A 52,773-nucleotide genomic window follows, 5' to 3' on the forward strand; every position below is an offset into this window, starting at 1 on the left:
CCACACGCGCCCCGGAGACGGCTGAGCCAGCCCCGCCCCTCCCCCGATGCCACCCGCCGACCCAACCCCGCACCCGGCCACACAGCACCCCCCGACACGACCGACGGACGGGCCGCGCCAGCACCCCACCCCACCACCTCACCCAACCCACGACAAGTCCCCATTTAGTGGAACTTCCAAACTTACAGACTCTGTAACTCTCGTACTCCGACAGTCACAGACTCCGGCACTCCCGCACTCACAGACACCCAGACTCCCGAACACCCGAAGTCGAAGACGAGGGGAGCGCGCGCGGTGGACGACCAGGGATGCCAACCCCTACGACCGACCGGACGCAACCCCGATGTCAGAGGCCAGCCGTACATTCGTACATGTCAGATTGAACCTGAAAGGGGCAACACAATGGGAATGGATGTCTACGGGAAGAACCCGGAGAACGAGACGGGGCGCTACTTCCGCGCCAGCGTGTGGGGGTGGCACCCGCTCGCTGAGTACCTGGTGGAGGTCGCTCCCAATCTCATGGGCAAGGTGACCTACCTCCACAGCAACGACGGCGACGGCCTCGGCCCCGAGGACTCAGTAGCGCTCGCAACCGCCCTCCAGCAGGCACTCACGAGCGGCCACACCGCTGCCTACGTGCAGGCGCGGGACGAGGCAATCGCAGCACTCCCGCGCCTGACTTGCCGGTTCTGCGAGGGTACGGGCACGCGCTCCGATGAGGTCGGCGTGCGGCTCGGCTTCACGGCCCGGAACTGGTGCAACGGCTGCGACGGCAAGGGCGACACGGAGTCGTGGGAAGCCTCGTACTCGCTCGACGCGAGCCGCGTGCGAGAGTTCGCGGCCTTCGTCCGGCAATCGGGAGGATTCGAAATCTGGTGACTGATGACGGGCGACCACACGAATGTCGGTGGTCACCCGTACATTCATACATGTCAGATCGAACCAGAAAGGAACAACGATGACCCTCATCGACAACAACACCAGTGCCGCTCAGATCGCCTCCCCCGCCGACGCGTGGACCCCGACTCGGGCGGCTGCCCGGTTTGCGGCCGACGCCGCTCGGATCGCGGAGCTCGAATCGGCGCTCACGGCCGCACAGCAGCGGGCCGTGACCGCTGAGACCGACCAGATCACCGAGGGGTCGGACCCCCGCCTGCACGACTTCTGGGTCCGGGCGGGCGAGACCGCCTACTCGGAGGGGTTCTGCGAGGAGTACGACCGGATCGCCGAGGCGATGGGCGGCGTCGGCCGGGAGCGTGAGTGGGACGTGGAGATGGAGGTCACGTTGACCTTCACCTACACGCACACCGCCACCTGCCGCGACGAAGACGACGCCTATGAGATCGCCCGCGACTCGCTCAGCGAGAGCGACATGCGAGAGGCGCTCTCCTGGGCCTCGCTCGACTGGACCACCGAGCACGTGAGCACCGACCGGTCCTAGCCGACACCGGGAGGGGACGGCCACCAGTCACCCCCTCCCCCTAGGCCCTGGGAGGCCCTCAGATGCGACACCAGATCGACACCATCCGAACAGTCGTCACCAAGCGCGATGACGCCACAGAGGCCCGCACAGCGGCGCTGACCGACCGTGACAACCAACTCCGAGCCGCGTCGGACATGGGGTGGGCGCTCGCGCACACCGCCGTGCTCGACGGCACCGACTACGCGACGTTCGTCGACACGCTCACCTTCACCCCGCCCGCGGAGTGACCAACCCGGGAGGGACGGCCAAGCGCCGCCCCTCCCGCCCCCCAACATCACCGACACGAATCGGGAGACAGACACCCATGACCACCACCGACCGGCCCACCTGGGCCGTGTTCGACATCACCGAGACCGCCATCTACCAGGGCGTCGTCCAGATCGACCCCGCCCGCTGGGAAGCCCTCTACGGCGAGCGCCTCGACCCCGGCACGCTGACCGTCGACCAGGTGCGCCAGTACGTGGACGACGCCAATGCAACGGTCCACGAGCGGTACGGGAACATCGACGGGCAAGCCTGGTCGAACCTGACCACCACGGCGGTCGAGCAGTGAGCGCCGCCGCGACCGAGGCCGCCTCGGCAATGGTCCTGGAGTGGGACAGCACGCAAGTGCTGTGCTCGCTCAACATGTCCGAGGGGTTCACCCTCGCTGCCCTGTTCGACGCGCTCGGGCGAGCAGACATCGCCGCGCACGTCATCCGCGAGGTGTGGGAGGGCGAGAGCGACGGCGACCGGGACCCGCTGCCGTGGGCGCACCGCACCGACGGCTCCCGGCTGCCGTTCCGAGGCCGCCACGCGCCCACTCCGGACTACCTGTTCAGCCCGCGCCAGGACTGGACCGACGGCACCTGGTACTGCGACCTCTGCGACGCCCCAGCGTGCGCCGAGGACGTGCCCTGCACCCGGTGCGGGATCGGCAACACGACCACGGAAGGGGCGCACGCATGAGCGACACCATCGAGCTTGTCCCGACAGCGCTCATCGGCGGGGAGTCGTCCTTACTGGCCCCGGTGCTCCGGCTCATCGACGAGCACCCGGACCTGGCGCTCGCGATCCGATCCGCCATCGACCAGCGCATCCGCGAAGCCGACTGCCCACCGCTGGTCCCAGTGCAGATCACCGACGACGGCGAGACCTACGCGGGCATCCGGTGCCCCTGGTGCGGCACCGACGTGGAGAACAGCGAAAGCCTCGGGGTGCTCGACACCAGCGACCGGACCACGATCGTTGCGGCCGACGAGTTCGACCACGACCACCGCACGGTCAGCCCCGTCTACGACGAGCGCTCGGACTACGACGGCCTCTGCTACGTGCACGAGGGATGCGGCAACCCGGTGGCCCTCCCGACCGGATGGACGGAGCGCGGATGACCCGATGACCCGCCGAGTTGGGCGGCCCGATCCGCCCAACTCGGACACCCAACCAGGTTGACTATCGCGCGAAAATCGCGTACATTAGTACATGTAAGGAGGTAGCGACCACAGACCACAGGGACCGACAACCACATACCGCTCAGGGGTGACTCAACCACCACCCCCAAGTCGGGATACCCTCCGAGTCCGTCGCTACTAGGGGCGCTCGCCGCATCCTGCCGTAGAATCAGTCCACAGGACGCCCGGCCAAGGTTCGATCTGACAGTTGTTCCTTTCAGGCCGGGCGTTCCGTGCGTCTACGGCTTCTGCCCCTCTGCGTAGACGTCGATAGCCTCCGGGATGCCCGTGATCCCCCAGGGGTCCGGCGGCTCGTACATGCTGTGGTCGTCATCCGGCAGCTCGTCCCCGCAGAACAGCCGGAACGGTGTTCCGTCGTTGATCCGCATCGTGAGCTTCTCGACCGATCCTTCCCGCCGCTTGGAGTCGATCACTGCGTTCGAGTGGGCGAGTGAGAGCAGCGGTACGGGCACGGGCCTGCCTTCGACGTCGAGATAGCCGAGATGAGCCGGGTCACCCGGGACGTAGATCGCCGCCCCGTTGTCGAAGTAGTCGCCAACTCCCTCGCCTGACGCTCGCTGGAAGTTCACCTCCATCGTGCGGGTGGGAGCGGCAGGACGCTTGCCCTCGAGCAGCATGCGGACCACGCGCGCCCAGATGCGACCTGTCGAAGTCGGCAAGCGTTTGGGTACCGGGATCTTCATGTCGGCAAGTCGTTCGATGACAGCGAGGTCATCGACGTACTCGGTGACGTTGATCGGGAGCTCCGGGACGGAGGGGTCGGTGATGGCGGCAGTGATCTCCTGTCCGGCGATGACGAGCGTCATGTCAGCGGCGTCCTTGATCGCGTTGGTGAAGCGAAGCGCCCGGGCGACCTCTCTTGCTGAGACGCCGGCGACGGAGAAGGTCTGCTCCGTCTTGCCGGTCTCCCCTTCCTTGTCCACGAACCAGGCCTGGTGAAGCCCGCCGTCAAGGTCGAGCTCGACGACTCCGCCCATGACGCCAGCACCCTGGCTGACGGTGTCGCCGTCGAGGCGGGCGATCTCGTTGCCGTCGGCATCGTGCAGCACTACGTGGGCAGGAACCGACTCGTGCTCTCGCGCCTCAGGGACTACCACGACTTCGGACGGCCCCAACTCGCCTGCGAACCATTCCTCGGGTCCGTGCTTGACGATCGACTTGACCACGCTCTCGGGCAGCGTCACGCGGCGGTTCCTGCCGTACCCAACCACGTCCCGCCACTGACGCTCGACGTCTTTGTCGGTTTGCCCGAAGGCGGTGTTGATCGTCAAGCCGAGAGGTTCCTTCTCAGCTGCATCGTCACGCTTGGCGACGATTTCGGTGACGGGGTGGCCGTCGAAGACTCCGATCTGACGCCCCCAGTACGGGCTGAACTTGTTGGATCGGTTGAGAAGGTCGCTGAAGGCGTGTTGGAACTGCTCGTCGGTCTTCGGCAGAAGATCAGGGCGCCCCACAAGGGCCAAAGCCCTGTCGCGTTCGCTGCGGACGGCCCACTCGTTGATGTCGGGGTTCTTCGCCATCATCTGGTCGAGCTCGACCGTTCCCACCGTGTGGGTGCGGGGGATCTTCTTCGACTTGAGCCCGGTAACGAACTTCCGCTCTCGAATCGTCCCCTTCGACGGCATCACCAACGACCAATCCGGTGGCTCGTGCTGCTCCGCCGTCTTGAATGAGCTCCTGATCTGCTTGATTCGGCTCCCGCGCGTTGTCGGAAATCCCTCCGGGAAGTACTTCACCTGGAAGATGTGAACCAACGCGCCTGTCTCCCGATGACGGACCTCGATGTCGATTCCGTCATCGCCGCCGCGGCCATCGACTGCCTTCGCGTCGAATCCGAGCCTCTGGTAGTGCGTCGTGATGAGGAGGTCGACGAGCCTGTTGAACTCATCCTCGTCAAGCCGCCCCCACTCCACGCGCTCAACGCGTTTGAAATCGCTGCTCATCGAGATCCTCTCCACGACAAGCCTACGAACCGGTCCCGACAGCCGCGGCTACGCGCGAGAAGGCATCAGGTGTGGGATGCTGCCGACGAACCTCGGTATTGGAGCAGCATGGCCCAGAAGATCACCACCACCCTTGTCGACGACCTCACCGGCGAGGCGATCGAAGATGGCTCGGGAAAGACTGTTCAGTTCGGCTTCGACGGGTCCACGTACGAGATCGACTTGACGGATGAGAATGCCGACAAGCTCCGTGAGGCGTACGCGGACTATGTTGCCGCGGCTCGGAAGACCAGTGGTCGATCGACTCGCACCCGGACGAGCTCCTCCGGACGCACGGACCCTGACGAGCTGGCGAAGATCCGCGAATGGGCAGCCGCGAACGGTCACGAGGTCGCGGCGCGCGGGCGCATCAGCCAGGCCGTGCGCGACGCCTACGCCGCGGCTCAGTGAACGCCTCCCGGTGACGCTCGAGCCTCCGCAGAAACGCCGCACGACGCAGCACATCGGTGCTGCCGGCGAGCTGCTGGTGCAGTACCAGCTGCTCAAGCTCGGCATCGACAGCGCGCGTCTGACGACGGACGCGGGGATCGATCTGGTCGTCTACGCGCCGGCAACGGGTGCGGCGACCACGATGCAGGTCAAGACCGTGGAGCGCAGCACGCCCGCCGGCGGACGGGGCCGGCTAGCGATCGGGTGGAACTTCCCGCACGACACCCCTGCTCAGCTCCTCGCCTTCACGTCTCTGGAGGCGGACGGGGTGTGGCTGTTCACCACTGCGGAGGCCCGGCAGGTCGCGCAGCAGCACACCGCTGGCGGGGTTCGCCGGCTCTACTGGTACACCGATCAGTCGACCCCGCAGCGGGAAGGCGTCCCCATGCTGCAGAGCGACATGGAGCGGTACCTGCTGCGCGAGCGCGCTCCGAGACTGTTCCCCAGCTAGGCCGGCCGTCGCACGATCAAGTCTTGGCCTTCGCAGACGCCCAACGCCATATCGTGACGGACCTTAGAGCGGGCGGGTGGAGCGCCTTACTCAGCTTGCTCGCGGGCGAGCTGTTCGAGCAGCGCTCGCGCGTCAAGCATCGAGAGCAACTCATCCTCCGGCGATCGGGCTCCGAGAAGCTCGCGGATACGTGCCTTCCGCTCGATCTCGTCAACTGCATCAGGGAGGGGCTGCGGGAGTGCAGCTACCTCTCCCGCTGCAGCTAGGAGCAGATCGGGGTCTGAGCCGAGCTGCGCCCAGACAGCGAGTACCTGCTCGCGGCGCTTCTCGGGGTCGGGCCAGGTGTCGCAGACGCTCACCGCGGCCGACGCCAAGAGGACTGGCAGTGAGGTGTCTCCGTCGTTCACGAGGTGAGCCTAGCTACTGGTCCGCCAGCCCGGACTGGGCTGCATCCCCGTGTGTTAGCGCCGGCCCTGTTGCACTGCCGAGATTGCGTCTGCCTCGGCCCAGAGCGCCGCGACGCGTTCAGGAACGGGCTCGGCGCTGCGGAGCTCGCGGTCGTACTGACGCACGAGCTCACGGCGTCGTTCTGCGAGCTCGTCGACTGTCAGCCACTGCAGCGCGTCTCGGTCTGCGTCGTTCATGGCGTACGACTAGGGCGTGTCTGACAAAGCGCGGGTCCATGCAATGACGGCGTTGAGGACGACGGCGGCGCGGTAGATGACGGCGTGCTTGTCGAAGCGGGTCGCGAGGCCGCGCCATTGCTTGGTGTGGCAGTAGTGGCGTTCGATCACGTTGCGGTTCCTGTAGTCGGCGGCATCGAGCCCGACCGGGCGGCCGCCGTGGGAACCGCGCCGTTTGCGATGCCCTTTCTGATCGTCGGGTTCAGGTATCACGGCCTTGATGCTGCGGGCGCGCAGGTGCCCGCGGATCGCTCGGGACGAGTACGCCTTGTCGCCGCGGATGGCGTCGGGTCTGGTCCGCGGCCTGCCGATGTCGCGGGCGACGCGCAGCTGCGCCATGAGCGGCAAGAACATCGGCGAGTCACCGGCCTGCCCGGGCGTGATCAGGGTGACAAGCGGGAGCCCGTTGCCGTCGACGAGCTGGTGGATCTTCGTCGAAAGCCCGCCGCGGGAGCGGCCGATCCCGTGATCAGGCGGCTCGATCAGCGGATTCGTGTAATTCGACTCAGCCCCCCGTGGTGCGAGTCGTGTTGGTCGCGTGCTGGTGCGCGCGGGCGATGGTCGAGTCCACCGAGAGCGACCAGTCGATCAACCCCGCAGCGTCGGCGGCAGCGGTCAGCTTGGCGAGGACCTTGTCCCATGTGCCGTCGGTCGCCATCCGGTGATGCCATGTCCACACCGTCTGCCACGGCCCGAACACCTCCGGGAGATCCCGCCATGCAATCCCGCACCGATAGCGGTACACGATCGCCTCGACCATCAGCCTCGCGTTCGAGAACCTCCTACCGGGCCGGCCCGTTGTACGCGGCAGCATCCCCTCGATCAGTGACCACTGGGCATCCGACAGCATCTGAAACCGCGACATGTGTCGAGTGTCCCAGCGCCGCACGCTCAACCTTTGCCGAACGCACCGAAGGAGGCGAGAGCGTCGTCCACCGTTTTCGCGGACGTGCTGATGGCGGTATGCCCGTCCTCGATATCCCACAGCGTGTTCTGCAGCAGGCGAGCAACCGTCCACCCCGCTGCACGACCACGGTCGAGGTCGAGCATCTCGGTGAGGATATCGAAGCGTCGTCGCACGATGCGTGGCGCGTCAGTGACGGTGTCATTGGTGCTCCACCCGCTGTCCAGGGCAGGCCAAAGATCGAACCCAGGATCGCCGACGAGAGGCTCCGGATCGATTGCTAGCCAGGGTTCACGGTCGGCTGCGAGGACATTGCCATAGTGCAAATCCCAGTGCAGCAGGTGATTCCCGGGCTCGGCTTCGAGCTCGGTGACTCTGCGCATCCATCGATGAAGCCGAGACCGGTCCTCGCCCTCAAGTGTGTGCATCGCTGCGGGCGCGTCGTCCAGCATCCCAGAGAGGATCGTTCCGACACGGGGAAGCCCGTTGGGGGCAGGCGTGCTGTGCAAGCGCGCCAGGAGCGAGCCGACCACACGAACAGCGCTGTCGTCGTCTTCGACGGCTTCGAGGGTGCGATCACCATGGAGGCGCTCGAGCAGCATTCCGCCGCGGTCGGGGTCGCTGTCTAGGAGGCGGACTATCCCACGGCCGTCCCATCGGACGAGGCCGAGGATCGCAGCCGTTGTTTCAGCGCGCGGCACTTGCAACTTCAGCGCTGCCTGCGTCCCGTCGGTGCGACGCACCGGCACGACGATCCCCGCCTCCCCCGATCGGACCACACCTTCCGGTCGAAGCTCCCAATCTTGAAGAAAGTCGCCAGCGACCGACGACAACACACTTGCCCATTCGCGGGTCGCGTCGTTGCCGGTCTCGAAAGCATTGAGAACCCCAGCTGGAACGACGAACTGTTGATCCCCGCCCATACTCAACAGTTCACCACAGCGAGCGACCGCTTACCCCAACAGCCACCATGGCCCATGAGCAGGCCCTTTGTCAGACACGCCCTAGGCCGGGCGGCGAACGACGAGGTTGCGGCCGAAGCAGTCTTCGCAGTCGCACATCGGCCACCCGAACCGCTCCCAGAACGGCATCGACTGTGGGGTTGGGCCGCTGTAGATCTCACGGTCCGGGTACTCCGCGGCGAGCGCTTGGACGAGTTCGGTGCCGATGTGCTCTCCGGTGCGCTGGAGGTCGCGGCGTACCTCGAAGTTCCAGATGAGCAGTGCTGGGCCGGCGTGCTCGGGGGTGTGGCTTGTGAATCGGAGGACGAGCAGCGCTCGGGCGATCTCTTCTCCGTCTCGGCGGTAGGAGCGCCACTGGTAGTCGGGTGGGGTGAAGTTGCCGTGTTCCCCCCACCACTCGGCGTTGAACCGGTCGTCGGCGGCGTAGTCGGGTCGGCGGCGGCCGTGGTGCATGACCATCGCCGGCTGCTCCCACGTGATCGGTCCGGTCATGGCGTCGAGTCTTCCAGGCACGTGTGCGCAGGGCCGATTGCGGTGTCGATGTCGTCTTCGTGCTGCGGGGTGCGCCAGTGGGTTCGCTCCCAGCCGCCGTCGGGGCTCCAGTGCAGGGCTCCGCGACCGGAGAGGGTGCTGGCGAGCCATAGGTGTGTGATCGGTTCTGGGAGGACGGGGTCGGGCAGCGGGGCCGGCTGGGGCCGCTGGTCCTCTGGACCGAGCAGCAGGTCCCAGAACTCCTCGTCGATCTCCGGGCCGATGGGCTTCGGGAGGGGTGGTGCGTCCTTGTGCCAGTTGAGGGCGTTGCTGACGGCCCACGTGCTGCCGAGCGTGGCCCAGATGAGTGCGTGGCGTTCGCGTCCGCCGTGGCGCTGCAGCTTCTCGGCGACGTCGGCCTCACGGTCGAGGACGCGCGAGGTCCAGGCGGTGACCGTGATCGGGTCCTGCCAGCTGTTCCAGCCCTTGGTGCCGAAGCCGATCAGTCCGGGCCGGTCGGGGTATGCGGCGAGGTAGGCGACGCCGAGCTCCGCGAGCTCGTCGAGTCGTTGCACGTGGTCGGGGCCGGCGGCCCAGGTGTCCGCGGGAACGACTCCCTCGACGAACTCGGCGGGCGGGAGCTCCTGCAGGATCTCGGGGACCCGCTGGCGGATGCGCTTGAGCCGGCTGCCGTGGTGCAGCGAGACGTACCAGCCCGGGGATGCGGGGTCGATGGCGATCAGCTCACCCTGACGCTCGAATGCGTCGGAGAGTCGAGCGTAGGCAACGTCGTGGTCGCTGACCACCTCGAGGGGCGCGTACGTGCCGTCGGGGAGGTAGATCAACCCGTCAGGCTGGCCGGGCGCCGTGCCATCGTCGCTGCGCTCGACGAGGGTGTCCAGGTGGCATGCGACGATCGCGCGCGCCATCCGCTCGAGCGGACGTTCCTCGGGTGGGTTGCTCATGCGTCAAGCATCCGCCGGCGCGGTGTCCTGCGGCTCATCCTCGCCGTCGTGAGTCGGTAGCTCGGGTTCAGTGAGCCCCTCGGCGACCCAGTCAATCGCTGCTGTCCAGGTCGGATCGCCGGGCGTCATTCTGCGGATGGTGCCCGGGGAGCTCCGTGCTTCGGCTCAGGGGCGTGGTGTCGCCTCTGCTGGGTACTGTCCTGGCATGGCTGAACACTCCCCCGATGATCTCCGCCGGCTCGACGTGCTCGGCCGGATCATCGCCGCTGCTGGCGAGCGGAGCACGAACCCGCAGGCGCTCCCGCAGGATCTCCTCGGCTCGGAATCAGACCACGCGTCGGCGCGGGATCTGCGCGAGCGTGTCCGGGAGTTGGAGGGAGCCGGCTACGTGACGGTCGATTGGCGGTTCAGTGGCGGGTGGAGCGCTCGGCCGACGGCGCAGGGGAAGGACGCGTGGTCGGCGTTGGAGACCGCTAGGGGCAACGTGCGGGCACGTCGGCAGCGGATGCGCGACGAGTACCTCGTGTGGGTTGTCGACCAGGACGACGCCGGCGGCTCACCCACCTCGGATGACTTCCTGAGGTCCGGGGCGAACTACCTCGGGATGCCATACACGCAGGAGGATCTCGAGCAGACCGGCAAGTGGCTGCACGAGGGGCGCTTCATCAAGGGGCCGATGGCGGATCAGCGGCCGGACCCGCTGCGGCCGGAGCCGATGGCGAAGGGCCGGTGGATCGTCGAGCAGGGGAAGTCCGTGAACGAGCCGACGCACGATGAGTCCCCCGGATCGGCGACCTACACGAACCACTTCCACGCGCCGGCGAACGTGGCTCAGAACAGCCAGCACGTGCAGCAGACCATCAACATCGGGTGGCAGGACCAGGCGCGCGAGCTCGTCGACGAGATCTCTGGCCGGCTGCAGCACGTCGAGGACGAGCAGGCGCGCGCGGAGCTCGCGACCACGGTGGAGGAGCTACGCGCGGAAGTCGACGGGCAGGCCCGCCCCGGCGCGGTGCGCGGGATCGTGACGAAGCTCGGTCTCGCGATCGGCACGGCGATGGCCGGCGAACTCGGCTCCGAACTGACGCAGCACGCATTCCAGCTGCTCCTGCAGCTACCCGCCTAGGCGGAACTCGAACGGCTGATCGGCGGACACCGCGGCGGCGTAGTCGTCGAGAGCTTCGGCCGAGAGCTGGATGCCCGACGGCAACGCATCGCCGACGTCGGCACGGACGACATGAACGGGGAGCCCGGTGTGCGTCTCCCGGAAGCTGCGGTCAGCGTCCTCGAGCTGCAGGGCAATCTGCTCCATGAGCTTGCGGAGCTCCCGCTGGTTCACCTGAACGCGCGCCATGTGGAGTTCCTCGCTCAGACGAGCTCGAGCGTGCCCGTGAGCTCGTCCATCGACACCCGGAACACGCGCGCGATCGTCTCCAGCTCCGCCGGCTTCCACCGCGTCTGACCACGCAAGCGGTACCGGAGCGCCGGCACCTCAAGACCCAGAAGACCCGCCAACGCCCGTACGTCGCCCACTGGCGCGTCGGGAGCGTCCATGAGCCCTCTGATGCGGTCGCCAGCCGTTCGGCCCGTAGAGACCCGTTCAGAGGCGTCCTGGACGCGTGGCGGGTGGCCGGCGCGTCCACGAGCGCGTTCCCGCTTCTGTCGGCGGTACTCGTCGACGTGCTCCGCGAGGAACAGCGGCGAGCGCTCGGTCTCCGGGTTCACGCGGGTGGGGAAGTCGGCGTCGCGGACGGCGTAGGCCCACACGGTCTCGATCGAGACGTTGAGGGCCTTCGCGATGTCGGCGTAGTTGAGCAACTTCGTCATGGTCGGGCTCCTCTCTCGCTAGGACGAATGTACCCGGGTGGGGCTCGGTGGCGGGTGTGGTGTGCGTGTCGCGCGGGCTTTCCGGCTCGAAGGTGGTGGCGGGGGTGCTGCTGGACGATGACGGTGGGGTGCAGCAGGATCGCGTGCGTGGGCGTCGGCCCGAGGAGGAGCTGCTGTGCCGCTGGTTGCCCTGTGGGGTGGGGAACGTATCGAGTCGTGGGGGCTCGGTGACGAGGCGTGGGCGCAGGTGCGGTCGACGTACCGGGATCGCGGTCTGGTGATGTCGTGCGGGGAACCCGGCGTCCCAGTGGAGCGTGCCGGTACCCGGTACTTCCGGCACAAGGCAGTCAGCTGCGAGCTGCACGAGGGCGGGTCGGAGTCGCGCGAGCACTTGGCGGCGAAAGCTCTGGTCGCGGAGGTGGCCCGCGAGCACGGCTGGGAGGCGATCGTCGAAGCGCCGGCGCCGGACCGTTCGTGGATCGCTGACGTGCTCGTGTCCAAGCCGGGGGTGCCTTCTGTCGCCATTGAGGTGCAGTGGGCCAGTCAAACGCCGGAGGACTTCGCTCGGCGGACGGCTCGGTACGAAGCCGCCGGCGTGGAGTGCGTGTGGCTGGTTGGGCCGAAGAACCGCGACCGGGGCCTGTGGAACATGCGTGGGACGGCGGACGCGCTGCAGATGGACATGCCTGTCGGGCTAGCGCAGGGGCGCGAGTTCGTCTCGATGCGCACTGCGCTGACCCGGTGGTTTCGCAGCGAGATCCGGCTCCGGTACGAGGCGGTGGTCGAGGCGGTCGAGATCGTCACGGTGATGTCGAAGTGCCACAACGAGCGCTGCGGTGCGTGGTTCTCGTTCTGGTGGCTCGGCGGTGTGCAGTTGCAGACCCGATGCGGCCAGGTGGGGACAGTGTCGTTCGGTTCGCGGTACCCGACCTGGGTGCAGGACCGGCCCGAGTCGGTCTTCCAGGCAGAGGTACGGAAGGCGTTCGCGGCGAGTTCACTGCCGCCCGCGACGGAGTACCGGGCGGCGCACAGCAAGACGACGAACACCGACTACACCGCGCAGCACTGCCCGCGCTGCCGGTGGCACCTGGGCGATGGGTTCATCGTCGCGAAGTACCGCAACTGGTCGTCCTATGCCGTCCCGGTGCCGCTGACGCGGCTACCGCTCGATCCGAGGGTGACCGCGGTCGAACACCTCTGCGTCGACGTCGGGAACGGACGATGCTCGCCGCCGTCAGTCCAGGGGACGGCGTACCCGGCGGAACGGAACGAGTCCGGAGACGTCGTCTGGTTCAACACGTTCGGCACGGCCTCGGGGCCGATCTACGCTGATCGGCTCCCCCAGGGTCAGCGTGGGTCGTCGAGATCCTTCTCGAGGTCGTCGACGTAGATCTCGCTGTCGTCGTCGGTGAAGACGTGGGTGTGGCGCACCTGGTAGCCGCGGCTGGACCAGCTGTTGAGATCCTCGAGGCGTTGGGCGAGCTTCCGGGTGCGGGAGTAGTCGGTCTTCGGGGTGTTGTCGTGCGGGACGACGGTCTGGATGGATTCGTAGCGCTTGGTCACAGCGGCACTCCTTCGGTGCTCACGCGGCGCAGACGTGCCACTGGTTACGGGGGAAGTCGCGCAGCTCGCCGTCGATCTCGAGGGTGATGGTGTCGCGGTTGCGGCGTCGGTACCGGCCGCGGACGAGGTCGTGGGACCAGCCGTCCTCTGCATGCCACCAGCGCACGAGCTCGACCGGCTTGCCGCGCTTGAGGGTGACCGGCTCGAACTCGACGATCGGCTCCACCTCGGGTCGGGCCTCGGCGATGGTGCTCATGCGCTGAGGGCGGCGATCTTGTCGGGGCGGAAGCCGGACCAGTGGTCGTCGTCGGTGACGACGACGGGGGCCTGCAGGTAGCCGAGACTCTTGACCTGCTCGAGCGCGCTCTCGTCAGCGGAGACGTCGTGGGTCTCGTACTGGATGCCCTTGTTGTCGAGCGCCCGGTAGGTCGCGGTGCACTGGACGCAGGACGGCTTGGAGTAGACGGTGACGGTCATGGGTGGGTCCTTCCGGTCAGGCCGCTGCGAGCGCCTCGAGGCGGCGGCGCCAGCTGGCGATGGTCATGTCGAGCACGGCGGCGTGTGCGAGGCCGGTCTCGGTGGCGGTGTTGGTGGTTTCGCGGTCGTGTTCGTAGTTGCTGATCGTGCGGGTCAGGTAGGCACGGGCTCGCTCCCGTTCCGCGGGGGTTATTGGTGTGGTGCGTGACTGGGCGGGGGCGTGCGTGGTCACTGGAGGACTCCTTCCTCGGTGAGGGTGAACAGGGGCGGTTCGACGTCGGCCGGCTTCCCGGTTTCGAGGTCGAACCAACCGAAGCTGCAGCAGGTGCTGCAGGCGACGGCTGCGGGTTCGTCGGCTGCGAGTTCGGCGTCGAGGTAGCCGGCGCCGGCGCAGGAGGGGCAGCGGACGTACCTCACCGGGCCACCCCCGCGGTGTGCAGGGCGCGGGCGCGCATGACTCCGACGCGGGTGCCGTGCTGCTCACGCCAGGCCGCCCACGAGTCGTCGCTGAGGATGTGCGCTTCCCACTCGAGCGAGTCCGGCTTGGGCTGCACGGTCGCGTGCTCGCCGGTGCGCGCCTTGTGGTCAGGACAGAAGTACAGTCCGCAGCCGTCGCGTTCCTGCCAGACCTCATCAGCGTCGGGCTCGTCGTCGAAACGGGTGTAGGAGATCTCCTCGCCGTCGAGCATCAGGACGTAGTCGCCGTGGTCCTCGCACTTGTAGGCCAGCCCCCGGTCGATGCGCGTGCTGCAGCCGTCCCAGTCGCACTCGGCGTGGACGGCGTACCCAGCCCACCGCCAGTCGTGGTCGGGGTCTTCGTAGACCTGGAAGCCCATGCTCATGCACCCCCGGCGGCGGTGTCGGCGGCGGGGAGGCGGAACACGCGGGCCGTGTTTCTGAGGGTGCTGCTGACGCGGTAGCCGGCGGCGTCGTCTGTGGCGATCGCGAGGACGTGGACCGCTGCTGCGCGGCCGATCTGCACGAGCTCGTCGAGTCGCTCGAGGAGGAGCCGCCGTTCGGGTTCGGCGAGGGCCGGCGGGGTGCTCAGCAGCGAGTCGAGGTCGATGACGACGTACAGCCGGCGGGCCTGCACGGAGGTGAGTGCGGTCGAGTAGCGGCGGGCGACCTCGCCGAGCGTTGTCTCGAGCAGCTCGTCCCATGTGGAGGGGTCGGCAGCGATGGTAATCCGTGGGCCGGTGAGGCGGGCGGGGAGGTCTGCGAGGACGACGAGGTCGCTTCCGACGGCGTTGGAGAAGCTCCAGAGCGCGACTGCGCTGCCGGCGGTGGGGCCGAGGATGAGGGCGTGGCCGTCGCGCTCGGGGATGAAGTCTCCGAGGTCTGCGGGGTTGGCGGGGGTCCGCGTCATGGCTGCTCCGTTCACTTGCAGGTGCCGAGGGTGCGGTCGATGGCGGTCCGGTCGGCCGAGTCGAGGGTGAGGTCGTAGCGGTGCACGACGTACGTGAAGCGGGCCACGTAGGTGCAGGAGTAGGACGCGGTCGGCAGCCACGTGGCGGGGCCTTGGTCGGACTTGGACTCGTTGCTGGGGCCGTCGACGGCGGTGAGGTTGCTGAGGTCGGTGGCGAGCTGCTCACGGTGCTGCTGCGTCCACGTCGACGCGCCGTGTTGCCAGGCCCAGGACAGCGGCACCATGTGGTCGATCTGCACCGCGGTACTCGTCGTTGCGCCTCGGGTGAAGGAGATCTCCTGACCGGTGTAGGGGTCGTGGAGGGTGCCGGCGAGGACGACGCAGTCGTGGGTGCCGGGTTTGTAGGTGACCGCGGTGAGGTCGCGGGCGAGCACGTCGTTGCGCTGGTCGCAGCCGTTGTGATCGGTGTCTGCCCAGGCCGGGCCGAAGGCGTCGCGGTCGTAGGTGGGCGTGGACGCTGCGGTGGCGGCGGGGATCTTGGCGAGCAGTGTTCGGACGGCGGCGGTGTTGATGGTGGTGCCGTCGACGAGGCCGGCGTGCTGTAGCTGGTTGGTGATGCCGGGTGCGCCGTCGACGGCAAGGCTGCCGGCGGGATGGGTGCCGCCGGCAGGGTGAACGGCGCCGGTGACGAGCTGGGCGACGATGACGAGGGCGGCCGAGACGGTGCCGACAATGAGGCCGGTCCGGAGGCTCTGTCGCCGGCTCACGCGTGCGCTCCCGCGCGTTCGGCTGCGGCCCAGGCGGCGACGTCGCTCCACTGCGGTCGGCGGGCCGGCGAGTGGATCTCGGAGTTGTGCAGCGCTGCCGCGCGCTCGGCGGCTTCGTAGGTGGTGGCGTCGTCACGGCACGGGTTCCACTGGCACGTGGTGCAGCGTGCGACCCACAGGCTGTCGATGGGCACCACGGTTCCGATCGGGGTGGTGTCGACGAGCTGGCCGTACTCGAGGACGTTGTCGTCGGCGAACTCTGCCGGCGTGCGGTCGGCCGTGTCCGGGTACCGGTTCGCGGGGGCGTCCTCGAGGACGGTGGCGTAGGCCTCGGCGAACTGGTCGGCGAGGGTGTTGTCGGCGCCGTGGCTGATGGCCCAGAAGATCGCGCGGCGGTAGTGGGAGACGAAGTTGCTCATGGTGTTCACGCGGTCCTCTGCTGCTTGGAGGGGCGCCCGGTGACGTTCCTGGGGAGACCGAGCTTGGTTTTGCGGATGCGGAAGGCGGTGTGGTCGCTGCAGCCGAGTTCGCTGGCGATCTCGGGGTCGTTGAGCCCGGCGCCGTGGAGCCGGCGCACCTCGTCGTCGTCGACCGTGCGGAGTGCGACAACGGGTGTCGGGGCTTCCGCTGCGGCGGGCTCGTCGTCCTGGGCCGCAGGAGCCGGGATCTGGATCGGTGCCGGGCGCACCGGGGCGGGGGTTGGGGCGTCGATGGCTGCGGCGCCGGCGACGTTGAGGATGTGCACGGCGGTGGCGCGCAGGAGCGCGGCGATCGTGGTGCCGTTCGCGGTCGCGTAGGCGTCGAGCGCCATCCAGTGGGTACGCGGGAGATCGGTGTGGACGGGGATATCGAAGCCGAAGTCCACGTCGTCGGGGCGGTTCATGCGATGGCCTCCTGTCGGTTCCGGGGGTGCCGGTGGGTCTTGCTGCGGTGAGCGCTGTCGAGCTGCTCGAAGTGGGTGGTGGCGTCCTCGAGGGACAGGCCGAAGATCTTGGCGATCTGCTCCGGCGTGTAGCCGGAGAGGCGGTAGGCGAGCATCTGCATCGAGTCGCCACCGGTGAGGGTGTCGAGGGTGCGGTGCACGACGGGTGCGAGCGGCGGCCGGCGGCGCGTGTGGATCGCCTTGTCGACGAGGCCCTCGACCAGGTCGCTCGGCGTCGCCGGCTCGGGACGCATGCGCCCCAGCACGGTCAGCTGCACGAGCGTCGCGGCGGGCACGTGGATCACGAGCGGCACCAGGTCGGTGGGTTCGATCTGCATGGTGGCTCCCTTCGTGCCTCTACCTGTTAGAGGTGCCGTGGGTGGCCCGGACCGGGACAAATCCGTCGGGTGCCGGCTCGGTGAGGGCGTCGGGGTCGAAGCGGAGCACCCACACGACGCGGATGAGCTCGTGCATCGAGAGCGAGTGCCCCTGGGTGAGCAGGATCGCCGCGACGCACTCCGCGGTCGCGGGAGCGTCGGGGGCGGTGGCGCGAACGCGGCGGGCCCACTCGATCGGGCCGGCCATCGGGATGACGAAGTCCGGATGCGCCGAGGTGGTGCGGGTCTGCCCGTCGCGGTAACGGATCTCCAGCCGCGGCCACAGGTCGGCCGGCGTGACGGAGACGACGACGCCGCTGTAGTCGAGCACGGAGGCACCGCGGTGGTCCATGTACATGCCGGCGACTCGTTGGCCGGGCTTGAACGCTGTCCTCATGTCAACCACGTTAGGTAACCGGGTTGTGCTTGTCAACTGGGTTGGGTAACTCAGTTGGGCTTGGCGTGTCACCAGGTTGGGTAACGCGGTGCACCTAGAGTGCTGGCATGACTTCCCAGGACGATGCCCGCGCCCAGCTGCAGCAGGTCGCTGACGACATCGAGCGGCTTCGGCACGAGCTCGACGACGCGATCGCTCGCCGGTACGACGTCGTCGAATCTGCTCGAGCGGCTGGTATCACGTGGCGGGAAGCGGCCACCACCCTCAAGATGACTGAGACCGGGCTGATGAAGACGCAGACCGCGACGCGGGAGCGGCTCCGCGCCGAGGGCAACGCGAGCTAAGGCCCACCGCGGCCACGCCGGTGGTAGCTCACGACGACTCCTCGGTCCCGCCGTCATCCTGCCGGCGCTCCGCTCGCACCAGGACACGGAAGAGCACCAGTGCGCGAGCTCCGATGGGGCCGGGGATGAAGATCCAGATGATGCCGGCGCCGAGGGTGGCGGCGAAGTAGAGCTCTACAGCGGACATGGTGACTCCTGGGGTTCCGTGGACGTCGACCGGATCGGGCGACTCGACGAGACATGCGGCGGAAACCGGTGCCTCATCAGGAGTAGGTGACATCGCGGGCAGGGATCGGACATCGCGGTTCCGATCGCCCCTCGCACTCGGGGTAGTGGGATCTCGCGATGCTCGTCAAGATCGTTCGGGCGCATCGAGTTGTGGCGGTGCGGAAACGATGGGGGTCGTGTTGCCGCTTCACCGGGCTGCGGAAGAGATGCGCGATCTGTACGCGAACGAGATCGCGCGCGCCGTGCACGCCGGCGAGGAACCGTCGGCGATGCAACTGGAGTCGTGGGCGAAGTACGACCGCGCGCTGCGCGAGGGCGACCCGAGCGCTGCGTTCTCCGCCCGTACCGATCAGTAGTCCGGCGATCTACCGTTCACGTCCGGCTCGAGTCACCGAGCCGCGCCAGACCCAGACTCGGTAGCGAGATCCGTCGCGGCGGGTCACCTCGACCTGCACAGCACGGTCGGTGAAGGCGACCACCACGGCGCGCTCTTGGACGCGGATCTCGACGAACCGCAACCACACGTCGACGGCGTCCCCGTCGACGACGGTGACAACTGGCGATGGACCGATCTCCTCCGGGGTCAGCGAGACGGGCGCTGGACGGGTGAGGAACTCGTTGATCGCAGCGCGGGACACATCTGCTGGCACTGTGCGGTGTTCGCCTGTGCGGAGTTCGCTGCCTGGCCAGCGATCGCGCGACGTCGACTCACGGCTCCTCCAATCGAACCTATGTTCGAGTAGTATCGCTCGATCCCGAACCGTTCGTAGCCACCGAGATACATCGGTCGGTCACAGGGGCTTGACCTTACCAACCTTCCGGTTGGTAAGGTAGGGATGTGTCGAGGAACTCCCGTGATGATCTGATCCGCTGTGCGCTGACGCTGCTCCACGACGGCCGGTCTGTGTCGTTGGACTCAGTGGCAGACGCTGCGGGGCTGACGAAGCCGGGTCTGATGTACCACTTCAAGACCAAGCGCGACCTCATGCTCGCCCTCGTCGACGCCGTCGTTGACGACTGGCTGACCTCACTCGAAGAGCTTCTACCGACGGCTGCGGGCGACGCGTCCCCGTGGGACCGGCATCGTGCATACGTCGACCTCGCGATCGGTCGACGGGCCGACGTGACTGATCTCGTGTTCCTGACCGACCCGCGCCTCCGCGAGCCCCTCGCCGCCCGGTGGGCCGAACGACTCGGGCCATGGTTCGCCATACCCGACACGATCAGCAGCAGCGAACGGGGTCGGCTTGGCGCCGCTCGGCTCATGGCCGACGGCATCTGGTTCGCGGACGCCACCAACACGCTGACCCCCACCACCGACGAGCGCGCCGAGATCCGCGCGCTCGCGCATCACCTCCTGGAGAACTGACCGATGAAGAAGTGGCTGCTGCTCGCCGGAGCGATCCTCAGTGAATCCACCGGCTCCCTCTCCCTGAAGGCCGCCCTCGACCACCCCGCGTGGTATATCCTCACCGCGGCTGGATTCGTCGCCGCGTTCATCTTCCTTGCCGCGGTCCTCCGCACCGGACTCGCGCTCGGCGTCGCGTACGGCATCTGGGGAGCGTCCGGCGTCGCACTCACCGCTCTGCTGTCCGCCCTGATCTTCGGAGAGCCACTCACACCGCTGATGCTCGTCGGCATCGTCCTCATCATCGGCGGCGTCCTCATCGTCGAGATCGGCGCGCAAAAGGCAGCTGAGAAGCGCCACTCCAAGCAGGAGACGATCTGATGCAGTGGCTGTTCCTCATCGGCGCGATCACCCTCGAGGTGGCCGCCACCCTGTCGCTGCGCGTCGCATCCGGTGGCAAGAAGCTCTGGTACGTCGGCGTCGCCGTCGGCTACATCGCCTCCTTCATCATGCTGACACTCACCCTCAACGCCGGACTCGGCCTCGGTGTCGCCTACGGCATCTGGGCCGCATCAGGTGTCGCGATCACCGCGGTCGCGAGCAAGTTCCTCTTCAAGGAACCCTTCACCGTCGTCATGGCTGCAGGCATCGTCCTCATCATCGGCGGCGTGCTCTTCGTCGAGATCGGCGCCGGCCACTGACGCCTGTGCGCCGCTAGCCCGCTCGCCATCAGCGGCGCGCTGACCAAACTCGCGAGATCTCGGGCTATCGAGCGGGACACCGGTGATGCTTCGCCCAGGTGGATCAGGTCAGTGGCGTAACAACGTCCCCATTGAACGGCGCAGCCACCGAGCCGGCATCAGAGCGGTACGAGCCGTATTGAGCACCGCGGTTATGCGCACCGCGGACAGCCCGCTGTGAGGTCAACCGAACTCACGAGACACCGGGCCGCCCGGTTGGATACCCGCCAGGCGGGCCCACGTCGACGCGGTCGCGATGCTGACGCCGAGCACACGCGCGACGACAGCCGATGGGACCTGCGTGACGACGGCCCCCGCGGCGGCGCGATGTCCGACGGTGGGATCGACGCCCAACTGCCGCAGCTGCGCAGCGAGACTCGAGGGCAGCGTGTGGTCACCGTGCCGATAGCCCGGAAAGATCCAAACGGGGTCAGTATCCCTGCCGCCAAGCCGACGTTTCACCGTGATCCCTGACCGAATTGCCTCCACCCACGGGCGAGCAATGTCGGGCAGGCGAAGGTCAATCGTCCCTAGCCGGATACTTGCGTCGTCGTCGCCGAGCTGAAGTGCGCTGATCGGGAGTGCGGCGATGCGGTGGACTCGGATGCCGTAGACGACGGCAAGGATGATCGCGAGTCGGTGGCGCGGGTCGAGAATCTGGTCAGTGGCCGCCGCCGTCAGCGCTGCTTCGTTCGACGCACCATGGGTCCCGCCGAGTAGGAAGTCCGGCCGAGCGTATCCGGGCACCACGAGACTCGGGTTGATGCCAGCGCTGACGCACCAGCGAATGAAGTGACGAACTCGCGTCGCATCGCGTGACTGACTGGCAAGCCACCGGTCAAGGATCGCCTGCGGGACGGTCCTGATGTCATGGTGCGCACGTTCGATCGCGCACAGCAGGGCGACGACGAGGCGGACCTCGCGTTTGTCGTTGGCGAGGATGGTGGCGGTCATCGGTGTGTCGCGCCGTCGGCGCTGTTGGCGCCAGCGGGTGAACTGGGTGATGGCGAGCTCGTTCGCTCGGCCAGTGAGTTTCTGGATTTCGCCCTGCGTCCATCGTTCAAGCTCGACAAGTCGCTCGTCCCGATACGGCAGGACGCCGAGGTCAACCAGCAGCGATCGAACCTGAGACATTGCTGCTCGAGTTCCGAAGCGATCGAGGTCGTCATGGGTGATCGGTACGGGATGCGCCGCGATTTCGCACAGGCGCCGCCATGCGCGGCCGCTGTGCACCAGACGGAGGAAGTAGCCCGGATCGGCATTGAGGAGATGATCTCGGAGCGCGCCAAGCGCTGGTTGCCGGCGCAGGACGTCGTCGTTGAAGGTCTGCGTGATCCGGTCCTGGGCGCGGCACGACCTGCACAGCGCCCCTCGGCCGAGGTGGTCGAGACGCGTGCACCGATTGCACTCGCGACGCGTCTCGGGAAGGTTTCGCCAGCACCAGTCGCAGTATCGGCGGGTCCCGATGATCCCCACGACGAGGCGGTCATGCCCGCATGTTGATGGCGGAGCCACTTCAGTCGATCAGTCGCGCACGCGCCGGTCGGTGACCGCTCCGGCGGAGCGCGTCGTTCGCGAAGCTCCGCCCATCGTCCCCAACTGCCTCTTCGATCTGTCCTTCGGCAGTCTCGACGCGGGTGATCAGGTCATCGGTCGTGCAGCGCAGAATGTCCGTCAACGCGACGAGCACTTGCAGATTCAGTCGCTCGGGCCGTTCCGCGACGAGCCGGTAGACCTGGCTCGCAGAGAGCGTGATCCCACGCTCGGCAAGCAGAGGGATGAGTTTCGTCGTGCTGAACATGCCGGCGGCAGCCATCTGCTCGCGCAGCCGCCATTCGTAGTTGAGCTGATGAGTCATGGGGTTCCCTTCATGGTGTCGAACTGCGGCACGCGGTCAAGCGCGTCCTGCAGGATCCGGTTGGCGAACTCGGCCGAGACGTGTGTGTAGATCCCGGTTGTCGATTGGTACGCGTGTCCGAGCTGCCGCTGCACGAACGTCGGGTCGTGACCGTCCTCGATCAGGTGCGTCGCGTAGCTGTGCCGGAGGCAGTGCGGCGTCAGAGACCGATCCAACCCGAGCTCATCGCGGTACTGCGCGAAGCGGTCGCCGAGTGCGCGTTTCCCCACCCGCTCGCCTCGCTCGGAGAGCCACAGCGAACATGTCGAGGTAGCCCCTCGCATCATCGGCAGGACGTTGTCGAGGTAGTCGCGGACCGCGTCAACGGCCCATGGCATCACGGTCGCGACGGCACGCGGTTTCGGTGGCGAGCCACGAGACGCCTTCCCGAACCGGACGCGAAGGAATCCGAAGTCGTCGAAGATCGGCACCTTGGGGTTCCGGTAGAAGTCGTGCACCTCGAGCATGACAGCTTCGTTCGCTCGGAGCCCCCAGCCGTAAGCGACTTTGAGCATCGTGGCGTCACGGTACGCGGCGATGGCACCCTTCCGACCTGCGTCGAGGCGCCTGTCAACTTCCTCGTCGGCCCGATCGAACACTGCCTGGAGCTCGTCGCGGGTGAGCGGCCGCCGCGCGGGATTCGCCTCGGACCCCTGCACGTGTGCCCGAGCGTTCCACTCGTGACAAACCTGGACCGGGTGGGTTCCGAACCGGGTCTCGCATTCCGCGACCCACCCGTAGTGCGGCGAGCAGACGAAGTCGCAGAACTGCCGAATCGTGTCCTGATAACGGCGCATCGTCGATGCCGCGAGCCGGTGCGTCGCGACCAGGTCGGTCATCCACTCGTCGAGCATCGCCGCGGACCACGTCCACGGCCATTCCCCTGCGTGCCGCTGGAACTGTCGCACCACTTGGATTCGGTTCGTCACCGTGGGCATCCGCAAGCTCCGGCCCCCGACCATCTGCGAACACCACCCGTCGAGCATCGCGTCGAACACGGCTGCGGCCTCGTTGAGCAGCAGCACTCCGGAAAGCAGATGCAGCTCCGCCGAACCGTACGGCTCTCGCACCACAGCATCTCCTTCGTTCAATGCACGTATCATGCATTAAACGCGAACTCCAGGCCTGAGGTCAAGTGCGACTTGCCAGTTGGGTGACCATCCGGAGAACTGCGCACCTCAGCGCCGCCAGGCAACTCGCATCGGACGCAACTCCGCACAGAACGTGCCATATCGACGGTTCTTGCCCATGCCGCCATGATCCCACGGATTCGAACACATGTTCGAATGACTGGCACACTGAAGGCATGGCAGACGCGTTCCTCGACCGCGAACGTCCCACCGCCGGCGGGGACGCTCGCCGGTATGTCTGGCATCCGCCGGAGCACCCCGACGTGACGCTGTACACGCCGGCGCAGGCTCCAGAAGAGGACCGAGCAGGTGCCACGGCCTTCGAGCAGCCGATGCCGGTGTGGGTCGAGCTCGACTACGTCGAGATCGGGCACCTCAAGACGCACGGCTTCGCGATCGCGGCCTCTGAGCGAGCCGTGCTCGTCGACACGACGTGGCAGGGACGCCTACAGAAGGTATGGGTTCCACGTCCGTTGGTGACGCACCGGAGGCTCAGACCGCGAGGGCGCGTTGATGCGGAGATCGACCAGGTCCGGCGTGATCTGAGCCGTCAGGGCAGCCGCTGACGCTCGCAGCAGCTGGCACGATGCCGTCATGGATCTGGACGCTCTCTACGCCCTCGACGCGGCCGACCAGCGCGTGTTCCTGCTCGGCCGGCTGGGTGATGAGACGACCAGCATGGATGCCGCGCTGCGCTGGCTTCATGCCGCCCTCGACGGGGAGCGCAGCGTGACGGCGTTTCGTGATGCCCCTGCTGGATTCCAGAAGTGCGCCGAGGTCTCCGCTGCGAAGGTTCGTACGTCCCCGAGGCTCACCGACGAGCAGCGGGAGCATGTTCTGATGACGATCACGGATGCGCGGGCGGCGTACAGACGACGGAACCGCTACACGCACGATCTTCTCTTGAGGGATCTGCTCTCGGTGGACGGGTGGGAGCTGATGCGCCTCGACCGGTCAGGACCAGACTTCACCCCGACCAGTGCGGCGGAGATGGTCGCGTTGGTCCGGGAGATCGTGGGGGTGAAGTACCGGCTCCGAGGGGCCGCGCTGTACGTGCTGCAGGGTCGGTGGACGGGGTGGGCGTTCGGGGACGTCGAGGGGCAGTGGGACGGTTCCGTGGGCACGACGCCCCCGTGAGGACAGCAGCGGAGCCGGCGCCTTCACGGACGACGGCTCTGCGGCATCGTTTCAGCGCAAGGCTCCGGCGGCCTGCTGCAGTGCGATCGTGGTGACGAGGATCGTCAGGGCTGCGATCGCAATCGCGGGTCCGTGTGCACGGGGCCGCTTGCCTCGTCCGACAGCGGTGAGCAGAGCACGCCAGAGCCCTCCGAGGAGTACGGCGATCGGGATCAGGTACAGGGCCAAGGGGCCGGCGTAGATCGCGGCGGTGATGCTGAGTGCGGCGGCGAACTTCGCGTCGCCCAGACCGAACATGCCGGCCAGCCCGAGCGCGACGTAGAACGCGAAGACGATGGCGGCGACGATGAGCGGCCAGAGCACCCGCCAGGGGTCGGCTGTGCCGTATGCGATAGCGAAGGCCTGCACAGCGGCAGCGGCGGCGATCGGTGCGACCCACCGGTTGGGGAGTTTTCGAGAGCGGAGGTCGATTCCGACGGGGACGGCGGCCGCGGCGGCGAGCAGCGCAGTCAGGGTCCACGCGTACGCCGCGGAGGCGACGACCGGGTGCAAGACGATGGCGAGCAGTGCGCTGCCGCCGGCAGCGGCGATGCTCCCGGCGAGGGTGGTCGAGATCCGGAGGCGACGGCCGTCCGAGGCCACGCCGGTCATCGAGTTGCAGCGTCGACGAGTTCGGCGGTTTCATCGTCGAGCTCGTAGTCCGGGTCGCCGCCGCCGACGCGGGCGTACATCTCGTCGACGATGCGGTTGATCTCGTCGACGTCGCGGTCCTGCATCGCTGCGCGCAGCTCCGTGCGCCACCCGGCCTCGTTGAGCGGTTCGACGGCCTTGGCGATGCCGGCAGCGTACCGGGCCTGGTTGACGTCGCGGATCTCCAGCGCGCGACGGGCGAGCTCGTCCGCGGCGTCCATGACCGCGGCGATCATCTCCTCCTGCAGGACGGAGATCCACGCCCACCAGCCGCGGCGGGTGCTGATGCCGGCGAACGGGGTTCCGCGGACGAGCTTGATCGCGGCGACGAGGTTCTCGTTGCTGGTGCGGGCGAGGTCGTCGCCGATGAGGCGGCGGAAGTCATGCCAGTCGGTTCCGATGGCGGGGTGGAGCTGGTAGCCCTCCTGGTTCTTGTTCTCGGGGAAGAGCGGGGTGCCGTCGGGGTCGGCGCCGAGCGCCTGGCGGACGAGGCGCACGAGCTTGCGCTGGCTGTCCTTCGCGTTGACGGTGTCAGGCCAGAACGCCTGCTGCAGCATCGTTCCGTTCGCGGGGGCGGACAGGCTCAGGTAGGTCAGCAGCTCGGCGCCGCGGCCGGGCAGCCGGTCGGGGTCGGCGAGGTGCAGCACGTCGACGGTGCCGAGCATCCGCACGTACGGGGCGGGCCAGTCCGGTGCGGTGACGGTTTCGGGCTCCGATGGGACATCAACAGCGGCGGATGGGACATCCACCGACGTCGATGCGACCTCGGCGGGCGCGGAATCGGCATCGACGGGGTCGGAAGCGGCATCGGAGGCCTCCTCGGTGGCAGTCGGCGCTTCCTCCTCGATGTCCACGATGTCGTCAGCAGCGCTCTGCGGGGCTGGAGCGGGCTCAGGCTCCGACTGCGCAACCGTGGGGCCTTCGTCTGCGAGCGGGGCGTCTGTGGCCGTTGCGAGGGTCTCCTGCGGCTGCAGGTCGTCGACGGTGGTGATCGGGGCGGTGGCGGGTGCCGCGACGGCGTCCTGCTCGGTCGTGGCGAAGAGTTCCTGGACGAGCTCCAGTTCGCGCCCCTGGAGCACCTGCGGGGTGAACGGCAGCGGCGGCATGACGTCGCCAGGTGAGACGAGTTCGGCGCTCGTCGACGAGGAGATCCGGACAATGGAGCCGGTCCCGATCGTCTCGCCGTTCGCGATGGTGGCGACGCCGAGGCGCGGCACTCGCTCGACGAGCTCCTGCAGCTCGCGCTGCACCGCTTCGTCGGGGAGCTGGCCGAGGACGACGACGTGCGGTGCCCAGGACTCGGCGTCGGTGGCGCGGGTGCGGGCACTGTGGACGCCGTCGACGCCGTAGCTGTCGAACGAGGCCTCGCGTCCGGCGAGGCTGGTGCGCAGGTTCCGGACCAGAGCGGCGGTGTCGTCGACGTGTTGGACACGGAACCGGTCGAGATCCCGCGCGAGCCCCCGCGGCATGCCGACGAGGGTGACCTCGATTTGCTCGGACCACGGGTTCTCGGCGAGCTCCACGGCGATCGCGTTGAGAACGCCGCGGGCGGTGTCTTCGTCGCCGACGACGTTGAGCGAGCCGATCTGCTCGAGGTCGAGCATGAGCACTCCCCCGTGGTCGTCAACGCCGATGGTCGCGAGTGCGGGGTACGGGGAGACGGACTCGCGCACCGGCTCGGTCGCTGTGCCGGGGAGGACGACCCAGGCGGTGCGGTCCTCGGACGCTGCGACGAAGGGTGCGGGCAGGTCGGCGGGTTCGCTGAGGTAGAGCGCGATCTCCTGCTCCTCGAGGCGGAGTGCGAACAGTTCCGGGAGGACGGCTCCGGTGTCCTCTGCCCAGATCTGCAGGCTGCGGAGTGCGTTGTCGATGTCCTGCAGCCCGAGAGGGTTCTCGATCATCCGCAGCTCGAGCTCGAGATTCGCGGCGGCAGGCTCGGGCATCGCGATCCGCGTGCCAGGGCGGCGCTTGCGGCGCTGCTTGAGTCGTCGCGCACCCAGCGCGGTGAGGAGTCCCGCGGCGAGGATGCCGGCGATGCCACCGGCGGTCGCGAGGGGGATCGTCACGTCGTCGTCGTTGTCGACCACGGCGGAGTCCGCGTGCTGCGCGCCAGCGTCGGTGGTGCTGCTGTTGGCGCTCGGTGCGGCGGTGGGCGTCGCGCTCGGCGTCGCTGACGCGGAAGCGCTGGGGGTTGCGGACGCCGAGGGGCTCGGCGCGGCCGGCACGCCGGCGTCTGCATCGGCGTTGCTCGAGGACGCGCTCGAGGACGGTACGGGCGCTGGGGCGGCGGGCTGCGGCGCGGGAGCCGGCGTCTCGGTGACGGTGACGTTGGGGACGGTGAGGTTCCACCCGGGCCGGAGGAGGTTCGGGTTGGTCAGGTGCTGACCGTCCGGCTGCACGGTGGCGGTGGAGGCGTTGAAGATGTCGAGATCCCGGGTGCCATCGCCGTAGTACTGCTCAGCGATGCTCCAGAGGTTGTCACCGGGCACCACGGTGTGGTGGACCGTCTTTGTTGTCACGGTCGGAGCTGCAGGTGCGGGGGTCTCAGCCGCCGGCGGAGCACGCGGAGCGGCCGGGGCGGCTGCGGGAGTCTCGACTGGCTGCGAGGCGACGGTAGCGGCGGGTGCGGGCGCCGCGTTGGCCGGCTGTGCGGTGCCGATCATCGTGCCGCCGGCGAACATGACGAGCACGGCGGCAATGAGGGCCGCGGCGACGTGCTGCTGGCCGCGGAAGATCGGGAGACGCTTCTTGGTCGGGCGGCCGGTGATGGTGGCGCCGAGCTCGATCAGGAACGGGACTGCGAAGAGCACCCATGCGATCCAGCCGGCGCAGGGCAGCAGCTTGGTCAGGAGGATCGTGTTGCCGTAGTCCGGGGTGAGCGTGATGATGCTCTGCAGCTGCGCTCCAGAGGGCAGCGGGTTGCCCGCGGCGACGATGAGAACGATTGGGACGCCCACGAGGACGGCGACGATCGCGATGAGAGCGCCGAAACCGGTGATGAACCTACGCATGGTGCTGCCTTTCTGTCCCCCGTGCGGGTGGCATCAGTGTAGGAAGACGGCCGCCCGACACACCGGAGCCGTGTCGGAACGGGCCGCAGGAGCGGCCGAGCGCGGGCTTTTCCGCACTCGGCCGCTCCCGTGTGGGCCTCATCCGTAGGTGCCGCCGTCGGGGACGGTGTTGACGCTCTGGAGCTCGCCCACGCGGACGGCGGTGGAGCTCTGCGTGTCGCGGACGGCGATCGTGCCGTCGGTGCCACCACCAGTCCAGTTCACCGTCCAGTGGCTGGTGGCGTTGACCTGGAAGGTGCCGCCCTTGGAGGTGTGCGTGTACCGGAATCCGCAGGTCGGCGAGTCGGTGGCGACTTGGTTGCCCATCGCGGCCTGATTGAACGCGGTGCCGGCACCGCAGTTGACGGTCTGGCCGTCGCCGCTGGACCACGTGACGCCCGAGACGGTCGCGGTTGCGGTGACGGTGACGCCGCCGATGGTCGCGGTCTTGGAGTACGGCCCGTAGGTCAGGGGTTGGGGGTTCTCGACCCAGAGCCAGACGGGGATACCGACCCAGGTGCGACGGTAGGGCGCGGTGCCGGCGGGGTCGTCGGTGTGCGTCTTGCTGGCCGGGGCCATGCCGATGTCGATGCCCTCGAGCTGGAAGGTCTTCACCAGGGCCGCCGCCGCCTGCGCGGGCGTGTACCGGTTGATGCCGGCGGGCGGGGTGTTGGACCAGAACGTGCCGCCGTAGCAGTCGCGGCCACTGCCGGCGTCAGCGCCCGGGCAGGTGCAGGTGTACCAGGCGCCGGTCGCGGCGGACTCGCCCGCCTCGGGGGCTGGTTGCGGGTCGCTGAGCTTGACGTAGCCGGTGCAATTGCCGTTCGACGACCACCAGCCGTCGTCGCTCTGGCAGGGGATGTCCTTGTCGTTGTAGGTGCACTTCTGCGGGCCAGGTGTGAAGTCAGCCGGTGTCCCATCGTCCCCGCCTGGTGCAGGGGCTGTGGTTCCACCACCCGACCCTCCGCCACCTGAGCCGGGAACACCCACGCCGACGCTGCAGACCGGGCTGAACGGGTCGGTGGAGCACCCACCGCTGCCGTCCGCGAACGCCGGCGACGCTACGACGACCGAGACTGCAACACCGAGAGCGGCGAGCAGCCCAGCGAGCCGTGAGCGCTTGCGCCTCAGCATGTCGGAGCCCCCGCTCCGGTGAGGTTCTTCCCTTCGGCGACTTCCCATGCCTTGTCATCCGGGATGTACTGCGTCTTGAACTGCACGGGGAATCGGACTGTCTCGGACTTCGGAGCGATCGAGCCGTCAGCTTTCTTGGAGACCTGGTCCGAGGTGTCGAAACATCCGACGACGTAGACGGTCCCGTTCGGGATCTGTGTCCCGTCGTGGTCGATCAGCGCCCCGTAGGTGGACGCGGCGGCGTCGGGAGTCCACTTCGGCGCCCCAGTGACTGTGATCTTCTGCTCGGCGAGCTGACCGGCCACCGTGTGCACCGAATCGCGAGCGGTGCCGATGGCGAACTTGTCGATGCGTTCGGGGTTGGCGCCGCCGTCGTGCTGGATCTCGTACTGCACGCCGATGAAGTCCTTCACGGTCGCGGATGCGCCGCTCCAGGCCTCGTTCTGATCCTTCGGGGCGTCCACACTTCCGGGCTTCGTAAGCGGGGTGTACGCCGAGGGAGTGGGAGTCGGGGTGGTGGTCTTGCTCGAGCTCGCGGTCGGGTCCGCTGCGGGGGTGCTGGTGCAGCCGGCGAGGAAGACGAGCGCGCCGATCGCGACCGCGGCAACTGGGGCGAGCCTTGGGTTGATGGTCATGTCGTGTTCCTGTTCGTTCAGTGGTCGACGAGGCGGGCGGACGCTGTGGCGTGGACCGGCATGGGTCCGACACCGAAGCCACCGAGGATCTTCGGCGTGTAGGTCTCCTGCACGGTGACGTACACCTGGTTGTCGATGATGCTGGCACTACCGTGGACGCCGGCGGCGCTGATGTAGTTCTCCGCCGCGGTCACGGCAGCGTCGGGACTGAGGTTGAAGGCGTCCCCGTTGACGGAGTTGCCCGTGGCCGCGTTGGTGCCGGCTCGGGCGGCGCCCTGCGCGACAGTGAGGGCTTGCTGCAGGGTTTGGGTCTTCCCGTCGCCGTCGACGACCGCACCGGCCACGACCATCATGGCGATGCAGAGGATCAGCATCATCGGGATGAACTTCATGGGTTCACCGCTCTCGGTAGGGGTCGACGGGGCTCGACGCGGTCTTGGTGATCGTCATCGAGCCGGGGATGCCCGGGATGGACAGGTCGCCGGTGTTGACGCGACACGTGATCGTCGCGGTGACGGTCCCGGTCTGGCCGAGGCCGGTGGTGAGCCCGTTGCCGCCGATCGTGACGTCGAGCGAGGCGCAGTGGGTGTTGTCGCCAAGTGCGAGCTGCGCTGCTTCCTTGGCGTGCGCGACGGCGTCGGTACCGCGTGACATGGAGGCGTCTCGGGCTGCCGCGAACGCCGCGGACAGCACGCTGTTGTCGGTGAGCCCGTACCGGCCGAGGAAGACCACGATCCCGAGGATCGGGATCATCGCGGCGATGATCATGACCGTCACCGGAGGCAGGTCCTCGAGGTCGCCGCGCTCGTCGAGCAGGATGCGTCGAATGGTCATCATCATGGTGCGGGCACCCATCGCTCGACCGGGCCGGTGATCGTGCGGTGTACCGCCGGCAACTGCACGCCAGGGATCATCGACACGACTTGGCCGGTGACGTCGACCGTGACCGTGTCGGCAGACCGGTTGACCGACACGTTGCTGTCCTGGAGGAACCCGCCGGCCTGATCGAGCACCTGTCGTGCTGAGGCTTGACCGGCCCCGGTGGTGGACTCGTAGGCACGAGCGTCGTTGTACGCGGCGACGGCGGCGTTCTGCGCGACGTTGGTGCCCTGATACCAAAGCGCGCCCTGCAGCGCCGTGAACAGCAGCAGGAAGATCACGGGCGCGATGATCGCCGACGCTGCGTAGCCGTCTTCGTCGGTCCGCAGTCGTCGTGCGATCGCGATGATGCGCTGCATGGTTCCTCCCTTCCTGATGCTGGTCACGGTGGGTCTCGGGATCAACCGGGGAGCTTGCCCAGGTATCCGGTGGCCCATGCTGCGACGGCTCCGGCGATCGCGAGCGCGGCGACGGCGCCGGAGACGACCCAGATGGCCTTCCAGGCCGAGTCCTCGAGGCCGGCCTCGGCGTCGTCGGTGAGCTTGTCGAGACGCTCCTGCAGGTCTGCCTGCAGGGTGACGGTGCGACGGAGAACGGCGGTGCGGATGCGGTTCATGATGGGTTCCTTTCGGTGGTCAGGTGGTGGTCGTGAGGAGCTGGAGGACGGCGGGGGTCATCGTGATCAGGATGATCGGCAGCAGGGACACCGCGACCGGCCAGCCCATGCTGGAGGTGACGCGCTCGGCGGCATCCTTGTCGTCGGCGGCGACCTGCCGGCGGAGCTTGTTGCAGGCCGCTCGCAGCTGGGTGCGGAGCCCGACCCGGGCTTCGGCAAGGCGCATCATGCGCGCCATCTCGACCAGGGCGGGGACGTCGACCTCGTCGCCGAGGCGAGCGAGGGCATCCCACTTGGAGACGCGGCTGAGCTCGGCGACCTGGTACTCGCGCCGGATGCGCTTGAAGACCCACGAGTCCGACACGCTCGCGGCCGACTTGAGTGCGTTGTCGGCGTTGACTTCGCCGAGGAGCGCGACCGCGACCAGCTCGAGGTAGATCGTGACGAATCGGGTGAACTCGCGTTGTGCGGCCTTCGCTCGTGCGCGAACGCTCGAGTCAGGGGCGTTCCACAAGATGAAGGCAACTACTGGTGAGAGCAGCAGCGGCAGCGCGAAGAAGTGTCCAGTGAAGAGCTTGAACAGGAACGGCAGCACGAGCGGCGCGAGGAACCCGAAGACAGCGAGCTGCAGCTTCTCGCCGTAGAACTTCGCGACGGGCATCTCGAGCAGGTCGAGCTGCTTGGTCGGCGCGGACAGCCCAGGGAGGTTGGGGAGGTGCTGGTGGAGCCAGCTGCCCGCTCGCTCGAAGCCAGGCTGACGACCCGCGGGGCTGAGACTGACGGTGTTGACGTCGCCGAGGCGGGCGAGGGCATCGTCGACGCGGATCGTCCGCGGTGCGCGGGTGAGGAGGAACACGGCGAGACCGGTTCCCACGAGCGCCCCAGGGAGGAACGCCAGGAGTGCGGGGTTCATCGACGCACCTCCGGATCGGTGATGATGATGCGCGGTTCGGAACGGGTGCGCGTCAGCGATTTCGCCCAGACGAGCAAGGCCACGAAGCCGGCGAGGATGACGGCGAGGAGGACTTGCCCGACGGGGGTGCGGTAGGTCGCGATCTGCGGGGTGTGGGAGAACAGGACGATGCCGACGAGGACGACGCCGACGATGAGCGTCATGGTGCGCATGGTGCGGCGGGGCTTGTCCTGCTCGTTGTAGATCTCGAACCGCATCGCGGTCTGTACGGCGAGGTTGTCGGCGACACCGTCGAGGGCGGTGGCGAGGCCTCCGGAGCTGAACTCGGCAGCCTGGATGAGGTAGATGGTGACTTCGTCGGCCCACGGGTTGTCGAGCTCGTCGGCGAACGCTCGGAGCGCTGCGGAGCTGGACCACGAGCCGTTCATGCGGGCTGCGAGGCGGTCCACGGGAACACGGATGATCGCCGGCGTGGAGGCCCTGGTGACGTCGACGACCTCGCGGAGGGTGAACTCGCCGGTCTCCGCCGTGGACGCCAGCGAGCGGGTCCACGCTTCGAGTGCGGAGAGGAGATCCCGCTCGCGGGTGTCCTGCTTGCCGAGCAGCAGCGGCAGGCCGATCACCGCGGCGGGGACGACGACCAGCAGCAGGATGATGCCGGAGATCGCCGCGGCGACAACGCCGGCGATGAGGCCGAGCACGATCGTGTTCTTCGTTCGGCGCGACACCGCCTTCCAGCGCTGCGCCAGGGTCGGGCCGGACGTCTTCTTCGAGACAGGCTTCGGGGGTGCCGGGCGGAACGCGCGGACGAGCAGGATGATCCCGGCGACGAAGACGGCGCCGGCGAGAGCTGCGAGGAGCGCCATCATTCCTCCCACAGGATCTCGGGGTTGAGCCCGTTGCGGCGGAACGTCTGCTCGAGCTCGGGCGACGGGCGGTGCTTCTCGTAGGTCTCGTGGTCGTAGTTCCACTTGATGAGCGGGGACGCCAGCGGGGTCTGCCCGTCGCCGCCGGGGCGCGGGATGACTTCGGCGATCTCCGAGACGATGCGGCGGCGGGTGCCGTCGCCGTTCGGGATGGTGTCGAGGTACACGACGATCTGGATCGTGCGCAGGATCTGGCGCAGCGGGACGATGTCGCTGCTGAGGCCCTGCTCGCTCATGAGGACGTCCGCGAAGCGGTGGAGGGCGTCGTTGGCGTTGCGGGCGTGGATCGTCGACAGGGACCCCTTGCCGGCGAGCATCGCCTTGATCGCGACGGGGCCTTCCGGTCCGCGGATCTCGCCGAAGAGGATGCGCTGGGCGGAGACGCGCAGCGACTGCAGGAAGGCGTCCTCGAGGCTGTACGGGACGGCGAGGTCGCCGGTGCCGACGGTCGACGGCAGGTACTGCAGGTCGGTGACCTGGCGGTGCCGTTCCGGGTTCTTGCCGAGGTAGAGCTCGCGCTCGGTCTCGATCGTCGCGATCTTCTCGTCGGGGTGCACCGCGGACATGAGCGCGCGGAGGAAGGTCGTCTTGCCGGCCGCGGGGTAGCCGGCGACCAGGATGCACTGGTTCGCTTCGACGGCGGCGCTGAGGATGCCGGCGCCGGCCTTCGGGAGCGAGCCGAGCCGCACCATGCCGGGCAGGTCGATGTCGACGAGGTTGTGCTTGCGGAAGGTGAGGTCCGGCAGTGAGGTGATCGCGGAGCCGGTGCCGGAGAACCGGACGCCGCCGATGTCGAGGTCGATGTGCCCGTTGGGGCGGGCGAACACGCGGCCACGGGCGGAGGCAAGGTCGGCGACCATCCGGAGGAGGTCGTCGTTGCTCTCGGCCATCGGACGGCGTGCTTCACGTCGGCCGTCGGTCTTGGTCACCATGACGTTGTCGTAGCCGACCACGGTGATGTCTTCGACGTCGGGCTCGCGCAGGAACTGCTGGAACCGGCCGTACCGGAACGCGGTGTCGAACATCGCCTGCACGTGCCGTTCGATGCGGCCGGTGTCCCAGTCGCGGTCCGGGCCGTGGTTGACGACCTCGTACTGCACGTGCCGTTCCGTACGCCGGCGCATCTCTGCCAGCGCCTCTTCCTCGAACTCGGTTTCCGGGCCGACGGAGGCGATCGCGACGTCGAAGTCCGCCCGGGAGCGGGTCGCCGAGTCCAGGAGGTTCAGCTCCTTCACGTGCTCGTCGACGAGCCGCCAGTTGACGTCGTCGGCGTCGCGGTCGTGGGTCTCGACGAGCGTGTCGCGTGCACGGTCCCGGCGCATGAAGTCCGGGATCGGCGCTGCGGGTGCTTCCGGCTGCTCGAGCTGCTCGGGAGATGCGGGGATCGGGTCGACCAGGTGCAGTCGGGCGCCGCTGGCGGCGGCGAAGAGGTGCGTACGGCCGTCTGCACGGCCGGGCTCGGTCGGCTCCACGCTGGCGGGGGCGATGTTCGGGTCTGCCGCGAGATCGGCCAGGAACGGCCGCTGGCTGATGCTGATCTGGGGGGTCTGCTCGTCGGCCACTCAGCCCACCACCTTCCGGTCGAGATCTGCTGTCGTCTGTTCGTCGAGGGCGGCCACGGCCCGGCGGACTGCCTGGCGGTAGGCGTTGCGCTGGGGCTTGGCGTCGGGACGGCCGAGCGAGAACACGGCGGCGCCGTCGGGGTCCCAGGGCAGTTCGGCGAGCACGGGCAGGACGTTGCGGCCGAAGTCGCTGGCGGGAATGGCTTCGTAGCGGGACTCGGTCAGTACCAGCCGGTACTTCTCCGCGCGGCCGACGCCCTGCAGGCGTTCGGCGAAGTCGGGGAGTTCGGCACGGCGGTAGATCCGGTTGAGGTCGACCATCGTGCTCTCGGAGAAGACGGTGACGCGGTCTGCGGAGTCGAGCAGCGGCAGTCGGATGTCCTCGTGAGCGACCCGGCCGAGGTCAACGATCACGTCGATGCCGGCTTCGCTGATCGCGCGGAACAGGTGCGGGAACCGCGCCCACATGCGGCGGACGCCGTCAACGATGCTGAGCTTGTGGAAGCCGGGGACGACCCACATGCGGTGCCCGTTGGGCAACGCCGGGATCGCCTGCGGAAGCTCCGGGAGCTCGTGCACAGCGATCGACAGCCCGCTCTCGGGCGTAATGAGGTCCTGCCAGGTGAGCACGTTGCGGGAGTAGGCGACGGCGACCTTGTCCAAGCCGCCGGCACTCGGGTGCAGGTTCGAGCGGAAGAAGCCCGTCATCGCGGACGTCGCGTTGGCGGTCTCGGCTTCGAACACGATCACCGGTCGCGGCCAGTGCACCGCGAACGCGAACGCCGCGGTGGTGACGCCGGGAGAGCCCGCGAAAGAGGCGAAGGCGTGGACGGCCATGTCAGTCCTCCGCCGCTGCGAGGTAGATGGCGACCTGTCCGGCCGCGGCGCGGCTGGTGACATCGGCGGCGTTCTTCGCGTTGATGTAGACGTCGACGATCGTCGTGCCGGAGGACTGGCTGGTCCGGGACGCGGAGACGACGCCCTGGATGGGGGCGGCGTTGCTCTTCACCGCGGAGCCGGAGCCGTCCGTAGCGGCGATGGGGACCACCTCGATGCGGTCCCCCGCGACGAGCTGCTGCGCCGGGAGCTGCGCCGGCTTGAGCGAGAGCCCGACGAGGGCCTGCCCGCCTGGGACGGGCAGCGCCGAAGCGATCGCGGACTTGGTGACGAGGCTGCCCTCGGGGAGGTCGACTGTGGCGACCTTGCCGATGAGGCTGCTCGCGTCCGTCGACGCGACGCCGGCGGTGCGCTGCCCTGCGGCGACGTCGATGGTCGTGAGGTCGTCCTTGGTGATGGTGTCGCCACGGTCGATGCTCTTGGCGACCACGAACACCTGCTGGGTGTGCGACGACGTCGAGTAGATGAAGACGCTGGCGACACCGCCGACGATGATGAGCGCGGCCGCACCCGCGGCGTACACCCACGACCGGCGCGTGCGCACCGGCGCGATCGCGCCGTCGCTCCTCACCGGTACGTCGGTTGCGGTTCCTGTCGCTGTAGCCACGTCATTCCCTCCGAATGGGTCTCTACCTATGAGAGGTGCATCTGCAGGCATGAACCGGGACAAATCAGTTCCCGAGCCGCGAGACGCCCCTCCGTTGACCGGGCAGGGCCCGCTGTTCTTCTACTTACCAAACTATGGTACTTACCAACCATTGGCAAGTACCTCCGTAGACTGGGACGATGCCCGATGGCCTGAACGAAGCCCCCTCCCTCGAGGAGGCCTGCGCCGTGGTGTCGGGGACACCGGCGCGCATCCGAGTCCTGCGGGTGGTCATGGACAGCAACGAGGTCACGGCAAACGAGGTCATGGCGAGCACCGGGCTCTCCCGGAACGCCGCCGGCCACCACCTGACCGCACTCCTCGAGGCCGGCGCCATCCGAAAACGACGCACGACACACTCCAGGGGCGCAGGCTCGGTCATCTACTGGTCTGCGGACGTCGACGTGATCCACGCGATTCGCGACACATTGAGTTCCCACCTGACATGACCCCCCTTCGAGTGACAATATTACAGAAGTAACCGCCTCGTTCTACCCCGCGGTCACCCATCTATACCGATCTGTCCACGACCGCGCTCGCCGAGGAGGCCTCCGTGTCCGTTGGCGCAAGTGCGTTCCGGCGTTGGGCCGCTGAGGCCGGGCTGCCCGAGGGCATGGCGCCGTTGGCTCGTGCAGTCGGCGTGAGCCGGACCACCTTGAGCGCCCAGTTGTTGCGTGGGCGGGTCCGGGAGAGCGTGATCATCGAGGCGAGCAGGGCGCTGGGTATCGACCCGGTGGAGTCCCTGTCAGCCTTCGACGAGTACAACGAGCTCGCAGCTGGCGTCCGGCCGCCGTTGCAGGTTGAGGTGCTGTCGCAGGTGACGTTGAACGACGCGATGACGGAGCTCCTGGCGCGTCGAGATCCGCGTCGCTCGGATCTGCTGCGTCCGCCTCGTCAGTGGGAAGACCCGCCGCAGTATGACTCGGTGCGCAACTGGATCGATGCCGTCGACCCGGGCACCATCCGGCAGTCGCTGAGTGAGCGGTTCGCAGTGTCGCCGTCGAATCTCGCCACGGCGATCACCGAGAACAAGTTGCGACCTCGTCAGCTCGTCGAGGCAGCGCGGATCGCGCAGACGTCGTTGACGAGCGGTCTGGCGGCAGCCGGAGTGCTCACGTTGGCGGAGGCGGGCTGGCCGGATGGAGCTCGCGAGTACACGCTCAGTCGGCTCCGGGATGTGGCGCTCATCGAACTGGTGCAGGCTCGTCTTGCGGGCACTCTCCGGGGAGCTCGCCGGCGGGCCTCTGATGAGGATGCCGCGCGACGCATTCAGAGCACGTTGGGTTGAGCATGGTGATCGGGTATCTCATCGTCGTGGTGTTGGCGGCGCTTGCGCTGACGCGCCTTCCGTCGGCCCTGGCCGGCCGGAACCTTCCGGTGGTGCTGTCAGCCGCGTCGATCGTGGCGGCGTTCGCGCTGATCACACCGGCCGTCTACGCGGCGCTCGGGCGACTGGTCCCGATCCCGAACGCCGTGGACCTGGTGGCGAAACTGCTGTTGTTCACGGGCCTGCTGCTGGCCGGAAGCGCGGTTGCGCGGGCGTACGACGCCCCGCGGACGCAGCGGCTGGTGTCGGGACTGCCGGGCGCCGCGGTGTTCATCGTGCTCATGCTCGCGGAGGTCGCGGTCTTCGCCGTCGTGCACACCGGGCGGATCGCGCCGGATCTCGCTGGGGATCTCGGGAGCCCGCTCGTGCGCGTCTACTCGACGCTGGCGACGGCGTACCCGGCGTACATCGCTCTGCTGCTGGTGCCGTTGGTGCGCCGCGGTCTCTCGAGCGGGGATCTGAGCGCCCGGATGACGTCTCGGTTCCTGCTGGCAGGGTTCCTTCTGGCGTTGCTGCGGTTCGTCGTCGCCGTGGTGACGCTCGTGGTGCCGGCGGCGTACTACCCGGGCCAAGTCGTCAGCGGTATTGCAGCGATCGCGGTTGCGGCCGGGCTGGCGTGCGCATTCTTCGCCCGGGTGGGGCGGGAGCGCCGTACGCAGCGTCAGTTCAGCTGAGGTACCGCCTCACCAGCTGCCGTCGCCGATCGCGTTGACGCGCCAGAAGGTCGGACCGGTACCGCCGATGGTGAACTGGTAGCTCTTCGCGTGGGTGAGGTTGCGCCCCCAGTCCGGTGAGTGGATGAGGCCGCCCTTGCCGTCGTAGATCCCGATGTGGTGGCCGACCCACGCGACCAGGTCGCCGGCCTGCGCCTCGGATGCGGGAATCTGGTGCGCTTGCGCGAGCTGGCCTGAGACGACCGGGCTCGGCAGATCGATCCCGAGCACCTGGTGATACATGTAGTAGACGAACCCGGTGCAGCACCAGCCGGCAGTCGGGCTGCCGGCGGAACCGCACGCTCCCGAGTACGGCACCTTGCCGACGTACTGCTCGGCGTAGGCGACCATGTCGGCCCCGGTCTTCCCGTTCGGTGCGGACCATGACGCGTTCTGCGCGTCGCCGGCATTGCTACCCGAGCTGCCGCTGCAACCGCCGCCGTTGCTGGTGGTCTGGGACACGGTGTCGGCGGTGACGGTGACGCCCTGGTCGGACATGATCGACGCCGCGGCGTTCTCCCACTGCCCGTACGCGTCGGGGAACCCGGAGATCTGCACGGCCTGGGCGGCGTCGTTGAGGCTGAGATCCTGCCAGTTCGCGACGTCGAGCAGACCCTTTGGGGTGCCGTGGTTCGGCCCGAGGGGTCCGCCGAAGAACGCCCTGGCCTCGTAGACGGGGTCCTGGCGCTCCTCGTACGACCCCCAGTTGGCGCGCTGCTGGAAGAACCCCACGGAGTCGCGGTCGCCGTAGTCGAGGTTGCGCAGCTGGGACTCCTGCAGGGCGGTCATCAGAGCGACCTGCAGGCCGCGGGCGGGGACGTTCAGGCCCTTGCCGACCGAGATGATGGTCGCCGCGTTCTTGGCCTGCTCGGTGTTGAGCTTGATCGTCTTGCCATTGCCGGCGTCGACGCGGGTAGTGCCGGTGTCGCTGGCGTTGGTCGTGTCGCCGCCGGTTCCCGGTGCCGTGCAGCCGAGGGCCGCTGGGGAGCCGGAGAGCAGCTGCAGGGAGCTCGTCACCACCAGTCCGGTGATGCCGAGGACGGGGACGAGGACGACGACCATGCCGGCGGCGACGATCGCGGCGACCTTCTTGTTCATGCGGAGGCTCCGGTCTGCGCTGCCTGCGCGGCGCGTTCGAGGGCGGCCCGGACGGGTGACTGTGCGACCTGCGCCGGCCGGGCGCGAGTGATCTGGTAGACGCCGCTGTTGTCCACGCTTGCCGGGGCGATGCGTCCGACGCCGGACGGGTCGACCACGATCTGCCGGCCGAAGGGGACCGCGCTGGCACCGGACACCGGTCGCGAGATCGACATGCCGCTGCTTGAGGAGCCCGTGTTCGATGTTCCGGTGCTCGAGGTGCCGCTGCTGGTGGAGGGAGTCCCTGCACCGTGGTGGGCGACCTTCCGATCGAGCACCTTGCCGGTGACGGAGGGCATCGAGCCGAGCGCCTTCCCGGCGACCGATGGCATCGAGCCGAGCGCCTGACGCTGCAGCACCTTCTTGCCGCCGATCTGCATGGCCTTCATAGCGACGGCCGAGGTGCCGCCGGTGGATGCGGCGGCCACGAGCTGGCCCGCGCTCGCAGCGGAGCGGACGGCGGTCGAGACTGCGCCACCGGTACGGCGGGCGGTCGGCGTCGCGGTCAGGTTGCCGGCGTCGAGCGAGCTCGCGGTCGGTGCGGCCGGCAGTTGCGGCTTCGGTCGGGGCCGGGAGAGCCGATTCGCGGCATACCGGCCAGCGGTGCGGAGGGTCTCGGCCTTGATCGGTGAGAGCGGCTGCCGCTGGTTGGAACCGACCCGGTTGCCGAGGGTCGCGAGCCACTTGGCGAGGTTCTTGCCCGAGCGGCGGGCTGCGAAGAACGCCCAGAAGAGGGTGATGATCAGGGCGATCACGAAGATGTCGATGATGGTGGTCTGCGCGACGATCGACAGGCCGGCGTCGGAGACGGCCTTCATGACCGAACCGAGGATCTTGAGGTACGCGGCGAGCATGACGATCGACACCGCGAGTGAGAACGCTCCGACGTACATGCCGACCCACGATCGCCAGAGCGCCTCACGTGCGACGCCGGGCAGCATCGCGGCGTAGACGTTCACCATCAGCTTCGCCGCGTTCATGAGGGCGTAGATCACCGCGATCATGGTGATCAGCGCCATCGCGAGTGCGATGAGGAGCAGGGTGCCGCTCCCGCCCTGGATCGAGAGCGTGGTGAGGATCTGGGAGGTGCTCGGGTGCGTGACGTACTCCTGCGCGTCCTTGTCGCACTTGCCGACGGCGTCGCGGACGTTCGTGGAGCTGCTGTCGAACGCGGAGGCGTTCTTCATCTGCTGGGTGAAGGTCGTGTCGCACTCCCCCGACAGGGCGTGCCCAAAGGCGATCTCCTGCGACGGGATGCGGACGAACACGTCGATCAGGCCGCCCATCAGTGACTGCGAGATCAGATCCTTCGCCTGGTCCTTGTCCGGGGTGCCGGTCGGGTCTGCGCCGTCGGTGGAGAGCACGCTGACCGACAGGTTCGCGCCGGTCGATTCCGCCCAGGTGAGGGCTCCGTGGTCGCCGGTCAGGGCGGCTACGGGGTTGGCGAGTGCGCCGGTGGCGAGCACGAAGCACAGGATCGAGACGCCGAGGTCGATGGCTCCCTTCGCGAACTTGCCGAACGCAACAGCGCAGCCGAAGACGAGGCCGGCGACAGCGAGGGCGACCGGTGCCCACCCGAACTGCGACAGGACGGACTGGAGGGTGTCGGCAATCGCGCCGACCGGCGTCGCGATCCAGTCGACCCAGGTGAACTCGAGCAGGAACGACAGCAGCCACAGGCACCAGGAGAAGCACGCGAGGTTGAGGGTCCAGAGCAGGTCGATCACCCAGGAGATCGCGGTCTTCTGCGGGTGCCACACGTCGCCGCGGTCGAGCGGGAGGATCGTGTACCTCCACAGCGGGACGCCGTTGGAGTCCTTGAGGTCGCTCGGCGGCATGTAGGGCGGCGCGGAGGAGTTCGCGGAGCCGTCGGCGTAGGCGGCCGGGACGGCGAGGATCGCTGAGATGAGCCAGCAGAGCGCGAGGGCGAGCAGCATCGCGGTCTTCGGGTGCCGGCAGGCCCACCACCAGAGGCGACGTGCTCGAGCGCGGATGGTCCGGTAGCCGGACAGGGCGAAGGTGATCATGCCGGCACCCGTTCTTTGGTGGCGCCGCTCTTCGACGGGGTCGAGAGCACGGCGGTGCGGCGGGAGGGTTCCTGCGGGAGGGCGACGCGGATCTTGCCCATGCGGCCCTGGATGTCGAGGTAGAGCCCCTCACCGCGACGATCGGTCGCCACGTGCCCGTCCGGCCCGATCGGGGAGACGTCCTTCGTGACGATGTCGACCATCGCCGGGTCCTGGCCGAGTCCTTCGTGGAACCAGTCGAGGTTGCCGGCGGCGAGTCCGCGGTCGGTCTGGCGCATCACGACGCGGGTCTTGATCATGCCCCGGGAGAGCTCGTCGCCGAAGTCGTGAGCGTCCTGGCTGGCGACGGCGACGCCGGCTTTGTGCTTGCGGCCGTCGCGGTAGAAGATCTTGAGCTGCTGCTGGCCCTCCGGGGAGGCGGTGACGTGGAAGACCTCGTCGACGGCGAACACGGCGAGGTCGTCGTCGTCGGCGAAGCACACCTGGCGGCTGATGGTCACCAGCAGCGCGTACATGGCTCGGCCGAAGAGCTTTTCGATCGGCATTTCGTCGAAGAGCTTCGGGTTGTTGATCTCGTCCGCCTCGGGCAGTGCGACGCCGTGGGTGAGGAACGCGATCGCGCGCTTGGACAGGTCCAGCGCGGGCAGGTCGGAGTCGAACAGCACCTTCCCGAAGTGCTTGTCGACGTAGAGCCCCATCAGATCGGCGAGGGTGTCGGCCTGGACGTCGCCGCCCTTGCCGAGCTCCTGCAGGTGCCGGTAGAGGGCACCCATCGACGTGAGCTCGTGCTCGGCGGCGTACTCGGGGCCGAGCACCTTGGACAGCCGGGCACCCTCACGGGAGCGTGCGGGGATGCCGAGCAGTGCGGACATGAGCGTCTGGGCGGCGGCGGCTCCCTCACGGGCGCCGAAGATCCGCAGCGGGTCCAGAGACCAGAGCGGGTCGGTGAGGTCGACCACGGCGGTCTGGTCCTGCGCGAGGGACTCGGCGAACTTCGCGTACTCCATGAGCACGGTGCGGTCGATGAGCACAATGCGGGCGCCGCGATCGAAGTTGGCGCCGAGGACGCTCTTGAGCGCGGTCGACTTGCCCGCTCCGGGTTCGGCGGCGAACGCGATCGACGCGGAGACGTCGGCGAGGATGTGCGCTTCGAAGTCGAGCAGCACGGGGCGCTCGGTGCCGGACGTGATGTTGTGCGCGAACAGCATCCCAGTGGGGTCGCCGAGGTCGGTGGAGGTCAGCGGCACCATCGTGGAGAACATCGCGCCGGAGGTGATCTCGACGAATTCGCGGACCTGACGGGAGGTGGGGACGCCGGGCTGCATGCCCCACCAGAGCGCCTCCTGCGCTCCGAGGGGGATGTCGAAGGTGAAGTCGATGCCCTTGAAGTCCTTCTGCAGGAACTGGGCGCGAGAGCGGGCTTCCTCGGCGGTGGGGCCGCCGATCGCGAGGATCATCGTCGCCTGGATCTCGACCTCCTTGTCCGACCGGTTGAGCGCCGCGTGGTACTCCGCCAGGGTCGCGGCGGTCTCGGAGAGGGCACCGCCCGATCCCGTGATCGCTGCCGTGCCGTCCTGCTGGTCGAGCTGGTCGGTCAGGTTCACCTCGGCGCGCTTGTTGCGGCGGGCGGCGTCGCGGCCGGCGAGGACGTTCAGTCGGAGCGCCCAGTCCGCCTCGACGCCGAGCTCGTCGATCCGTCCGACCCAGTCGACGGCGGGGGTCTCCCACCCGCCCTTCGGGGTGCCGGCGAGGGCCAGGAGCACCTGGTACGACGTGCTCTCCTCACGCAGGTTCTGGACCTTCACGTAGCGGCGGGAGAACGGGTCGAACTTCTCGAGCTTGTTGGTGATGTCGCTCTGGCCGCCTTCGTCGATCACCGGGTTGGGGAACACCGCGGCCGAGGCGACGCGCTGCGGGATCTCGTCGGCGCCGTACTGCTGCGCGACGCCGCCGAGGGTGCGGCCCGACTGGTCGGGTGCGGCGAGGTCCAGGCCGAGCCCGCGGGTCTGCGAGTGCGCGGCGATCCAGACCTGCTCGGCGACGGTGGAGCGGTGCGGCTCGAACGCTGCCGGCAGCTGCTCCTCGATCTTCCCTGCGGCCTGCAGCGCCGAGAGGATCTCCTTCGGCGTCGGCGGGCGCATCGGCAGCGAGAGCAGATCGCGGGCCGCGACCTCGGCGCTGCGTCGAGCGGTGGATGCGGCCTGCGCGGCGCCTCCGATCCGAAGCGGTGCGCACAGCCAGAACTCGCGCTTGCCGAGGGGACGCTCCGCGAGGGCGTCGAGGGTGAGCATCGTCTCCATCGCCCACGCCGGGCTGTCGTTCATGTCGACGTTGGCGAGCATCCGGTTGACGATCGAGATGGGGTCGAGGTCCGCGGTGAGGCCGAGGAGCAGGTACTCCCCCCGGATAGACTGGAACAGATCCTGGTGGTACGCCTGCGACCACGCCTGCTTCTGGCTGCTCCCGAACCCCTTGGCGAGCCCGTTGAGCCGCCAGGTGGCCCACACGGTGCCGCTGCGGGTCCACATCAGGTGTCCGGTCATCGCGATCGCGGGTAGACGGTTCACTGGGATTCCTTTCGACGGGCCTGCTCGAGCAGGCGCTCGACGCCAGTCGCGTAGCTGCGACGGATCGGGATGACGTTCTCGGGGAGCTCGTCTGCGGCGATGAGCTCGGGTGCCGCGACGGGTTCGGGCTCCGCGGCGATCACGGCGACCGGGGCGGGGTCTGCTGTCGGTGCAACCGGCGCCGGCCGTTCCGCCGTCGTGGCGGTCGCTACTGGAGCGGCGGTTGCGAGAGCCTCCGGTTCGAGTTGCATCAGCACGGTCCCGCCGACCAGGTGGGGGCGGGCGATGCTGATCCGCTTGCCCTTGTAGCTGCCGAGCTCGGGCAGCGACAGCGCCGTGCTGAAGTCGGACGCGAGGTCCATGAGGCGCCGGCGGGTGGTGGGGATCTTGCCGGTTGCCCAGGTGGCACCGAACGCGATGCCGGCGAGCACCGTCATCCGCACGAGTGGGTACAGGCCGGCGCCCCAGAGGCCCGCGGTCTTGTACCCGACCCACAGCACGATCCCGCCGACCACGATCTGCGTCAGCGTGTACGGGCCACCCGGGATGCGGGCGCCGTTGATCTTGCCGATGAGGACCGGGATGCGCCGAGCGGCGGTGTAGAACCGCGCGACGGTGGGAGTGTGCTGTTCAGACATCAGCTCGGATCAGCTCCCCAGCTGGTCCTTGAACTGGTTGCCGAGCCACACGGTGCCGCCACCGCCGACGGCGAACGCGATGAGGGCGCCGACGAACAGGCCCTGGATGATGCCGCCCATCGCCCAGCCCTTCTTGATCGAGATCATGAAGAACGCGATCAGGCCGATGACGACACCGGCGGTGATGATCAGTGCCTTGAACTGGTTGAGCTGGTCGTTGGCGGTGTCGACGATCCCGCCCGCGAGGACGGGGCCGGTCGCGTCGCCGATCGCGACAGCGGCCTTGACGGACAGGCGGGTGGTCGCGTCGGTGACACCGGTGACCGCGGTGGTGGCGAGGGTGGTGATGGACATGGTCAGTTCCCTTCGGTCGGTGCGGGGGTAGCCGACGGTGCCGGGGTGGCGGCGTCGGAGTTCGAGAGCGTCGGGGCGGTGCCGAGCGCGGAGACTTCCCATCGGTCCGCGCGAGCGCGGAGCGTGATCGGGTAGGTCGCGGTCACCTGCTGGCCGACGGAGTTGGAGACCGTCACGGTCGCGTAGACGTTCACGCTGGCGCCGTCGGTGGGGTGGTCCGACGGTGTCGTGGTGGCGGTGAGGGTGGAGACCGACAGGGCCGTGTATGGCGCCGGGTCGATCGGCGGGATCGACTTGGACGGCGCGGTGTACGGCTCGGTGTCGCCCTGCCCGGTGAGGTACGCGGCGAGGAAGGCGTTGACGGTCTTCCCGGCGGCGGAGCTGGTGGAGATGGTTTCGCCGTAGCCGAGGGAGATCCCGTCGGTGGTGTGCCGGGGGCCGGCGACCGGTGCGGGCAGTCCGACAGCGCTGAGCTTGTTGCCGCCGTCGGCGACGGTGACCTGGAAGTAGCGGCGCGGCCACTGGTCGCCCTTGTCGGCGTCGACGGTGTCGTCCTTCACGTTCGCGGCGACCACGATCTGGGCGAGCCCGTCGGTGGTGGTGTTCGCCGAAGCGACGGCGAGATCGCGGTACTGGAAGCCGGCCTTGGGCAGTTCGATGTTCGCGGTCGTGTACGCGTCGAGCGCGGACGAGTCGTCGCGGTCGGCGGCGAGCCACGCACCGACGAAGCCGGCGGCGAAGCTGCCGGCGGACTGCTGCAGCGGGGACGGCTGCTCGGAGCTCACCACCCGGGGCGCGGCTTCGGAGCTGCCACCGCCGGAGAGGGCGATGAAGGCGAGCGCGACTGGACCGCACACCAATGCGGCGACGATGGCGATCGTCACACCTCGAGAACCGAGGTGCGCGCCGTTGGTCCACTGCGCGGTCTGCACGGTGGTGTCCGGCTCGCTCGACGTCGGCTGCGGGGCCTTCTTCTTGGGCAGCTTCATCACGCGCTCCTCCCGTGGCTGCGGACCGATTCGACGGCGCGCTGGTACTCCTGCGACTGCAGGTACCGCAGTGCCCGCGCCTGGGTCTCTGGACTGAACGGCTTCTCGTGCAGATCGAGCGCGACGTCCTGCGCCTGGTCGTAGGCGGAGAGCACTCGGGCGTGCTCGTTCAGCTCATCGAGCAACCCGTCGGGCAGCTGCGGTGCTGCGTCGTCGTGCGTGGGCATCGCACGGTCCCTTCGTCGATGGCAAGACCGGAAATGGCCTCTCACATGTAAGGGGGTGCCGCCGAGCAGGCCGACCGGGACAAATTCGTCCGGAGATTTTTCCGGCGCCCGTTCCTCCGCCGATCCGCGTGTTCATGGGGGTTCGAGGAGGGACCCGCCGGGATACGCCGTGGCGGCCGATCCGGGGTCCTCGCGGGTACCCCCGGCAGTACCTCCCGCGTGAGGACCGTCGTTCGAGACCAGTTCGTCTCACCTCGGGGGTTCTCATGAGCACCATCACCAACCGTGCGTTTTCGCTCGACAGCAAGCTGCGCCGTGAGTGGGAAGACGAGATCGCTGACCGTCTGCATGTCTTCGGCAGCTTTGGGACGATGACCGCCGGCGCGATGCTCGAGCAGGCTCGTCGCGTCGTCGACGGCGACCGGGACGCTCTGCTGCACGAGCTGCTCGGCCTGGCGCACCACGGCGACCGGACGGCCGAGCGGGTTCTGCTGCAGCTGCTCATCCCGGCGGCGCGCAACATGGCGCACCGGGTGCACGCCCTCGACGAGCTGAGCCGGAACGACCGGGTCGACATCGCGATCGGTGCCGCGTGGGAGAGCATCCGCCGCTACAAGCTGCACCTGCGCGATCGCGTGATGGCGAACCTCACGATGGGCACGCTGAGCGTGATCGCGCCGAAGCCGTCCGCGAACGACCGACTCGTCGCTGGTCTCACGAACTGCGTCGCGGACGAAGTCCTCGAGCACGTCGCCGGCGCATGGACCGAGCCGGAGCCTTCCCCCGAATCGGAGCTCGCGAACTTGCTCACGTGGGCGGTGGACACGCACGTGGTCACCACTGAGGAGGTCGCGCTGCTCGGCCGGGCCTACCTCGGCGAGGAGAGCCACACCGCGATCGCGACGGATCTGGGGATCACGAGCGAGGGTGTGCGGAAGCGACTCGCCCGTGTCCGGAACCGGATCGGGATCGCCGCCCGCACCGCCTACGCGGCCTGAGCGCGGACCCCCCTCATGCGCAAGCTGCTCCTCATCGCCTTCGCGATCGCCGCCGTCATCGCCGCCGTCATCGTCGTTGCCCTGCAGCGGCCGACGTCGGAGTCACGCTCGAGCACGACCGCCCCGGTGAGTGCTCCGTCTCCCACAAGCGGCAGCAGTGACGGTGACCTGCAGCAGCTGCTCAACACCCGACTCAGCACCACCGGCGCGCAGCTCTCAGTCGGGCTGCCTGCCACGCTCACCATCGACGCCGCGAACGGGGACACCGTGTACGCCCGCGTCACGATGGACGAGCTCACGAAGCTGCCGGCCGACCAGGTGCAGGACGTCGTGCGCCAGAGTTCCGCCCTCGCCGGCTACGACACTGTCTGGACAATGCCGGTGTCGCTGACGGTGCTCGGCGTCATCGACAGCGACGGCGCCCAGACCGAACCGACCGCGGCGCTGTCTGCATCGGATCTCGCCCGCTTCACGATCGCCACCCACCCCGGCGCCGATCAGCTGCCGAGCTCCAACACGCTCACCTCCCCGGGCTGCGACGGGCTGGACTCCACCACGCCGATTGCGACCGGGCGCACGCTCACCTGGTGCATCCATGCCTTCGCCAATGACTCATCGAACCAGCCCACCGGCGGCCAGTACGAGACCAGCGCCGGCACGTACGCGACGCCGATCACGTGGGCGTCCAAGCAGTACGCCGCGCCCGAGATCCCCTGAGCTCGAACTGATTTGTCCCGGTCGGCCGGGATGACGTCACCCCTTTACCAGTGAGGGCCACCGGCCCGCGATGAAGGGAGCCGCTGTGCAGAACAGCAACGACGACATGTGGACCTGGTTCGCCGGGATCATCGCCGCGGTGGTCATCGGACCAACGCTGCTCGCGAGTGCCGTACCCACCGCGCAGGCATGGCTTGTGCGCGTCCACGTGCTCGCCACTGAGGGGGTACTGATCCCGGTCGGTACCGGCGCCGGCCTCGATCTGGCGCGGATTGCGATCGCTGCCGGCGCTCTGCTGCTGGTCGCGCTGATCGTGGTGCTGCTGGTGCGCGGACGGGTCCGGGCGGCGCAGGACAAGCGGAGTCGAGCGTGAGCCGCACGGCCGGGGTGGACCGGCTGCCTCGACGGGGAAGCTGGCTCGGTAGCGCCGTCGTGATCGCCGCTCTGGCCCTCGTCGGTGCCGGCATCGCCGCGGCGGTGTCCGCGCCCGGGATCGCCGTCGGCATCGGGATCGGGGCGGTACTGGCGGTCGCCGGCGTCATCGTGCTGCACACCCGGTCCGCTCGTCGCGCCGAGCAGCTCGACCTGTTCCTCCTCAGCGTCAACGCGGTCCTCGGCTGGCCGGAACCGGACCGGTCCCGGGTGCGCGCGAGCGTCTGGAAGGGCTCATGGATCGGCACCCCCCGCAAGCTCCGCCTGTCGTACAACACTGCCTCCGCTGTCGACGGCAGCACCCTCGAGCTCGTCAACGAGCTCCGCCGGCGCGCCGCTGCTCGCTTCGGGGTCAGCTACCGCGTCGCCAAGCACAACGAGCGCCGCGGTCTGGTGTGGCTCGTCGAGCACGACTCCGTCACCGACCGTGAGGCGGACGAGAAGACCGAGCGTGTCCGCACGCAGATGGCGAAGACGTTCGGCTCGGACGCGCAGGTCACGACGAAGACCGACGACGCCGGCGAGCCGAAGGAGATCACTGTCAAGTTCGAGGTGTCCCCACGGCTGACCCGTGAAGGTGTCCGCACCCACATCGAGAGCGCCACATCCGCCGTGCTTGCCGGCCGGTGGCGAGCGTTCTGGGATCTCCAGCGGGACTTCGTCCGGTTCGAGCTGCGACCCAAGCTGGAGTCGCTGATCCCGAACCCAGCGGTCGCGCCGGAGAACGTCGACCCGAAGGCCGGCTACGACCAGATGGCCGTCCCGATCGGGAAGGACGAGGACGGCGAGGTCATCGTCTGGAAGCCGAAGGATCAGGCCCACGGAATGGTCACCGGTGAGACCGGTAAGGGCAAGACCGTCGTCATCCTCGGCATCGTCATGTACCTCGCCGCGCACGGCTGGCGAATCTGGGGTATCGACGGCAAGCGCATCGAGCTGCTCGGTCTGCGCGAGTACCCCAACGTCGAGCTCATCGCCGGACGCATCGACCACCAGGCGCGCGTCGTGCGGGCCGTCTACGAGCTGATGCAGGAACGCATGGAGGCGTACGAGAGCCGCCGGGTGCGGCTCAACGACTTCGAGCCGGTGCTGTTCGTCGTCGACGAGTTCAAGACGTTCCGCAACGCGCTGCTCGCCTGGTACCGGTCCGTGAAGCCCAAGGGCGCGTCGACGACCCCAGTGACCCTCACCGAATTCTCCGACATCGTCAGCCTCGGCCGGAAGCTCCGCATCCACCTCCTGATCGGGCTGCAGCGTCCCGATGCCGAGTTCCTCACCGGCGACATGCGCGACAACTTCGGCTTCCGCGTCAGCCTCGGCAAGCTCTCTCCCGAGGGCGCGAAGATGATGTGGCAGTCCTTCGTCACCGGCACCACCGTGCCCGTGAACGCCAAGGGGCGCGGCATGGCCCGCAACAAGTCCGGTACCCCCGTCGAGCTCCAGACGTACTGGACCCCAGACCCCGAGCAAACTGATCCCGAGAACCCCTCTGAGTGGGCGTTCGAGACGGACCTGCAGCTGGTCGAGAACCTCCGGCCTCGCGTGAACCTCTGGGACACGAAGCGGATCATCGACCCGGACGACTCCCCCGAGTTCGATGACAACGGCAAGCTCATCAAGAACGGCGCCGACTTCGACGACTACATGGACGCGCGGATCGCCAAGGCCACGATCGCCGACGCGATGCCGATCCGGAAGATGGCCGGCGTCTACGAGTCCCCCGTCGCCAAGCAGCTCGAGCAGATCCAGATCGAGGCCGAGGAACCCGACGAGCAGCTGCAGCCGTTCGAGGGGTACTCCGAAGCCACCACCTCGAGCGTGGAAGAGCTTCTCGACGGCAACGGGTACCTCCAGAGCGAGGGTGCGCTCGTCGAGGTCGAGGAGGGCGTCTGGGGCGTGCTCGAGTTCGCCGGCTACGACGACGCCGAGGACGGCTACGTCGAGCTCTCCTACCGCGACTACGACTCCGGCGAGCCCGGCACGATCTCCCTGCCCAGCGACGACCGCATCGACATGCGCCTCCCCGAGCAGTCCTGACCGATGCGACACGCCCATTCCACTGCCGCGTCTGACTCTAGATATAGAGATACGTTTGCCGCATGGCGCCACATCGCCGCCCGCGCGGCACTCTCGTTGATCCCGTCCTCCTGGGATGGTCCGTCGAGCGCGCGTCCAAGGCTCGCTTCGAAGCGATCGCTGACCGTCTCGGTGTCTCGAGCGCGGTCTTCTTCGAACGTGTGGAAGCCCACCTCGAGCTGGACGCCCGTGGCGTTCCGGTCTGGTGGGACTACCCGGTGCCGTCGAACGATGGGGAGCTGCCTATCGACGAGGCATAACCAAGAAGGCCCCCGCCGAAGCGGGGGCCAGAAGTTCTCGGCTCTGAACCTGATGAGTTTGCCGACCTGCCAGGTTCCGAGTTTCTCCTTCGAAGTTCCGGTTGAACGCCGGGCCTTCGTCGTACCCACCAGGAGGTACCCGGGGGTGATCTCATCGTAAGCCCTACAAGTACGTTTGACCACGCCACGCCGCCGGAAGTTCGGAAGTCTGTAACTTCCCAACTCACGGACGTCGGTACTTCGGTACCCCCCACTTCCCCGCAGCCGCGCGGAACAGTCGCCGCTACCCACGCCACCAGCACGCCGGCCGTTCACTCGGACCGGGTGGCTTGGCGGTTCCTCGAGGACGCCCGTGGGCGCCGTCGACGGGTCGCGCTCAAGGCCCCGAAGTCGTGGGGTACCGACTGGACTGAGCGAGCCCGTGTGGGCCGTCGCTCGTCGACGCTTCCGGCGCCTGAGGGCGCGTACGCGGCGCTGCCGGCGTGGTCCTCTCGCCGGCAGTACCTCGCCGCGGTCGGCGCTGCTGTCGGCTCTGAGCAGGGTCGGGAGCTGCGGAAGGCGTGGGCGCGCAAGTGGGTCGCCGACGAGCCGTTCTGGGCGATCGTGCATGCCCTCGCGGGCTTCGCGGACAACACCACGGGCCGCGGGGTGACTGCGTCGCGGCAGACGATCGCGGTGAAGGCCGGCCTACTCGACGACGTCGACGTGTCCACGGACGCTGGGCGTCGTCGTGTGCAGGCGGCGATGAAGCGGGTGCAGCAGGTGACCGCGATCCTCACGGAGCTGGGCCTCTACGCGATGGTCCGGGTCGGCCGGCCGTTGTCGGCTCGCGAGCAGGCGATGTTCCGGGCTCGTGGGCTCTACCAGAAGGCGGTGGGCAACGAGGCGGCGCTGATCGTGCCGGCGCATCTGGCGGCTGCAGCGTCGAGCCGTCGGCCTGGTCGTGGGAGCTCTACCTTCCACCTACATCCCGAGACCTCAACTAGAAGCTCTTCTCCCGTTACAGAGATACCCAACAAGCCGCGTTCGCGGCGGACGGCCGCTGCGCGACCGGGGCAGCAGGGATCTCCCACGAGGCCGAAGAGCACACGTGCACCGATGCGACCGTTGAGCGAGCGTCCTCCGGCGTTCCGGCAGCTCGTGGCGGCCCTGGACGCTGCGACAGTGCGCCCGGACGGCTCCGTGGTCGGACGGTTCACGCAGGGACGCTCCGTGCTGGGCCTGGTGCGCATCCTCGATGACTTTGGCATCGACGCCTCGTACACCGCGGACGAGCTCCTGGAGCGGGTCCTGCGCTGGGAGCCGCACTTCCGGTTCCGCGACGGGCTGGGGTGGCTCCGCGCTCGGCTCGCTCGGGCGTTCCGCCGACCCACGTCGACCGCTCCGGTACCCCCCACTCCCCCGGAGTTCACGGGGCAACGCGACCTCGAGCAGCTCTGGGCGACCGACGTCACGTTCCGCGAGGGATGGGTCCGGCTGCAGGAGCTCCACGCGGCCGAGGATGCCGCGAGTACTCCCCCGAACCCTGCAAGGACGCCGGAGCCCGTCGACGTCGACGACGCCCGGCCAGGACCCGCACGGGACCGTGCCCGTCGCTCGTCGACGGTGCCGGACTGGCAGCGTGAGCTCGAGGCGGCGCAGGCTCGCATCGACGCCGAGGACGCTGACGCACGCGCCGCGGCGATCGCCGCCGCACGCGCCGCCGGGACCTCGAGCTCGCGGAGCCGCCGCCTGCTGCCCTACGTTCCGGTCGGCGTCGCCACCCGCTGACCGGACGGCCGTGCACGACCGCCGGCGGGGCACGTCGAGGGCGATCGGCCGGCGCCGGTCCGTACCTCGTGAGTCCGGAACCTGCGGAGTCCGGGAGCACGGAACATCGGCAGTTCGGGACGCCGTGAGTTCGGAGATCCGGGACTGCCGGAGAGCCGAAGTCGCAGACCACCGAAGTGCCGGGCTCCGGCAGTGCGGAAGTGCCAGAGAGCGGAAGTCCCAGGCTCCGGAAGTCTGTAAGTTCCGGAGGTACTGAGTCGAGACGGGGGTA

Annotated in this window: 70 protein-coding genes; 25 read left to right on the top strand and 45 right to left on the bottom strand. The window is 68.4% G+C overall.

Going from position 1 to position 52,773, the window contains the following annotated elements:
* Positions 1 to 408: 408 nt before the first annotated feature.
* The 6 genes from LQK89_RS17290 (at position 409) to LQK89_RS17315 (ending at position 2,853) form a co-directional block, all read left to right on the top strand.
* Entirely contained in the window at positions 409 to 879 is a 471-nt protein-coding gene (locus tag LQK89_RS17290) for a hypothetical protein (protein WP_231050940.1), read from the top strand.
* 79 nt (positions 880 to 958) lie between these two features.
* Positions 959 to 1,441, top strand: coding sequence for a hypothetical protein (locus tag LQK89_RS17295; RefSeq protein WP_231050941.1), 483 nt, complete (start codon positions 959 to 961; stop codon positions 1,439 to 1,441).
* A 62-nt stretch (positions 1,442 to 1,503) separates the two neighbouring features.
* Positions 1,504 to 1,710 carry a hypothetical protein gene (locus LQK89_RS17300; protein ID WP_231050942.1) on the top strand — a complete coding sequence of 69 codons (207 nt, stop codon included), beginning with the start codon at positions 1,504 to 1,506 and terminating at the stop codon, positions 1,708 to 1,710.
* Between the two features lie 77 nt (positions 1,711 to 1,787).
* The gene (locus tag LQK89_RS17305) at positions 1,788 to 2,036 is read left to right on the top strand and encodes a hypothetical protein (protein ID WP_231050943.1); all 249 of its coding nucleotides are present in this window, start codon (positions 1,788 to 1,790) and stop codon (positions 2,034 to 2,036) included.
* The gene (locus LQK89_RS17310; protein ID WP_231050944.1) at positions 2,033 to 2,431 is read left to right on the top strand and encodes a hypothetical protein; all 399 of its coding nucleotides are present in this window, start codon (positions 2,033 to 2,035) and stop codon (positions 2,429 to 2,431) included. Before LQK89_RS17305 ends, LQK89_RS17310 begins: the two co-directional genes overlap by 4 nt.
* Positions 2,428 to 2,853: a hypothetical protein gene (locus LQK89_RS17315; RefSeq protein WP_231050945.1), complete on the top strand. Its 426-nt coding sequence runs from the start codon at positions 2,428 to 2,430 to the stop codon at positions 2,851 to 2,853. The genes LQK89_RS17310 and LQK89_RS17315 overlap by 4 nt, the downstream gene beginning before the upstream one ends.
* A gap of 299 nt (positions 2,854 to 3,152) precedes the next feature.
* Here LQK89_RS17315 and LQK89_RS17320 read toward each other — a convergent pair whose 3' ends face one another.
* Positions 3,153 to 4,877: a hypothetical protein gene (locus LQK89_RS17320; protein ID WP_231050946.1), complete on the bottom strand. Its 1,725-nt coding sequence runs from the start codon at positions 4,875 to 4,877 to the stop codon at positions 3,153 to 3,155.
* Between the two features lie 108 nt (positions 4,878 to 4,985).
* Here LQK89_RS17320 and LQK89_RS17325 point away from each other — a divergent pair, with 108 nt between their 5' ends.
* Both LQK89_RS17325 and LQK89_RS17330 read left to right on the top strand, forming a co-directional pair.
* Positions 4,986 to 5,327 (top strand): histone-like nucleoid-structuring protein Lsr2, encoded by a 342-nt coding sequence (locus LQK89_RS17325; protein WP_231050947.1) that lies wholly within the window; start codon positions 4,986 to 4,988, stop codon positions 5,325 to 5,327.
* Positions 5,328 to 5,337: 10 nt separating this feature from the next.
* The gene (locus tag LQK89_RS17330; protein ID WP_231050948.1) at positions 5,338 to 5,817 is read left to right on the top strand and encodes a hypothetical protein; all 480 of its coding nucleotides are present in this window, start codon (positions 5,338 to 5,340) and stop codon (positions 5,815 to 5,817) included.
* 86 nt (positions 5,818 to 5,903) lie between these two features.
* Here LQK89_RS17330 and LQK89_RS17335 read toward each other — a convergent pair whose 3' ends face one another.
* The 6 genes from LQK89_RS17335 to LQK89_RS17360 all read right to left on the bottom strand — a co-directional run bounded on the left by LQK89_RS17335 (position 5,904) and on the right by LQK89_RS17360 (position 9,802).
* Positions 5,904 to 6,224, bottom strand: a complete 321-nt coding sequence (locus LQK89_RS17335) for a hypothetical protein (RefSeq protein ID WP_231050949.1) — start codon at positions 6,222 to 6,224, stop codon at positions 5,904 to 5,906.
* Positions 6,225 to 6,278: 54 nt separating this feature from the next.
* Positions 6,279 to 6,461: a hypothetical protein gene (locus tag LQK89_RS17340; protein ID WP_231050950.1), complete on the bottom strand. Its 183-nt coding sequence runs from the start codon at positions 6,459 to 6,461 to the stop codon at positions 6,279 to 6,281.
* 9 nt (positions 6,462 to 6,470) lie between these two features.
* Positions 6,471 to 7,365 (bottom strand): IS5 family transposase gene (locus LQK89_RS17345; RefSeq protein WP_179559560.1). Its coding sequence is split into 2 segments (ribosomal slippage): positions 6,471 to 7,013 and positions 7,015 to 7,365, totalling 894 coding nucleotides; the frame shifts between segments, so codons are not numbered across the junction.
* A 26-nt stretch (positions 7,366 to 7,391) separates the two neighbouring features.
* Positions 7,392 to 8,327, bottom strand: coding sequence for an aminoglycoside phosphotransferase family protein (locus tag LQK89_RS17350; RefSeq protein WP_179559142.1), 936 nt, complete (start codon positions 8,325 to 8,327; stop codon positions 7,392 to 7,394).
* An 81-nt stretch (positions 8,328 to 8,408) separates the two neighbouring features.
* Positions 8,409 to 8,858, bottom strand: coding sequence for a hypothetical protein (locus tag LQK89_RS17355; RefSeq protein WP_231050951.1), 450 nt, complete (start codon positions 8,856 to 8,858; stop codon positions 8,409 to 8,411).
* Positions 8,855 to 9,802 carry a hypothetical protein gene (locus tag LQK89_RS17360; protein WP_231050952.1) on the bottom strand — a complete coding sequence of 316 codons (948 nt, stop codon included), beginning with the start codon at positions 9,800 to 9,802 and terminating at the stop codon, positions 8,855 to 8,857. Before LQK89_RS17360 ends, LQK89_RS17355 begins: the two co-directional genes overlap by 4 nt.
* 205 nt (positions 9,803 to 10,007) lie before the next feature.
* On the opposite strand from LQK89_RS17360, the gene LQK89_RS17365 reads away from it, so the two are divergent.
* Positions 10,008 to 10,928, top strand: coding sequence for a transcriptional regulator (locus LQK89_RS17365; protein ID WP_231050953.1), 921 nt, complete (start codon positions 10,008 to 10,010; stop codon positions 10,926 to 10,928).
* On the opposite strand, the gene LQK89_RS17370 is transcribed toward LQK89_RS17365, so the two are convergent.
* Positions 10,917 to 11,156: a hypothetical protein gene (locus LQK89_RS17370; protein ID WP_231050954.1), complete on the bottom strand. Its 240-nt coding sequence runs from the start codon at positions 11,154 to 11,156 to the stop codon at positions 10,917 to 10,919. The two genes, LQK89_RS17365 and LQK89_RS17370, sit on opposite strands and share 12 nt — an antisense overlap.
* 14 nt (positions 11,157 to 11,170) lie before the next feature.
* Positions 11,171 to 11,629: a hypothetical protein gene (locus LQK89_RS17375; RefSeq protein ID WP_231050955.1), complete on the bottom strand. Its 459-nt coding sequence runs from the start codon at positions 11,627 to 11,629 to the stop codon at positions 11,171 to 11,173.
* 175 nt (positions 11,630 to 11,804) lie between these two features.
* Between LQK89_RS17375 and LQK89_RS17380 the strand changes: the two genes are divergently transcribed.
* On the top strand, positions 11,805 to 13,019 hold the full coding sequence (locus tag LQK89_RS17380) for a competence protein CoiA (RefSeq protein ID WP_231050956.1): 1,215 nt from the start codon (positions 11,805 to 11,807) through the stop codon (positions 13,017 to 13,019).
* Here LQK89_RS17380 and LQK89_RS17385 read toward each other — a convergent pair.
* The 12 genes from LQK89_RS17385 to LQK89_RS17440 are packed head-to-tail and all read right to left on the bottom strand — an operon-like array spanning position 12,977 to position 17,498.
* The gene (locus tag LQK89_RS17385) at positions 12,977 to 13,192 is read right to left on the bottom strand and encodes a hypothetical protein (protein WP_231050957.1); all 216 of its coding nucleotides are present in this window, start codon (positions 13,190 to 13,192) and stop codon (positions 12,977 to 12,979) included. The two genes, LQK89_RS17380 and LQK89_RS17385, sit on opposite strands and share 43 nt — an antisense overlap.
* 19 nt (positions 13,193 to 13,211) lie before the next feature.
* Entirely contained in the window at positions 13,212 to 13,448 is a 237-nt protein-coding gene (locus LQK89_RS17390) for a hypothetical protein (RefSeq protein ID WP_231050958.1), read from the bottom strand.
* Positions 13,445 to 13,669, bottom strand: coding sequence for a glutaredoxin-like protein NrdH (gene nrdH, locus LQK89_RS17395; protein ID WP_231050959.1), 225 nt, complete (start codon positions 13,667 to 13,669; stop codon positions 13,445 to 13,447). The genes LQK89_RS17390 and nrdH overlap by 4 nt, the downstream gene beginning before the upstream one ends.
* A 16-nt stretch (positions 13,670 to 13,685) precedes the next feature.
* Positions 13,686 to 13,901, bottom strand: coding sequence for a hypothetical protein (locus tag LQK89_RS17400; protein WP_231050960.1), 216 nt, complete (start codon positions 13,899 to 13,901; stop codon positions 13,686 to 13,688).
* A complete protein-coding gene (locus LQK89_RS17405) occupies positions 13,898 to 14,086 on the bottom strand; it encodes a hypothetical protein (protein ID WP_231050961.1) in 189 nt (62 codons plus the stop codon). The genes LQK89_RS17400 and LQK89_RS17405 overlap by 4 nt, the downstream gene beginning before the upstream one ends.
* Positions 14,083 to 14,511, bottom strand: a complete 429-nt coding sequence (locus LQK89_RS17410; RefSeq protein WP_231050962.1) for a hypothetical protein — start codon at positions 14,509 to 14,511, stop codon at positions 14,083 to 14,085. The genes LQK89_RS17405 and LQK89_RS17410 overlap by 4 nt, the downstream gene beginning before the upstream one ends.
* Positions 14,508 to 15,035, bottom strand: a complete 528-nt coding sequence (locus LQK89_RS17415; protein ID WP_231050963.1) for a hypothetical protein — start codon at positions 15,033 to 15,035, stop codon at positions 14,508 to 14,510. The genes LQK89_RS17410 and LQK89_RS17415 overlap by 4 nt, the downstream gene beginning before the upstream one ends.
* Before the next feature lie 11 nt (positions 15,036 to 15,046).
* On the bottom strand, positions 15,047 to 15,802 hold the full coding sequence (locus tag LQK89_RS17420) for an HNH endonuclease family protein (RefSeq protein ID WP_231050964.1): 756 nt from the start codon (positions 15,800 to 15,802) through the stop codon (positions 15,047 to 15,049).
* A complete protein-coding gene (locus tag LQK89_RS17425; RefSeq protein ID WP_231050965.1) occupies positions 15,799 to 16,230 on the bottom strand; it encodes a hypothetical protein in 432 nt (143 codons plus the stop codon). Before LQK89_RS17425 ends, LQK89_RS17420 begins: the two co-directional genes overlap by 4 nt.
* Positions 16,227 to 16,685 (bottom strand): hypothetical protein, encoded by a 459-nt coding sequence (locus LQK89_RS17430; RefSeq protein WP_231050966.1) that lies wholly within the window; start codon positions 16,683 to 16,685, stop codon positions 16,227 to 16,229. The genes LQK89_RS17425 and LQK89_RS17430 overlap by 4 nt, the downstream gene beginning before the upstream one ends.
* Positions 16,682 to 17,062, bottom strand: coding sequence for a hypothetical protein (locus LQK89_RS17435; protein ID WP_231050967.1), 381 nt, complete (start codon positions 17,060 to 17,062; stop codon positions 16,682 to 16,684). The genes LQK89_RS17430 and LQK89_RS17435 overlap by 4 nt, the downstream gene beginning before the upstream one ends.
* 19 nt (positions 17,063 to 17,081) lie before the next feature.
* Positions 17,082 to 17,498, bottom strand: coding sequence for a hypothetical protein (locus LQK89_RS17440; RefSeq protein WP_231050968.1), 417 nt, complete (start codon positions 17,496 to 17,498; stop codon positions 17,082 to 17,084).
* Positions 17,499 to 17,605: 107 nt separating this feature from the next.
* Here LQK89_RS17440 and LQK89_RS17445 point away from each other — a divergent pair, with 107 nt between their 5' ends.
* A complete protein-coding gene (locus LQK89_RS17445; protein WP_231050969.1) occupies positions 17,606 to 17,842 on the top strand; it encodes a hypothetical protein in 237 nt (78 codons plus the stop codon).
* Between the two features lie 28 nt (positions 17,843 to 17,870).
* Here LQK89_RS17445 and LQK89_RS17450 read toward each other — a convergent pair whose 3' ends face one another.
* A complete protein-coding gene (locus LQK89_RS17450) occupies positions 17,871 to 18,029 on the bottom strand; it encodes a hypothetical protein (RefSeq protein ID WP_231050970.1) in 159 nt (52 codons plus the stop codon).
* Between the two features lie 217 nt (positions 18,030 to 18,246).
* On the opposite strand from LQK89_RS17450, the gene LQK89_RS17455 reads away from it, so the two are divergent.
* The 4 genes from LQK89_RS17455 to LQK89_RS17470 all read left to right on the top strand — a co-directional run bounded on the left by LQK89_RS17455 (position 18,247) and on the right by LQK89_RS17470 (position 20,119).
* Positions 18,247 to 18,426: a hypothetical protein gene (locus LQK89_RS17455; RefSeq protein WP_231050971.1), complete on the top strand. Its 180-nt coding sequence runs from the start codon at positions 18,247 to 18,249 to the stop codon at positions 18,424 to 18,426.
* A gap of 482 nt (positions 18,427 to 18,908) precedes the next feature.
* Positions 18,909 to 19,439 carry a TetR/AcrR family transcriptional regulator gene (locus LQK89_RS17460; protein ID WP_269145929.1) on the top strand — a complete coding sequence of 177 codons (531 nt, stop codon included), beginning with the start codon at positions 18,909 to 18,911 and terminating at the stop codon, positions 19,437 to 19,439.
* Between the two features lie 3 nt (positions 19,440 to 19,442).
* Complete coding sequence (locus tag LQK89_RS17465; RefSeq protein WP_231050876.1) at positions 19,443 to 19,799, top strand: DMT family transporter; 357 nt, start codon at positions 19,443 to 19,445, stop codon at positions 19,797 to 19,799.
* Positions 19,799 to 20,119, top strand: coding sequence for a DMT family transporter (locus LQK89_RS17470; RefSeq protein ID WP_231050875.1), 321 nt, complete (start codon positions 19,799 to 19,801; stop codon positions 20,117 to 20,119). Before LQK89_RS17465 ends, LQK89_RS17470 begins: the two co-directional genes overlap by 1 nt.
* 222 nt (positions 20,120 to 20,341) lie before the next feature.
* Here the strand turns inward: LQK89_RS17470 and LQK89_RS17475 are convergent, their stop codons facing one another.
* The 3 genes from LQK89_RS17475 to LQK89_RS17485 are packed head-to-tail and all read right to left on the bottom strand — an operon-like array spanning position 20,342 to position 23,125.
* Positions 20,342 to 21,634: a hypothetical protein gene (locus LQK89_RS17475; RefSeq protein ID WP_231050874.1), complete on the bottom strand. Its 1,293-nt coding sequence runs from the start codon at positions 21,632 to 21,634 to the stop codon at positions 20,342 to 20,344.
* A gap of 40 nt (positions 21,635 to 21,674) precedes the next feature.
* Entirely contained in the window at positions 21,675 to 22,016 is a 342-nt protein-coding gene (locus LQK89_RS17480; RefSeq protein WP_231050873.1) for a helix-turn-helix domain-containing protein, read from the bottom strand.
* The gene (locus LQK89_RS17485; protein WP_231050872.1) at positions 22,013 to 23,125 is read right to left on the bottom strand and encodes a tyrosine-type recombinase/integrase; all 1,113 of its coding nucleotides are present in this window, start codon (positions 23,123 to 23,125) and stop codon (positions 22,013 to 22,015) included. The genes LQK89_RS17480 and LQK89_RS17485 overlap by 4 nt, the downstream gene beginning before the upstream one ends.
* A 236-nt stretch (positions 23,126 to 23,361) precedes the next feature.
* Here LQK89_RS17485 and LQK89_RS17490 point away from each other — a divergent pair, with 236 nt between their 5' ends.
* Entirely contained in the window at positions 23,362 to 23,751 is a 390-nt protein-coding gene (locus LQK89_RS17490; protein ID WP_231050972.1) for a hypothetical protein, read from the top strand.
* 28 nt (positions 23,752 to 23,779) lie between these two features.
* Positions 23,780 to 24,322, top strand: a complete 543-nt coding sequence (locus LQK89_RS17495) for a hypothetical protein (RefSeq protein ID WP_231050973.1) — start codon at positions 23,780 to 23,782, stop codon at positions 24,320 to 24,322.
* A 51-nt stretch (positions 24,323 to 24,373) separates the two neighbouring features.
* On the opposite strand, the gene LQK89_RS17500 is transcribed toward LQK89_RS17495, so the two are convergent.
* From LQK89_RS17500 to LQK89_RS17560, 13 genes are all read right to left on the bottom strand, one after another.
* Positions 24,374 to 24,973 carry a prepilin peptidase gene (locus LQK89_RS17500; RefSeq protein ID WP_231050974.1) on the bottom strand — a complete coding sequence of 200 codons (600 nt, stop codon included), beginning with the start codon at positions 24,971 to 24,973 and terminating at the stop codon, positions 24,374 to 24,376.
* Positions 24,970 to 28,023: a LysM peptidoglycan-binding domain-containing protein gene (locus tag LQK89_RS17505; RefSeq protein WP_231050975.1), complete on the bottom strand. Its 3,054-nt coding sequence runs from the start codon at positions 28,021 to 28,023 to the stop codon at positions 24,970 to 24,972. The genes LQK89_RS17500 and LQK89_RS17505 overlap by 4 nt, the downstream gene beginning before the upstream one ends.
* Positions 28,024 to 28,161: 138 nt before the next feature.
* The gene (locus tag LQK89_RS17510) at positions 28,162 to 29,196 is read right to left on the bottom strand and encodes a hypothetical protein (protein WP_231050976.1); all 1,035 of its coding nucleotides are present in this window, start codon (positions 29,194 to 29,196) and stop codon (positions 28,162 to 28,164) included.
* The gene (locus tag LQK89_RS17515; RefSeq protein ID WP_231050977.1) at positions 29,190 to 29,831 is read right to left on the bottom strand and encodes a hypothetical protein; all 642 of its coding nucleotides are present in this window, start codon (positions 29,829 to 29,831) and stop codon (positions 29,190 to 29,192) included. Before LQK89_RS17515 ends, LQK89_RS17510 begins: the two co-directional genes overlap by 7 nt.
* Before the next feature lie 17 nt (positions 29,832 to 29,848).
* Positions 29,849 to 30,223 carry a hypothetical protein gene (locus LQK89_RS17520; RefSeq protein ID WP_231050978.1) on the bottom strand — a complete coding sequence of 125 codons (375 nt, stop codon included), beginning with the start codon at positions 30,221 to 30,223 and terminating at the stop codon, positions 29,849 to 29,851.
* Positions 30,224 to 30,227: 4 nt separating this feature from the next.
* Entirely contained in the window at positions 30,228 to 30,686 is a 459-nt protein-coding gene (locus LQK89_RS17525; protein ID WP_231050979.1) for a hypothetical protein, read from the bottom strand.
* A complete protein-coding gene (locus tag LQK89_RS17530; RefSeq protein ID WP_231050980.1) occupies positions 30,668 to 31,069 on the bottom strand; it encodes a TadE/TadG family type IV pilus assembly protein in 402 nt (133 codons plus the stop codon). Before LQK89_RS17530 ends, LQK89_RS17525 begins: the two co-directional genes overlap by 19 nt.
* A gap of 41 nt (positions 31,070 to 31,110) precedes the next feature.
* On the bottom strand, positions 31,111 to 31,326 hold the full coding sequence (locus LQK89_RS17535) for a hypothetical protein (RefSeq protein ID WP_231050981.1): 216 nt from the start codon (positions 31,324 to 31,326) through the stop codon (positions 31,111 to 31,113).
* A 19-nt stretch (positions 31,327 to 31,345) separates the two neighbouring features.
* Positions 31,346 to 32,239, bottom strand: a complete 894-nt coding sequence (locus tag LQK89_RS17540; protein WP_231050982.1) for a hypothetical protein — start codon at positions 32,237 to 32,239, stop codon at positions 31,346 to 31,348.
* Complete coding sequence (locus tag LQK89_RS17545; protein WP_231050983.1) at positions 32,236 to 33,108, bottom strand: type II secretion system F family protein; 873 nt, start codon at positions 33,106 to 33,108, stop codon at positions 32,236 to 32,238. The genes LQK89_RS17540 and LQK89_RS17545 overlap by 4 nt, the downstream gene beginning before the upstream one ends.
* Positions 33,105 to 34,727, bottom strand: a complete 1,623-nt coding sequence (locus tag LQK89_RS17550; protein ID WP_231050984.1) for an ATPase, T2SS/T4P/T4SS family — start codon at positions 34,725 to 34,727, stop codon at positions 33,105 to 33,107. Before LQK89_RS17550 ends, LQK89_RS17545 begins: the two co-directional genes overlap by 4 nt.
* Complete coding sequence (locus tag LQK89_RS17555; RefSeq protein WP_123704910.1) at positions 34,728 to 35,564, bottom strand: hypothetical protein; 837 nt, start codon at positions 35,562 to 35,564, stop codon at positions 34,728 to 34,730.
* A 1-nt stretch (position 35,565) separates the two neighbouring features.
* Entirely contained in the window at positions 35,566 to 36,195 is a 630-nt protein-coding gene (locus tag LQK89_RS17560; protein ID WP_231050985.1) for an SAF domain-containing protein, read from the bottom strand.
* A gap of 215 nt (positions 36,196 to 36,410) precedes the next feature.
* On the opposite strand from LQK89_RS17560, the gene LQK89_RS17565 reads away from it, so the two are divergent.
* From LQK89_RS17565 to LQK89_RS17575, 3 genes are all read left to right on the top strand, one after another.
* Complete coding sequence (locus LQK89_RS17565) at positions 36,411 to 36,719, top strand: ArsR/SmtB family transcription factor (protein ID WP_231050986.1); 309 nt, start codon at positions 36,411 to 36,413, stop codon at positions 36,717 to 36,719.
* A 104-nt stretch (positions 36,720 to 36,823) separates the two neighbouring features.
* A complete protein-coding gene (locus LQK89_RS17570; RefSeq protein WP_231050987.1) occupies positions 36,824 to 37,558 on the top strand; it encodes a hypothetical protein in 735 nt (244 codons plus the stop codon).
* Positions 37,555 to 38,271 (top strand): hypothetical protein, encoded by a 717-nt coding sequence (locus LQK89_RS17575; protein ID WP_231050988.1) that lies wholly within the window; start codon positions 37,555 to 37,557, stop codon positions 38,269 to 38,271. Before LQK89_RS17570 ends, LQK89_RS17575 begins: the two co-directional genes overlap by 4 nt.
* Before the next feature lie 9 nt (positions 38,272 to 38,280).
* Here the strand turns inward: LQK89_RS17575 and LQK89_RS17580 are convergent, their stop codons facing one another.
* From LQK89_RS17580 to LQK89_RS17610, 7 genes are read right to left on the bottom strand one after another with little or no spacing between them, the layout of a single operon-like run.
* Complete coding sequence (locus LQK89_RS17580) at positions 38,281 to 39,408, bottom strand: C40 family peptidase (RefSeq protein WP_231050989.1); 1,128 nt, start codon at positions 39,406 to 39,408, stop codon at positions 38,281 to 38,283.
* Entirely contained in the window at positions 39,405 to 41,474 is a 2,070-nt protein-coding gene (locus LQK89_RS17585) for a hypothetical protein (protein ID WP_231050990.1), read from the bottom strand. The genes LQK89_RS17580 and LQK89_RS17585 overlap by 4 nt, the downstream gene beginning before the upstream one ends.
* Positions 41,471 to 44,041, bottom strand: a complete 2,571-nt coding sequence (locus LQK89_RS17590; protein WP_231050991.1) for an ATP-binding protein — start codon at positions 44,039 to 44,041, stop codon at positions 41,471 to 41,473. Before LQK89_RS17590 ends, LQK89_RS17585 begins: the two co-directional genes overlap by 4 nt.
* A complete protein-coding gene (locus tag LQK89_RS17595) occupies positions 44,038 to 44,679 on the bottom strand; it encodes a conjugal transfer protein (protein ID WP_231050992.1) in 642 nt (213 codons plus the stop codon). Before LQK89_RS17595 ends, LQK89_RS17590 begins: the two co-directional genes overlap by 4 nt.
* 9 nt (positions 44,680 to 44,688) lie before the next feature.
* Positions 44,689 to 45,033 (bottom strand): hypothetical protein, encoded by a 345-nt coding sequence (locus LQK89_RS17600; RefSeq protein WP_231050993.1) that lies wholly within the window; start codon positions 45,031 to 45,033, stop codon positions 44,689 to 44,691.
* A 2-nt stretch (positions 45,034 to 45,035) separates the two neighbouring features.
* The gene (locus LQK89_RS17605; protein WP_231050994.1) at positions 45,036 to 46,022 is read right to left on the bottom strand and encodes a conjugal transfer protein; all 987 of its coding nucleotides are present in this window, start codon (positions 46,020 to 46,022) and stop codon (positions 45,036 to 45,038) included.
* Positions 46,022 to 46,249: a hypothetical protein gene (locus tag LQK89_RS17610; protein ID WP_231050995.1), complete on the bottom strand. Its 228-nt coding sequence runs from the start codon at positions 46,247 to 46,249 to the stop codon at positions 46,022 to 46,024. The genes LQK89_RS17605 and LQK89_RS17610 overlap by 1 nt, the downstream gene beginning before the upstream one ends.
* 266 nt (positions 46,250 to 46,515) lie before the next feature.
* Here LQK89_RS17610 and LQK89_RS17615 point away from each other — a divergent pair, with 266 nt between their 5' ends.
* From LQK89_RS17615 to LQK89_RS17635, 5 genes are all read left to right on the top strand, one after another.
* Positions 46,516 to 47,247, top strand: a complete 732-nt coding sequence (locus LQK89_RS17615) for a hypothetical protein (RefSeq protein WP_231050996.1) — start codon at positions 46,516 to 46,518, stop codon at positions 47,245 to 47,247.
* 15 nt (positions 47,248 to 47,262) lie between these two features.
* Positions 47,263 to 47,964, top strand: a complete 702-nt coding sequence (locus tag LQK89_RS17620; RefSeq protein WP_231050997.1) for a hypothetical protein — start codon at positions 47,263 to 47,265, stop codon at positions 47,962 to 47,964.
* A gap of 85 nt (positions 47,965 to 48,049) precedes the next feature.
* Complete coding sequence (locus LQK89_RS17625) at positions 48,050 to 48,337, top strand: hypothetical protein (protein ID WP_231050998.1); 288 nt, start codon at positions 48,050 to 48,052, stop codon at positions 48,335 to 48,337.
* Positions 48,338 to 48,396: 59 nt separating this feature from the next.
* The gene (locus LQK89_RS17630) at positions 48,397 to 50,433 is read left to right on the top strand and encodes an FtsK/SpoIIIE domain-containing protein (protein WP_231050999.1); all 2,037 of its coding nucleotides are present in this window, start codon (positions 48,397 to 48,399) and stop codon (positions 50,431 to 50,433) included.
* A 623-nt stretch (positions 50,434 to 51,056) separates the two neighbouring features.
* Entirely contained in the window at positions 51,057 to 52,502 is a 1,446-nt protein-coding gene (locus LQK89_RS17635; protein ID WP_231051000.1) for a hypothetical protein, read from the top strand.
* Positions 52,503 to 52,773: the final 271 nt, after the last annotated feature.

The sequence above is a fragment of the Curtobacterium sp. C1 genome (genome assembly GCF_021049325.1).
GTDB classification, from domain to species: domain Bacteria; phylum Actinomycetota; class Actinomycetes; order Actinomycetales; family Microbacteriaceae; genus Curtobacterium; species Curtobacterium citreum.

Bases quoted from the DNA above. Each gene is read 5' to 3' on its own strand.
- LQK89_RS17290 (WP_231050940.1), top strand. From the start codon at position 409: ATGGATGTCTACGGGAAGAACCCGGAGAACGAGACGGGGCGCTACTTC.
- LQK89_RS17295 (WP_231050941.1), top strand. From the start codon at position 959: ATGACCCTCATCGACAACAACACCAGTGCCGCTCAGATCGCCTCCCCC.
- LQK89_RS17300 (WP_231050942.1), top strand. From the start codon at position 1,504: ATGCGACACCAGATCGACACCATCCGAACAGTCGTCACCAAGCGCGAT.
- LQK89_RS17305 (WP_231050943.1), top strand. From the start codon at position 1,788: ATGACCACCACCGACCGGCCCACCTGGGCCGTGTTCGACATCACCGAG.
- LQK89_RS17315 (WP_231050945.1), top strand. From the start codon at position 2,428: ATGAGCGACACCATCGAGCTTGTCCCGACAGCGCTCATCGGCGGGGAG.
- LQK89_RS17320 (WP_231050946.1), bottom strand. From the start codon at position 4,877: ATGAGCAGCGATTTCAAACGCGTTGAGCGCGTGGAGTGGGGGCGGCTT.
- LQK89_RS17325 (WP_231050947.1), top strand. From the start codon at position 4,986: ATGGCCCAGAAGATCACCACCACCCTTGTCGACGACCTCACCGGCGAG.
- LQK89_RS17340 (WP_231050950.1), bottom strand. From the start codon at position 6,461: ATGAACGACGCAGACCGAGACGCGCTGCAGTGGCTGACAGTCGACGAG.
- LQK89_RS17350 (WP_179559142.1), bottom strand. From the start codon at position 8,327: ATGGGCGGGGATCAACAGTTCGTCGTTCCAGCTGGGGTTCTCAATGCT.
- LQK89_RS17355 (WP_231050951.1), bottom strand. From the start codon at position 8,858: ATGACCGGACCGATCACGTGGGAGCAGCCGGCGATGGTCATGCACCAC.
- LQK89_RS17360 (WP_231050952.1), bottom strand. From the start codon at position 9,802: ATGAGCAACCCACCCGAGGAACGTCCGCTCGAGCGGATGGCGCGCGCG.
- LQK89_RS17365 (WP_231050953.1), top strand. From the start codon at position 10,008: ATGGCTGAACACTCCCCCGATGATCTCCGCCGGCTCGACGTGCTCGGC.
- LQK89_RS17370 (WP_231050954.1), bottom strand. From the start codon at position 11,156: ATGGCGCGCGTTCAGGTGAACCAGCGGGAGCTCCGCAAGCTCATGGAG.
- LQK89_RS17375 (WP_231050955.1), bottom strand. From the start codon at position 11,629: ATGACGAAGTTGCTCAACTACGCCGACATCGCGAAGGCCCTCAACGTC.
- LQK89_RS17390 (WP_231050958.1), bottom strand. From the start codon at position 13,448: ATGAGCACCATCGCCGAGGCCCGACCCGAGGTGGAGCCGATCGTCGAG.
- nrdH (WP_231050959.1), bottom strand. From the start codon at position 13,669: ATGACCGTCACCGTCTACTCCAAGCCGTCCTGCGTCCAGTGCACCGCG.
- LQK89_RS17410 (WP_231050962.1), bottom strand. From the start codon at position 14,511: ATGAGCATGGGCTTCCAGGTCTACGAAGACCCCGACCACGACTGGCGG.
- LQK89_RS17415 (WP_231050963.1), bottom strand. From the start codon at position 15,035: ATGACGCGGACCCCCGCCAACCCCGCAGACCTCGGAGACTTCATCCCC.
- LQK89_RS17430 (WP_231050966.1), bottom strand. From the start codon at position 16,685: ATGAACCGCCCCGACGACGTGGACTTCGGCTTCGATATCCCCGTCCAC.
- LQK89_RS17435 (WP_231050967.1), bottom strand. From the start codon at position 17,062: ATGCAGATCGAACCCACCGACCTGGTGCCGCTCGTGATCCACGTGCCC.
- LQK89_RS17440 (WP_231050968.1), bottom strand. From the start codon at position 17,498: ATGAGGACAGCGTTCAAGCCCGGCCAACGAGTCGCCGGCATGTACATG.
- LQK89_RS17445 (WP_231050969.1), top strand. From the start codon at position 17,606: ATGACTTCCCAGGACGATGCCCGCGCCCAGCTGCAGCAGGTCGCTGAC.
- LQK89_RS17450 (WP_231050970.1), bottom strand. From the start codon at position 18,029: ATGTCCGCTGTAGAGCTCTACTTCGCCGCCACCCTCGGCGCCGGCATC.
- LQK89_RS17465 (WP_231050876.1), top strand. From the start codon at position 19,443: ATGAAGAAGTGGCTGCTGCTCGCCGGAGCGATCCTCAGTGAATCCACC.
- LQK89_RS17470 (WP_231050875.1), top strand. From the start codon at position 19,799: ATGCAGTGGCTGTTCCTCATCGGCGCGATCACCCTCGAGGTGGCCGCC.
- LQK89_RS17480 (WP_231050873.1), bottom strand. From the start codon at position 22,016: ATGACTCATCAGCTCAACTACGAATGGCGGCTGCGCGAGCAGATGGCT.
- LQK89_RS17490 (WP_231050972.1), top strand. From the start codon at position 23,362: ATGGCAGACGCGTTCCTCGACCGCGAACGTCCCACCGCCGGCGGGGAC.
- LQK89_RS17495 (WP_231050973.1), top strand. From the start codon at position 23,780: ATGGATCTGGACGCTCTCTACGCCCTCGACGCGGCCGACCAGCGCGTG.
- LQK89_RS17500 (WP_231050974.1), bottom strand. From the start codon at position 24,973: ATGACCGGCGTGGCCTCGGACGGCCGTCGCCTCCGGATCTCGACCACC.
- LQK89_RS17505 (WP_231050975.1), bottom strand. From the start codon at position 28,023: ATGCGTAGGTTCATCACCGGTTTCGGCGCTCTCATCGCGATCGTCGCC.
- LQK89_RS17510 (WP_231050976.1), bottom strand. From the start codon at position 29,196: ATGCTGAGGCGCAAGCGCTCACGGCTCGCTGGGCTGCTCGCCGCTCTC.
- LQK89_RS17515 (WP_231050977.1), bottom strand. From the start codon at position 29,831: ATGACCATCAACCCAAGGCTCGCCCCAGTTGCCGCGGTCGCGATCGGC.
- LQK89_RS17520 (WP_231050978.1), bottom strand. From the start codon at position 30,223: ATGAAGTTCATCCCGATGATGCTGATCCTCTGCATCGCCATGATGGTC.
- LQK89_RS17525 (WP_231050979.1), bottom strand. From the start codon at position 30,686: ATGGGTGCCCGCACCATGATGATGACCATTCGACGCATCCTGCTCGAC.
- LQK89_RS17530 (WP_231050980.1), bottom strand. From the start codon at position 31,069: ATGCAGCGCATCATCGCGATCGCACGACGACTGCGGACCGACGAAGAC.
- LQK89_RS17535 (WP_231050981.1), bottom strand. From the start codon at position 31,326: ATGAACCGCATCCGCACCGCCGTTCTCCGTCGCACCGTCACCCTGCAG.
- LQK89_RS17540 (WP_231050982.1), bottom strand. From the start codon at position 32,239: ATGAACCCCGCACTCCTGGCGTTCCTCCCTGGGGCGCTCGTGGGAACC.
- LQK89_RS17545 (WP_231050983.1), bottom strand. From the start codon at position 33,108: ATGATGGCGCTCCTCGCAGCTCTCGCCGGCGCCGTCTTCGTCGCCGGG.
- LQK89_RS17555 (WP_123704910.1), bottom strand. From the start codon at position 35,564: ATGGCCGTCCACGCCTTCGCCTCTTTCGCGGGCTCTCCCGGCGTCACC.
- LQK89_RS17565 (WP_231050986.1), top strand. From the start codon at position 36,411: ATGCCCGATGGCCTGAACGAAGCCCCCTCCCTCGAGGAGGCCTGCGCC.
- LQK89_RS17580 (WP_231050989.1), bottom strand. From the start codon at position 39,408: ATGAACAAGAAGGTCGCCGCGATCGTCGCCGCCGGCATGGTCGTCGTC.
- LQK89_RS17585 (WP_231050990.1), bottom strand. From the start codon at position 41,474: ATGATCACCTTCGCCCTGTCCGGCTACCGGACCATCCGCGCTCGAGCA.
- LQK89_RS17595 (WP_231050992.1), bottom strand. From the start codon at position 44,679: ATGTCTGAACAGCACACTCCCACCGTCGCGCGGTTCTACACCGCCGCT.
- LQK89_RS17600 (WP_231050993.1), bottom strand. From the start codon at position 45,033: ATGTCCATCACCACCCTCGCCACCACCGCGGTCACCGGTGTCACCGAC.
- LQK89_RS17605 (WP_231050994.1), bottom strand. From the start codon at position 46,022: ATGAAGCTGCCCAAGAAGAAGGCCCCGCAGCCGACGTCGAGCGAGCCG.
- LQK89_RS17610 (WP_231050995.1), bottom strand. From the start codon at position 46,249: ATGCCCACGCACGACGACGCAGCACCGCAGCTGCCCGACGGGTTGCTC.
- LQK89_RS17615 (WP_231050996.1), top strand. From the start codon at position 46,516: ATGAGCACCATCACCAACCGTGCGTTTTCGCTCGACAGCAAGCTGCGC.
- LQK89_RS17620 (WP_231050997.1), top strand. From the start codon at position 47,263: ATGCGCAAGCTGCTCCTCATCGCCTTCGCGATCGCCGCCGTCATCGCC.